We start from the raw sequence: 57,671 nt of genomic DNA, 5'->3' as shown, positions 1-57,671 counted from the left end.
GATCATGCCGACGGTCTGGGCGCCGCAGGTGGCCATGTAGTTACCGAGGACCTTGCCCTGGAGCACATCCGAGGGGGCGGTGCGCCAGTAGAGGCCCTTGTCATCCCAGGTGGTGAAGTCCGGAGAGGTGTTGGCCGGGGAGAACTGGATAACGCCCGCGCCGGTGATCTGGTTGATCACGGTCTTGGAGACGCCGGAGGATGCGGCACCGACGATCGCGCTGACGCCCTGGCCGAGGAGGGCGCTGGTGGACTGGGTGGCGATGTCGGTCTTGGTGTCACCAGAGTCGCGGTGGATGACCTCTACGGGCTTGCCGAGCACGCCGCCGGCATCGTTGATTTCCTTGATGCCGAGGTTGACACCTGCGATTTCGGGCGGGCCGAGGAAGGCCAGCGATCCGGTGGTCGGCAGCAGCGAGCCGATCTTCAGCGGGGTGGGAGTGGTGGTGGTCGATGCCGGCACGGATCCGCCGGCCCCGGCGGCAGTGGTGGCGCCGGCCGTTGCACTCGGTGCCGGGCACGCGATGCCTGCGGCATTTGCCGAAGCGGATCCGGATCCGGTCGACGTCGGGGTGGACGAGCCACCACAAGCCGTAGCCAGAAGGGCGACGCCGATGCTAAGCGCGGTCAGCTTAGCGATGCGGGGCGCCACCTGGGGGAGTGAAGTCATTTACAAGCTCCTCGATCTAAAGGTGCGAACGGCCTTTGATGCGAAAGATCAGGTGTTCCTGATTTAACTTCAAGCTAGTGCAATTTCGGTCCGATCCAAAGTGACTACGGTCACATCCTTATAACACTCGTTGCATAGAGGAAATCTGCCCTGATTCCGGACGGTCGCCAGGAAGTGTGCCCCAGGTGGGACTCGAACCCACAACACGCGGATTTTAAGTCCGCTGCCTCTGCCAATTGGGCTACTGGGGCGCCCGGTCCATGGTATCCCGTCCGGACCCGGGCTACGCGATGTCGAACGGCTTGGCGTAGCGGAAAGTTCCGCTCACACCGCCCGGCCAGACGGCCAGCGGAAGCAACTGGAAGTGCGCACCCCAGCCCGGATCGGGGGCGTCCACGCCGAGCGACGTCGACGTCACGAAGCCGAACCGCGAGTAGTACTCCGGGTCCCCCAGCAGGGCGATGCCGCGCTCCCCCGCGGCGTTGGCCCGGGCAATCGTTTCCTTCATGAGCGCACCGCCGATGCCGTGGCGCTGCAGGCGCGGCACCACGCCGATCGGGCCAAGGCCCAGGAGCTCCAGGTCCCCCACCCAGCCGCGGGTGCTGATCACCTGCCCCACGAGCTCCCCGTCGAGCTCCGCGACGACGCTGAACTCCGGCAGGTATTCTTCGCAGTCGAACAGCGCGGCCAGGAGCTGCACCTCTTCGGGTTCGCCTTCGACCGGCAGCCCGGTGACCGGGGAGACGGCGAAAGCAGCGGCGGTGAGGGCGAGCAGGGCGGGCCGGTCGCCGGGCTGTTCGCTGCGCAGCACCAGCTCCGGGGCGGGCTGGTGTTCCCCGTTGGCTGCGACCAGCTCGTGCAGCACCTCGAGCGCCCGTTCAGCGTCAGCGATCGGGACCAGGAGATGGTCATGGTGGAAACCGGCGAGGACATTGCAGCTGATCTTGGCCTCGGTCAGGGCGGCACTGACTGCTGCGGTCAGGCCGATGGCTTCCAGCGAGGAATGCACCTGGAGGGTGATCCAGGCGCCGACGAAGTCGTAGCTCAGCCCGAGGCTGTCGGCCTCGTCCCGGGGCAGCACAACGGTCAGCCCTTCGGCTTCGCGGACGGCCGCCGAGATCGCCCCGGCGAGGGGACGGCCATCCGGCCAGAGGACGTAGACGAACTCGCCTTCGCGGATTTCCGGGTGCATGGTGGCCAGCAGGGTGTGAAGGTCCTTTTCAGCTGTCATCGTGCCAGTCTAGGTGCCGGCCCTGGCTCGACCGGGCAGGACGCCTGCAGCGGAATGGCGCTTAACGGCGACGGCGGCCGCTCCCCGGAAGGGAACGGCCGCCGTCGGATGCTGCTGGAGGCTACTTGGAGTCAGCCGGGACTGCTTCCTTGTTTGCTGCCTTGCTGGCCTCTGCCACCGGCTTCGCGTCGGCAGGAGCCGCGGGAGAAACGGGAGCTGCAGCCGGCTTGGGTGCCGGCGTCGCGGCGGCGACGAAGGCGCCGCGCGGGTTGTCCAGGTCGATCAGCTGGGTGGTGTCGCGGCCCATGAAGAAGGCCAGGATCCAACCGAAGATGACCCGGATCTTGCGTTCCACGGTCGGCATGGCCAGGCCGTGGTAGCCGCGGTGTGCCAGCCAGGCCAGCGGGCCCTTGAGGCCGATGCGGCCCAGAAGGTTGATGTTGGCAACACCCTTCCATTCGCCGAAGCCGGCGACGGCACCGAGGTTCTTGTGCTTGTAATCCTTGAGCGGCTTGTCCCAGCGGGAGGCCCACAGGTTCTTGGCCAGGCGCTTGGCCTGGCGCAGCGCGTGCTGGGCGTTCGGGACGCAGGTGCCGTCCGGCAGGCCGTTGCCCGTAAGGTCCGGCACCGCCGCCACGTCGCCGGCAGCCCAGGCGTTCTCGACGATGCCTTCGTCACCGGCGATGCGCAGGTCCGGAAGGACCCGGACGCGGCCGCGCGGTTCGAGCGGGAAATCGGTGGAGCGGACCATCGGGTTGGCCTGCACACCGGCAGTCCAGACCAGGGTGTCGGCCTGGAATTCCTGGGCCGCGGACTTGTCCGGGAGGTTGATGAGCTTCAGGGAGCCCTCGGCGCTGTCCAGCGAGGTGTTGAGCAGGACCTCGATGCCGCGGCTGCGCAGGTGCTCTACGACCCACTCGGCCTGGCTGGCGGTGACCTCGGGCATGATGCGCCCCATGGCCTCAACCAGGACGAAGCGGACTTCCTCCTGCTTGACGCGGGGGTTGTTCTTGACCGCGGCGCGGGCGAGGTCTTCCATTTCGGTGATGCACTCGATGCCGGCGAAGCCGCCGCCGACCACGACGAAGGTCAGGGCGCGGGCGCGCTTTGCCGGGTTCGTCATGAGGGAGCCGGCTTCGATCCGGTCGAGGACCTTGTTGCGCAGGGCCACGGCTTCCTCGATGGTCTTCAGGCCGATGCCCTTGTCCGCGAGTCCCTTGATCGGGAAGGTCCGGGTGATGGCGCCTGCGGCCACCACGACGTCGAAGTAGGGAACCTCGAAGTTGTCGCCGCCGTCAGCCGGGGCAACCACGGCAGTGCGGTTTACGTGGTCGATCGAGAGGACGCGGCCCTGGATGAGTTCGGTCTGCTTGAGGTGCTGGCGGTGCGAGACAACGGCGTGGCGTGCCTCGATGTTGCCGCCGGCAACTTCGGGGAGGAAGGGCTGGTAGGTCATGTAGGGCAGGGGATCTACGACGGTGACGATGCCACCGGCATTCGCGATCTTCTTCTGCAGTTTGAGGGCTACGTACAGGCCGACGTACCCGCCGCCGACGACGAGTACCCTGGGACGGTCCTGGAGCTGAGGGGAGGATGCCATTCCCCAAGAATACCGTAGTTTGTGAAAAACTTCACTAACTACGGTTTCCCGCTGGAATCCACCGAATCACGCGCTCCGGTGTCCGGGTCCCCGGGGCCGTCGGGGCCCTCCGCGGGGGGCGTGCGTGCCGCCCGGCGGAGCTGGAAGACGGCGGCGGCCACGATGCACAGGAACAGTCCGCCGAAGCCGAGCACCACCATGGCCGGCACGGCGCCGTCGAGTTCGGACGGGGGCTCCGCGACCGGGACGGTGGCCTCGGGGAGGGTGGGGGCCGCACTGGACGGGGCCGCCGCGGCGGCGGCCGGCGTCGTGGCCAGATTGCCCCGCCGGTGGACGCGGATCCAGTCGGAGATCGAACCCAGCGGATTGGTCCGGGTGTCGGCCACGTCGGCCTTGAGTGCGGCCTCGGCGTCGAGGACGCCGAAACCGTAGAGCGGGTCCTTCCCCGGGGCGCCGGCGTCCTTCGCGGTGCTGACGATTCTGTTGATGACCTGGCTGGCCGTCATGTCCGGCCATTTGGAGCGGATCAGGGCCGCAACGCCGGCCACGATCGGGGTGGCGCCGGACGTGCCGGCCCATTCCGCGTAGCCGCCGCCGGGCAGGCCGCCGATCAGGTTTTCCGCGGGGGCCGCGACGCCGATGCTGATGCCCTGGGATGAAGAATCGATGCTGGCGGTGCCCTTGCGGTCCAGCCCGGCGACGGTCAGCACGCCGGGGATGGTGGCCGGGGCTCCGACCTGGATGTTGCCGCCGCCCCGGTTGCCGGCGGCGGCAACGATCACCACGTCCTTCTGCTCGGCGTAGAGGAAGGCCGCATCCCAGCTTTGCGGCCATTCCGGCGAGGTGCTGCCCAGCGAGATGTTGATGACGCGGGCTCCGTTGTCGACGGCCCAGCGGACGGCCTGGGGAATCTGGTCCTGGTCGCTCTTGCCGCCGGGGTTGGCCGATCCGAGCCAGGTGGAGACGGACAGCAGCTGCGCTTCGGGTGCCACCCCGACGATCCCGTCCGGGCTGACGGCCGGGGCCGGGCTGGGGCTGGGGCTGGGCTTCGCCGTCGAATCGGGGGGCTGGTGGCCGTGGCCTGCCAGCATGGTGGCTACGAGCGTGCCGTGCTCGGGCTTCGCGCCGATGCTTTTCTGGCCGTCCGGGGTTCCGGCGCCGGAGATGTCGACGCCGCCGGCCAGCACTCCGGCGAGGTCGGGGTGCTTGCCGTCCACGCCGCTGTCGATCACGGCGACCTTGACGTTGGCGCCCTTGGAGACTTCCCAGGCCTTGGTGATGCCGGATTCGGCCAGCCAGTATTCCTTGTCGCGCCAGGCGTCGGCGTGCGCGGCCGGGGCTGCGGTCAAAGCCGTTGTCAGGGTGCCGCCCGCAAGGGCCAAGGCCATTAACGCGGAGGCGGTCCGGCGGCGCCGGGCTGTTGCTCTGGTCATTTCAGGTCCTATCGGCGGGACAGCAGTGGTGCTGCGGATACGGTGGCGCTGCGGACTGCCGGGGGATCCGGGCGGGGATGTCGGAAGGGGGCCTGGGCGGCGCGTCCGGCGGACACACAGTCCAGCCAGTCTGTTGCCTAGCTGATGCTCAAGGCAATTCCATCAAGAATATCGTGTTCGCTGGTGACGGCCGTCGTGACCCTGTGGCCGGTGGCCCCGGCGAGCCGTTCCAGGACGCGCCGCCACACGAGGGCGCCTGCCCCAATCACGTCCACCCGGCCCGGGTGCATGTAGGGCAGGGCAGCCCGTTCCGCGTGTGACATCGCCAGCAGTTCGCTACAGGCCCGGCGCACGACGTCGAGCGAGAGTTCGGTGCCGTGGATCGCCGCCGGGGAGTACTCTGTCAGGCGGAGCGCGTGGGCCGTGATGGTGGTGATGGAACCTGCCACCCCGACGACGGCGGCGCTGCGGTCCAGCGGGACGGTCCGGGCCGCCTCATCGATGGCTGCGTCGACGTCCGCCTCCGCGGCGGCAATCTGTTCTGCCGTGGGCGGGTCGCTGCGCAGGTGGCGTTCAGTCATCCGGACACAGCCGATGTCGACGCTTTTGGCGGCGATGACTCCGCCGGCACTGCCCAGCACGAACTCGGTGCTGCCGCCGCCGAGGTCGACCACGAGGACCGGGTCCTCGCCCCGGGAGGGCAGCACGCTGCTGGCGCCGGCGAAGGACAGGGCGGCTTCCTCGTCCCCGGTGATGACCTCGGGTTCGACGCCGAGGATTTCGCGGATGCCATCGACGAAGACCTGCCGGTTGCCGGCGTCGCGGGTGGCAGAGGTCGCGACGAAGCGGAGCTTGGTCGCCCCGTGCCGGCGGATCTGCCCGGCGTAGTCCGCGGCGGCTGCGAAGGTCCGGTCCAGTGCCTCCTGGGCAAGTTCGCCGGTGGCGTCCACTCCCTGGCCGAGCCGGACGACGCGCATTTCGCGCACGACGTCGGCCAGCCGGGGAGCCGCCCCGTCGGTGTCCGCGTCGGCGATGAGCAGGCGGATCGAGTTGGTGCCGCAGTCGACGGCGGCCACGCGGGTCACTGGGCGGCCCCGTCTTTGGGATCGGTTCCAGCGGTTCCGGCGGTTCCGGCGGTTCCGGCATGCTGTACCGTTCCGGCGTCTGGGGTGTCGAGGGTATTGCCGGGATCTGCGGTGCGAGCCTTCCGGACCGGGGCCGGCCGGCCCACGATCTCCGGGAGTCCCTGCGGGCCGTGCCGGCTGAGGTCCTGCGAGGGGGCTTCACCGCCGGTGTCCCAGGCGCCGTCGCAGTAGCAGCGGTCCCTGGTCCACCATTCGCCGATGGCTGCGATGGCCTCGTCGCCGAGCGGATTCACGCCCGGTCCGGCGGCCAGCGAATGGCCCACCAGGACGTGCAGGCATTTGACGCGGGTAGGCATGCCGCCGGCGGAGATGCCGTCGATCTCGGGGACGGCGCCGATCCCGGACCTGGCCCCGATCCCGGCGCGGGAGGCCAGGTACGCTTCGTGGGCGGCACGGTAGTCCGCCGCCAGGGCCGGGTCTCCCCCGAGCCGTTCGTTCATCTCATTCATCAGGCCCGCCGCCTCGAGGCGCGACACCGCCGAGGTGATGACCGGGTGCGTCAGGTAGAAGGTTGTGGGGAAGGGTGTGCCGTTGCTCAGCCGCGGGGAAGTGGCCGCCACCAGCGGGTTGCCGCAGACGCAGCGGGCCGGAATCTCCACGACATCACGCACCGGGCGGCCCAGCTGCCGGCTCAGGACATCGAGGTCGCGGGGCGAGGGTCGGCGGAACTCCGCCGTGGAGCCGGCGGTCTCCGGCGTTGCCGGGTGCACTGCCATCAGGTTCTCGTCCACTGGGTTCTCGTCCACGGGCGCGGCACCTTCCTGCCCTGTCTGGCTTGTCCGGCGGACAATCCTGCGGCGGGCGCCGCGTCTTAGTCTGTCGCCGAGCGCCGGACGGAGTCCCAGAGGGAGTCCACCCAAGGCAGCTCGGCCGGGTCCTGTGCTGATCCTGCACCGGCCGCGCCACTGGAGGCTCCGGCCGGCAGATCGCTGCCGAAGACCCAGTAGCCCGTTTCTCCGGGCATAACCATGTTAATGCGGTCGCGGGCCTGCTGTTTCACGTAGTTCGGATCCTGCCACCGGGAAACCTGGAGCCGGAGGTCACTCTGCTGGGACTTTTTGGCCGAGATGTCCGCCTGAAGCGCGGCGATTTCGGCCCGCTTTTCGAAGAAGATCTTGACCGTGGGCGCCAGCATGATGGTGATGGCAATCATGACGACGAACAGCGCCAGCATCCGGCCGGAGAAAGCCTTGGCGGGGACCGGGCCGAGATGCTCCCCCGCTTGCGCGGAGCCGTCCTTGGACTGTTTGGCTGTGCCGGGCTTGGCTGTGCCGGGCTTGGCTGTGCCGGGCTTGGCTGCACCGGGCTTGGCTGCGCCTGACTTCGCGGTGCCGGGCGTCGCGGTACCGGGCGTCCCGGCGCCTGACTTCGCGGCGCCGGGTGCCGTGCCTGACTTGGCGGCGCGAGGCGTCGTCGCCGTGCCCGACTTCCCTGGGCCTGCTGTCGCTGCGTTCTGCCGGGCGGCGGCCGACGGAGCGGCGGCCTGCCGTGGGGATCCTCCGGTGTGCGGGCCGGCCGTGCGGGCGCTGCCGGACGCGTGCGGGTGGGCCTCGCGGGAAACGCCGAAATCAGCCTGGATGACGTCGCCGCCGTCGTTTGTGTCCGGAGCCTTCGGGGCCGCAGGCGTGGCCCGGGGAACCTTGGGTCGACGGGTAGCCATGTCACTCCTGTAATGCCGGGTTCTCACCCGGCCGGCTTGCTTGTGTTCAGTGCTGATCCCCGTGGCCTGTGCCGGCTGGGGCCGGAGCCGGCCAGGGCCGGCTGCGCGGCACCACAAGAGCGCCAAAAAAGGGAACCGGTGGCCATGGTCTTTCAACCATAGCCACCGGTTCGCAGTTCGTGCTGTTACTAGCCCTTGAAACGCGGGAAAGCGCTTCGGCCGGCGTAGCGTGCGGCGTCGTCGAGTTCCTCCTCGATGCGCAGCAGCTGGTTGTACTTGGCAACGCGCTCGGAGCGGGCCGGGGCACCGGTCTTGATCTGGCCCGCGTTGGTGGCAACGGCGATGTCAGCAATCGTGGTGTCCTCGGTCTCACCGGAGCGGTGCGAGGTGATGGTGGTGTACCCCGCGCGCTGGGCGAGGGAGACGGCATCCAGGGTCTCGGTCAGGGAACCGATCTGGTTGACCTTCACGAGCAGCGAGTTGGCCGTCTTCGAATCGATGCCGGTCTGCAGGCGCTCCGGGTTAGTGACGAAGAGATCGTCGCCGACGATCTGGACCTTGTCGCCGATGGCGTCGGTGAGGGTCTTCCAGCCCTCCCAGTCGTTTTCGTCCAGCGGGTCCTCGATGGACACCAGCGGGTAGTCGGCGACGAGCTCGGCGTAGTAGGCGCTCATCTCGGAGGAGCTGAGGGCCTTGCCTTCGAACTGGTAGGCGCCGTCCTTGAAGAACTCGGAGGAGGCCACATCCAGCGCGAGGGCGATGTCCTTGCCCGGGGTGTAGCCGGCGTTGCGGATGGCTTCCTGGATGAGGTCCAGGGCCGCGCGGTTGGACGGCAGGTTCGGTGCGAAGCCGCCCTCGTCGCCGAGGCCGGTGGACAGGCCCTTGGCCTGCAGGACCGCCTTGAGCGCGTGGTAGACCTCAACACCCCAGCGCAGGCCTTCGGAGAAGGTCTCGGCGCCGAGCGGGACAACCATGAATTCCTGGATGTCGACGTCGGAGTCGGCGTGCGAGCCGCCGTTGAGGATGTTCATCAGCGGCACGGGCAGGACGTGGGCGTTGGGCCCGCCGAGGTACTTGTAAAGCGGCAGGTCGGCGGAGGCCGCTGCGGCGTTGGCGACGGCCAGGGACACGCCGAGAATGGCGTTGGCGCCGAGCTTGCTCTTGTTGGCGGTGCCGTCCAGGTCGATCATCGCCTGGTCGATGCTGCGCTGGTCGGTCGCGTCGAAGCCGATCAGGGCCGGGGCGATCTGGTCGATGACGGCGTCGACGGCCTTCTGGACGCCCTTGCCGAGGTAACGGCCCTTGTCGCCATCGCGGAGTTCAACCGCCTCGTGCTCGCCGGTGGAGGCGCCGGAGGGAACTGCTGCGCGGCCGATCTGGCCGTCCGAGAGCAGGACTTCAACTTCTACGGTGGGGTTGCCACGGGAATCGAGGATCTCGCGGGCGTGGATGGCATCGATAAGCGCCATGGATAGGCTCCTTTGGGTGAAGCGATCTGCTGGGAATCTGATGGGAAATCAAGCTGGGATCATGCTGAATAACCGACGTCCTCGTCGCTACCCAGCCTAGTCGAGAGTGGGATAAGTTACAGAAACCTATCCAGTCCCCGGACGTCATTTTGCTGGATCACGGCGACGACGGCGGGGAGTGGCTCTCCTGGAAGCGTCGGTTGGCGCCGCGCAGGGCGCGTTCGGCGTCGAGCCCCCGCGCGCTGGCGGCGGCGGCGACCGCGAAGAGCAGGTCCCCGAGGTCCTCTTCCGTGGACGGTATCCCGACCGGCTCGAAGGACGCGGGGAGGCCCGCACGTTCGGCGCGGTCCAGGAGTTTCTGGGCCCGGGCCAGCGCCGGAAGGGCGGCGGGGACACCGCCGAGGGGCCCCCGGCTCAGGGAGGGGTCAGCGCCGGAGTGCGGGTGCCCGGAGTGCAGCACCTGCTCCGAACGCTTGACCGCATCCCATTTCCGGACGATTTCCTCCACCGTCGCCGGAAACGTCTCCCGCAGCGAGCCGTCCGGCCGGAAGACATGCGGGTTGCGCCGGATCATTTTGGCGGTGAGTCCGCGGGCGACGTCGTCGAGGTCGAAAGCGGCGCGCTCCTGGGCAAGCCGGGCGTGGAGGACCACCTGGAGCAGGACGTCGCCCAGTTCGGCCTTCAGCTCGGCGTCGCCGGCGGCCGTCTCGATGGTTTCCGCCACCTCGTAGGCCTCCTCGAGGAGGTACTCAACGAGGGATTCGTGGGTGAGGGCACCCATCCAGGGGCAGTGGGCGCGCAGCTGGGCTATAACCCCCACCAGCTCCCCGACCTCGCAAGCTCGGCCGGGGACCCCTGCTGCCGTGGGCCCACCGGCCAGCGCGCCCACCGTGTTGTCCTCGTTAGCCAAGGTCGGCGTAAGCCTCGTTGATGTATTCGACGAGGGCTTCCTTCTCCTCAAGCGGCAGGAAGGCTGCCTCGGCCGCGTTCAGCGTCAGCTCTAGCAGGTCATCGAGGTCGTAGTCGAACGTCTCGACCAGCAGTTCGAACTCGTCCGTGAGGGTCACGCCGCTCATGAGCCGGTTGTCCGTGTTGATGGTGACGTTGAAGCCGAGCTGGTAGAGCATGTCCAGGGGGTGGCTTTCGATTCCCTCGCCGAAGCCGGCGACGGCACCGGTCTGCAGATTGGATGACGGGCAGATCTCCAGCGCGATGCCGCGGTCGCGGACCCAGCTGGCCAGCTCACCGAGGGTAACCATGCCGATGTTGTCGTCGGCCTCATCGCTCTCGGCGTCGGCATCTTCGTCTTCGAATTCAACGGTGATGTCCTCGGCGATCCGGACGCCGTGACCCAGGCGCAGGGCGCGTCCGTCGACCAGGGCAGACTGGATGCTTTCGAGTCCGGCGGCTTCCCCGGCGTGGACCGTAGCCGGGAAGTTGTGCTGGGCCAGGTAGGTGAAGGCGTCCTTGAAACGGGACGGCAGGAAGCCGTCCTCGGCACCGGCGATGTCGAAGCCGACGGCGCCGTTGTTGCGGTGGCGGACGGCCAGCTCGGCGATTTCCTGGCCGCGTTCGGCGTGGCGCATCGCGGTGATCAGCTGGCCGACCTGGATGTCGCGGCCGGTCTCGGCGACGGCGTCGACGCCGGCGTCGAGGCCAGCCTGCACGGCCTCGACGGCGTCGTCCAGGCTCAGGCCCTGCTGGAGGTGCTGCTCCGGGGCCCAGCGTACTTCGCCGTAGACCACGCCGTCGTCGGCGAGGTCTTCGACGAATTCCTTGGCAACGCGGAAGAGACCTTCCTTCGTCTGCATCACGGCGATGGTGTGGTCGAAGGTCTCAAGGTAGCGGACCAGCGAGCCGGAGTCGGCGGATTCGCGGAACCACTCCCCCAAGGCGACGGGGTCGGTGGAGGGCAGGGTGTGTCCCGCAGCCTCGGCAAGTTCAATGATGGTGGCCGGACGGAGTCCGCCGTCCAGGTGGTCGTGAAGGGAAACCTTGGGGAGGCCCTTCAGGTCGAAGTCGAGGTCAGGGGCAGCATCAAGAATTATCTCAGTCACGCTCCAACCTTAGGGTCGGGGGCCCGGCAATGCCAGCCGGTCAGACAGCGGACGCGGCGGACCCACAGCCGGTGGTGCGGGCTGTGCGGCCCGGCGGTCGGGGATTCAGGCCTCGGCGTCGGCCGGCGCCGCCAACTGTGCGGGGAATGACATGGTGCCGGCCTGGCGGGGCACGGCGTCGGCCTCGCTGGGAGCGGCGTTGGTGGGCCCGGACTTGGTGGGCCCGGCGGGCGCGGCGCCCGTGGTCTCGGGTCCCGGCTGCGGGTCCCTGGCGGGCGCGGCCTTGGCAGGCGCGGGCGCGGCGGGCCCCGGTGTCGTCGACGAGGCGGTGTGCGTGTGTGCGGCCTTGGCTTCGGCAGCCATGGCGGCGGCCCGGCCGGCCGCGGCGGCGGCGCCCCGGGTGTCGCGCCAGCGGTGCAGCCAGGTCAGCGCGTGGTCGATCACGATGCCAAGGACGACGGCAAAGGCGACGGCGATGCCGACCCCGAGCAGCGGGTGCTCATGGACCCAGTTCCCGGCGATGATGCCGACGCCGGCCGAGTAGGCGACCCACGTGACGGAGGCGATGATGTCGAGGAGGACGAAGCGGCGGCGTGGGTAGGCGGTGGTGCCGGCGATCCAGTTCACGGCTACGCGTCCAACCGGGATGTAGCGGGCCGTGAAAATCAGCATGGCGCCGCGCTTGTCGAGTTCATAGCGTGCCCAGTTCAGGGCCCGCTGGACCTTGGGTTTGCGCATCCAGCGGAAGCGCTCGACGCCGACATGGCGGCCCAGCAGATAGGCCATGTTGTCGCCCGCGATTGCGCCGAGGGCGGCCGCGGCCATCACGAACCACATGTTCGGCTGGCCGGAGGTGACGGAGAGGGCACCCAGGGCGACGATGAGGGTTTCGCTGGGCAGAATCGGCACAAAACCGTCGATGAAGCAGAAGACGGTGAGGATCGGATAAATCCACCATTGTCCCGCGGCATGGAGGATGGCCTCATTGATAAATTCCACGCGGGACATGCTCCTAGGAAAGTTTCGAAAAGCGCTCTTCAGTGTCCCATGACCGGAAGGGATGGCGCTACGTTCCCAACGGACAAATCTTACGTTTTGTCGGGGCCTCGTTGTTTTAGGGCTCCGCCGGCGGGGCGGGCTGTTCGGCCGCTTCCGGCAGCGGCCGGCGCAGCCTGCCGATGACGCGGTCCACCAGGAGGCCCAGGCCGATCGCGCAGATGACGGCGACGATGACGCCGAGCAGGTGGTTCTCTTCGAACCACTGGCCGAAGAAGAGGCCGATCGCGACGGAATAGCCGGCCCACAGCACTGCGGAAAGCACGGTCAGCCCGACGAAGCGTGACCGCTGGAAATTTGTGGCGCCGGCCGTGAGGTTGACCGCCACCCGGCCGATCGGGACGAAGCGTGCCACGAGGATCAGGGAGGCCGGGCGTTTGCGCAGCTCGGTCCCGGCCCAGCGGAAGGCCCGCTGCATGCGCGGGCCACGCATCCAGGCCCAGCGCTGCGTGCCGGCGCCCCGGCCGAGGAGGTACGCGATGTTGTCGCCAAGGAAGGCGCCCGCCGCGGCCGTCGCTGCCAGCAGGGCCGGGTTGGGGATGTCGGCGGTGGCGGCTACTGCGGCGAGTCCGACCACCACGGATTCGCTCGGAATGGGCGGGAAGAAACCGTCAATCACGCAGCACACGAACACGAGGAGGAGCACCCAGGGTTGCCCTGCGGCGGCCAGGATGAAGTCGTTGATTGCCTGCACGGTTTCCTAACAAACAACGGGTGGACGGCTGTCGTGCCAGTGTACTGCGGGGCCCGCGCCGCAGCTTGCCCTATCACTTGTGGCGGTCAAACCGGACGGTTGGGCACCAAAAGTGATAGGGCAACGGGGGAATCAGGCGATCCGGTCGATGATGAGCTGCTGCGCGGGGCGGGAGCCTTCCGGGGCAATCACCACGGCGTGCTCCAGCGCTGCCTTGGCCCGCTCGAACCTCTCCGGGGTATCCGTCAGGAGGGTCATGAGCGGCTCGCCGGCCCGGACCAGGGCGCCCGGCTTGGCGTGCATCCGCACCCCGGCGCCGGCCTGGACCTGGTCTTCCTTGCGGGCGCGTCCGGCGCCGAGCCGCCAGGCGGCGACGCCGACGGCCATCGCGTCGAGTTCCACCAGCACGCCGTCGGCCGGCGCGTAGATGACCTCGGATTCCCTGGCGACGGGAAGCTTGGCGCGCGGGTCCCCGCCCTGCGCTTCGATCATGCGGTTCCAGACGTCCATGGCGCGGCCGTCCCGGAGCGCGGCCCGGGGATCGGCGTCGTGGACGCCGGCGCAGGCCAGCATCTCCTCGGCGAGCCGGACGGTGAGTTCGACGACGTCTTCCGGACCCCCGCCGGCCAGCACCTCCACCGATTCCTCGACCTCGATCGCGTTGCCTGCGGTGAGTCCCAGCGGCATGTTCATGTTGGTCAGCAGGGCCACGGTGTTGACCCCGGCGTCTTTGCCCAGGGCCACCATGGTCTCGGCGAGTTCGCGGGCGCGTGCCTCGTCCTTCATGAAGGCGCCGCTGCCGACCTTGACGTCCAGCACCAGCGAACCGGTGCCTTCGGCGATCTTCTTGCTCATGATCGAGGACGCGATCAGCGGGATGGCCTCGACCGTTCCCGTGACGTCCCGGAGGGCGTAGAGCTTCTTGTCGGCCGGGGCGAGTCCGGCGCCGGCGGCGCAGATGACCGCGCCGACATCCTGGAGCTGCGCCAGCATTTCCTCGTTGCTCAGCGCCGCGCGCCAGCCCGGGATCGATTCGAGCTTGTCCAGGGTGCCTCCGGTGTGGCCGAGGCCGCGGCCGGAGAGCTGCGGAACAGCTACGCCGAAGACCGCCACCAGCGGTGCCAGCGGCAGCGTGATCTTGTCCCCGACGCCGCCGGTGGAGTGCTTGTCGGAGGTGGGCTTAACACTGCCGTCGGGGCGGCGCAGGCTGGAGAAGTCCATCCGTTCACCGGACGCGATCATGGCTGCCGTCCAGCGCGAGATCTCGGCCCGGTCCATGCCGTTGAGCAGGATCGCCATGTTCAGGGCGGCCATCTGCTCGTCGGCGATCGCTCCGCGGGTGTACGCGTCGATCGTCCAGTCGATCTGGGCGGGGCTGAGCACTCCCTTGTCCCGCTTGATACGGATGATGTCGACGGCGTCGAACGCTTCGGTCTTGTTCGGGGTTGGTGTCACCGGGGTTCCTCCAGGTGTTGGGGGCCAAAGGCATCGGGAAGGACCTGGTCCATGGTCTTGATCCCCTGGGTGGTCATGAGCTCCATGTCGGGAGCCCGGAATTCGTAGAGCAGCTGCCGGCAGCGGCCGCAGGGCATGAGGACGTTGCCACCGGCATCGACACAGTAGAAGGCGCGGAGCAGGCCGCCTCCGGTCATGTGCAGGTTGCCCACCAGCGCGCACTCGGCGCACAGGGTCAACCCGTAGCTGGCGTTTTCGACATTGCAGCCGCTCACGATCCGGCCGTCCGCGGTGAGGGCAGCAGCCCCCACCGCGAACTTCGAATACGGCGCATAGGCATTCTTCATGGCGGCGGCCGCGGCGGCTTCGAGGGCTACCCAGTCGACGGTGGTGCTTCCCATGGTCAACCCTTCACGTACGGTATGCCGTCCGCGGCCGGTGGCCGGGACCGGCCGACGAGTCCGGCGACGGCAAACACGGTCACGAGGTAGGGCAGCATGGCCATGAACTGGCTCGGCACCGGGGTGCCGATGATTGTCACAATGCTTTGCAGGTTGTCGGCGAAGCCGAACAGCAGCGCGGCGAAGAACGCCCCGATCGGATTCCAGCGCCCCAGGATCATCGCGGCGAGGGCGATGAAGCCGCGGCCGCCGGAGATCTCCTTGGTGAAGCTGTCGATCGCCACCAGCGTGAAGAACGATCCGCCGATCCCGGCGACGGCGCCGCCCAGGGTGACGTTCCAGAACCGGGTCGCGTTGACCTTGATGCCGAGCGTGTCAGCGGCCTGCGGGTGCTCGCCCACGGCGCGGACGCGCAGGCCCCACTTCGTCTTGAACAGCCCGATCCACACCACAATCACGGCCACGTACATCAGGTAGCCCACCACGGACTGCTTGAAGAGGATGGGGCCGAGGACAGGGATGCTGGACAGGACCGGGATTTCGATGATGGGAAGCCGGCCCGGCGAGTTGAACATTTCCTTATTGGCCTGCATCACGGTGCTAAACAGGAACCCCGTGAGGCCCGAGATCAGGACGTTGAGCACCACACCGACGATGATCTGGTTGACCACGTACTTGATGCTGAACACCGCCAGGACCATGGACACGAGGGCGCCTGCGACGGCCGCCGCGAGCAGGCCGAGGTACGGGTTGTCCGTCAGGCTGGCCACGATCGCTGCCGTGAAGGCACCGCCCAGGAGCTGGCCTTCGATGGCGATGTTCACGACGCCGGCGCGTTCGCACAGGACACCGGACAAGGAGCCAAAAACAATCGGCACAGCCAGGGTCACGGAGCCGGCGATGAGGCCGGCCAGCGAGATGCTGGGGGTCCTGGCGCCGCCGACGACCCAGATCAGGAAGGACACCACAAAGAGGACCGTAAAGATGACCGGCAGCCAGCGGGGCGGACGGACGTTTTTCGTCTTGAGGAACATGGCGTAGCCGGCGAGGCCCAGCATGATCACGGAAAGCACTATGCCGGCGAGGTAGGCGGGCACTTCGATCGCGGGCAGCTGGAAGAAGTCCCCGCCGGAGGAAATGCCGAACTTGGCAGTCCCATGGGGGCCCAGCAGGCCAAAGACGATGAACGCGACGACGGCCAGCACCAGCAGCGTCACCGGCAGCTTCCAGGTGACGGGCTTGGCGGACACCGCCGGTTTGTGGTTCCTGTCAGGGTGCGTTGGCCCCTGCTGTGGCTTGAGGGGTTTTCCCGGAACGGGAGAGGTTGCTGCTGTTGTGCTCATGCTGCACCTCCGGTGGTTGCTGCCTTCTGGGACTTGCCGCCGGTTGCGGCCTTCTTCTTGCGCGGGTTGAGTCCGAAGATCGCCCGGACCAGGGGCGGCGCCGCGATGAACAGCACGATCAGCGACTGGACCACCAGGACGATGTCGATCGGAGTCCCGGTCTGGATCTGCATCTGGACCGCGCCGGCGCGGAAGGCGCCGAACAGCACACCGGCGGCGAAGGTGCCCCACGGCGTCGAACGTCCCAGCAGCGCGACGGTGATGGCGTCAAAACCGTAGGTCGCCGCGACACCGTCGGTGAGGACCTTTTCGGTCCCTGCCACCTGCGCGACGCCGGCCAGACCGGCCAGGCCGCCGGCGATGGCCATCACCAGGATGGTGGCGCGGGGTACGTTGATGCCGGCGGTCAGGGCCGCTTTGGGGTTGGCCCCGACGGCGCGGAACTCAAAGCCGATGGTCGAGCGGTTCAGCAGCCACGAGACGAACACTGTCGCGGCGATGGCCAGCAGGAAGCCGATGTGCAGCCGGTACTGGCTGCCGAAGATCTGCGGGTACACGGCCGTCGGGTCCAGGATCGGGGAGATCGGGGTGGTCTCGCCCGGCCGCTGGAACGCCTCCGAATCGAGGAGGTACCGGACGAAGTAGAGGGCGATGTAGTTGAACATGATGGTCAGGATGACCTCATGGGCCCCGGTCCTGGCTTTGAGCACGCCCACCAGGCCGCCCCAGACGGCGCCGCCGATGACGCCTGCGAGCAGGACCAGCAGCAGGTGGAGACCCACCGGCAGGTGCAGGGCGAAGCCCACCCACGAGGCCAGGATGCCGGCCATGATGATCTGGCCCTGGGCACCGATGTTGAACAGGCCCGCGCGGAAGGCCAGGGCGACGCCGAGGCCGGCGGTGATCAGCGGGGTGGCGATGGTGAGGGTCTCCATCAACGGGGCGAATTGTCCGCCCACGCCGCTCCCCCGCGGGTTGAAGACCGAGCCCTGGAAGAGCGCGACGTAGGAGCCGGTGGCGGCCGACCAGACGGCGGACAGGAAATCGGCCGGCCGGGCGAAGAAGTAAGTTGACGTGGCCGCGACCACCTTGTCCGTGCTGGCAATGAGCAGTCCGCCCAGGATCAGGGCGAGGAGGACGGCCAGGATGGTCACCACGCCGTTGCCGGTGAAGATCTTGCGCAGCACCGAGTCCGGCTCCTCGGCGCCGGGGAGGGTTCCGCTCTGGGCCGAGACCGGAACCGCCGACGGCTGCATCGCTCCGCCCGCGGTGTCCAGCGCGGTGACAAAGGCGGTGTCCTCCGCGTCGGGCGTTTCAATTTCCGCGTCCACGTCCGGTACCCTGTCCGCGTCCGTGGCCAGCGATTTCGGGGACTGCGCTGCCGGAATCCGGTCCGGGTCCGGTTCGGCCGTGCCTCGCGGCTCGTTGTTCTCACTCATGGTCGTCTCCTACGGCGCCGGAGCGGGACTCCTGCACGGGCTGGGCGGCGGGCGCTTGCTTCGTTGCTTGGGGTGCGGCGGGGCTTCCCGACTGCGGTTCGGCGGGGCTTCCTGCGGGTGTTTCCGCGGGGCTTCCCGCGGTGGTGCCCGCCGTGGGCGGTGCCGGGTGGCTGCCGGCGGCGTCGCCGTGGGCGTCCTCCGGGGACAGTCCGGCCATCATCAGGCCGAGGACGCCGCGCCCGGTGCCGGCCGGGACGATGCCGACGAGTTTGCCCTTATAGAGGACGGCGATCCGGTCGGCGAGGTCAATCACCTCGTCCAGTTCGGTGGAGACGATCATCACCGGGGTGCCGTGGTCGCGCTCTGCGACAATGCGCTTGTGCAGGAACTCGATGGATCCGACGTCCACGCCGCGGGTGGGCTGGGACGCGATGAAGAGCCGCAGCGGCCGGGAGAGCTCCCGGGCCATCACTAATTTCTGCTGGTTGCCGCCGGAGAGGGTGCCGGCCGCCAGCGAACCTGACGGGGTGCGTACGTCGAACTCATCGATCCTGGTCTTGGCGTTCTCCAGGACCTTGGCCGGGCTCATGCTGATGCCCTTGGCGAACGGGGCCTGGTCATAGCGGTCCAGGATCAGGTTTTCGGCGATCGAGAAGGTACCGATCAGCCCGTCGACGGAGCGGTCTTCCGGCACGAAGCCGACGCCGGCGTTGAGGACTTCCTTGACGCTGCGGCCCAGGAGTTCCTCGCCGTCGAGCAGGATGGATCCGTGGACGCGGTCCTGGAGGCCCAGAATGGCCTCGGTCAGTTCCGTCTGGCCGTTGCCCTGGACGCCGGCGATGGCGAGGATCTCGCCGCGGGCGATGTCGAAGCTGATGCCGTCCACAACGTGCTGGCCGCTGGGCGCGATCACGGTGAGGCCCTTGACTTCGAAGGTGGTTTCCTGGGGCGTGGCCGGGGCCTTGTCCAGGGTCAGGTTCACGGCGCGGCCCACCATCATGGAGGCCAGTTCCGTCGTCGAGGCGCCGGGATCGGCAGTGCCGACCACCTTGCCCCGCCGGATCACGGTGATGGTGTCGGAAACTGCCTTGACCTCGCGGAGCTTGTGCGAAATGAAGACGATCGAGGTGCCATGGCTCTTGAGCTGGCGCATGATATCCAGCAGCTCATCGGTGTCCTGCGGGGTGAGCACCGCCGTGGGCTCGTCGAGGATGAGCACCTTGGCGTCGCGGACGAGGGCCTTGATGATTTCCACCCGCTGCTGCACCCCCACCGGCAGGTCCTCGATCAGCGCGTCGGGGTCGACGTCGAAGCCGTACCGGTCGGAGATCTCCTGGATCTTCCGGCGGGTGTCATCCAGGTTGAGGAATCCTCCGGCTTTGGTGGTTTCCGCCCCCAGGGCGACATTCTCGGCAACCGTAAAGACGGGGATCAGCATGAAGTGCTGGTGCACCATGCCGATGCCCGCGGCCATGGCGTCGCCCGGGCCGCGGAAGGTGACGGGTTTGTCGTCGACGAGGATCTGGCCCTCGGTGGGCTCGTACAGCCCGTACAGGACGTTCATCAGCGTGGACTTACCCGCGCCATTTTCGCCGAGCAGACAGTGAATCTGCCCGGGCTCAACAACCACATCGATGTGATCGTTGGCTACCAGGGAGCCGAAGCGTTTGGTGATCCCCTTGAGTTCAAGTTTCAAAACTCTGACCAATCTCGAGGTGTCCGGCTGGCCTTGCCCGGACGGATGATGGGGCTGCAGGATCAGCCTAATGCCTGCAACCTGAAGCGGAGTCGGTCCGCTCAACGCAAAGCGCCACAGCCCGTGCGGTGGATGACCGGACGGGCCGTGGCGCTTGTCTGAGGCAGTTAGACCTTCGGGCTGGCTGCGGATTCAACCTTCAGCTTGCCGTCGGCGATGTCCTTCTTGATCTGCTCCAGCTGCGTCTTCACTTCGGCCGGCACCGCGGAATCCAGGTCGTGGAAGGGAGCCAGCTGCACGCCGTCGTTCGCGAGGGTGCCGACGTACGGCGTGTTGGTGAACTGGCCGTCCTTGTCCTGCTTGACGACAGTCTCGACGGCCTCGCCCATCAGCTTCATGACGGAGGAGAGCATGATGTCCTTGTAATCCGGAGCCGTGAGGAAGCCGTCGGAGTCAACCCAGATGAGCTTGACGTCCTTGCCTGCTGCCTTGGCTTCCTTCAGGGCCGCCCCCGCACCCTTGCCGACCGGACCGGCGACGGGCATCACGATGTCCGCGCCCTGGTCCAGGAAGTTCTGGGTGAACTGCTTGCCCTTGTCCTGCTTTTCGAAGTCGCCGGTGAAGGAACCGTCCTGCTTGGCCTTGTCCCAGCCCAGCACCTTGACGTTCTTGCCGTTCTTCTCGTTGTAGTACTTGACGCCGTCGGCGTAGCCGTCCATGAAGATGGTGACGGTGGGGATCTTGATGCCGCCGAAGGTGGCGACCGTTCCGGTCTTGGTGGTACCGGCCGCGAGGTAGCCCGCCAGGAACGCAGCCTGGGCCGTGTCGTAGATGATGGGTTTGACGTTGCTGATCGGGGTCTCGTAGCCGAAGTCGATGATGGCGAAGTGCTTGTCCGGGTTCGCCGTGGCCTGGGCCTTAGTGGCGTCACCGAGCAGGAAGCCGACCGTGACGGTCAGGTTGCAGCCTGCAGTGACCATCGCGCGCAGATTGGGCTCGAAGTCGTTGTTGGTCTTGGATTCTGCCTGGTTGACCTTGATGCCCAGATCCTTCTCAGCCTTCTTCAGACCCTCATATGAGGACTGGTTGAAGGACTGGTCATCGAATCCACCGGAGTCGGAAACGATGCAGCCAGTGTAGTTGCTGGCCGACGGTGTGGCACTGCTGCTGGCGGTCGGGGCGGCCCCGCAGCCGGTCAGCAGAAGGGCAGCCGCACCCGCGGTGGCGACTCCGGCCATGGAACCGCGCTTGAAGGTTGCACGCAGAGAATTCTTCAATTTTCCTCCAGGAAGAAAGAGTAGGCGCCACGACGGAGCTCAATGAGTGTCTGTTGGCGGGGTTGCCGCTGAAACGCTGTTTTCACTGATGGATTTCGCAGCACTGCGCCGAGGCGCACTGATGGAAGCAACATTAGTGTCCTGCGACACGTCGAAGTAGCACAGTTCACAGCAATTCCACAGATTGATGAGAACTTGTTACCAAGCGGTAGAAACGGCAAACCCCGCCCCGGATTCACCGGGGCGGGGCTTTCAGCTGTCAGCCAGTTTGGCAGAGGCGCCTTAGACGCGGACCAGCATCTTGCCGGTGTTGGCGCCGTCCAGCAGATCCATGAAGGCCTGCGGGGCGTTTTCCAGTCCGTCGACGATGGTCTCGTCGTACCGGACAGTGCCGTCGGCGAGCCAGCCGGACATGGCCTCCACGAACTCGGGCATGTGCTGCCAGTAACTGCCGACGATGAAGCCTTTGAGGGTCAGCTGCTTGCCGATGGCCTGCATGAGGTTCCGCGGCGCCGGTGTGGGCTCGGTTGAGTTGTACTGCGAGATGGCGCCGCACATGGCCACCCGGCCACCGACGGTGAGCGCCGACAGCGCCGCTTCAAGGTGTTCGCCGCCGACGTTGTCGAAGTACACATCGATCCCGCGTTCGCCTGCGGCAGCGGCGAGCTGCTCGGCTACCGGGCCGTCGTGGTAGTTGAACGCCGCGTCGAAGCCCAGCTCCAGCAGCCGCGCCACTTTCTCCGCGGACCCCGCGCTGCCAATGACGCGGGACGCGCCCATGGCCTTGGCGATCTGGCCCACCAGGGAGCCGACAGCCCCTGCTGCGCCGGAGACGAAGACGACCTCGCCGGGCTTGAAGCCGGCGACCTTGAGAAGGCCTGCGTAGGCCGTCAGGCCGGTCATACCCAGCGCACCGAGGAATGCCGAGGCGGGGGCCAGGTCGGTGCGGGCGGGGGTGGTCGCACCGGCGTCGAGCACGGCATATTCGCGCCAGCCCAGGGAATGGACCACCGTGTCGCCCACCTTGCGGTCAGCGGACCGGGAGGCGATGACCTCGCCGACGGCGCCGCCGTCGAGCGCGGTGTCCAGGGAAAACGGCGCCGAGTAGGACTTGACGTCGTTCATCCGGCCGCGCATGTAGGGGTCCACCGAGATGAAGAGGTTGCGGAGCAGGACCTGGCCGTCCTCGAGTTCCGGCAGGGCCGTCTCGGCAAGGCGGAAGTTCTCCGGCACGGGGCGTCCGTGCGGGCGGGATGCCAGCTGGATCTCGCGGGTGGTGGCGGGAAGGGTTGCGGTTTCGGTGATGGTGCTCATGCGGCGACCTCCAGGATCGTGATGTCGACAGTGATGTTGCCACGGGTGGCATTGGAGTAGGGGCAGACTTCGTGTGCCTTGGCCACGAGGGCCTCGGCCGTTTCCCGGTCCACGGCGGGCAAGGCAATCTCAAGTTCCGCGGCGATGCCGAAGCCGGGTCCGTCGGCGAGGGCGCCGAGGTGGATCCTTGCGGCCACGGCGGAATCCGTCAGGTCCGCTTTGGCCTGGCGGCCGACGAGCCGCAGGGCGGAGTGGAAGCAGGCCGCGTAGCCCGCAGCGAAAAGCTGCTCGGGGTTGGTGCCTTCGCCGTTGCCGCCGAGTTCCACGGGGCTGGCCAGGGTCACGCTGAGCTTGCCGTCCTTGGTCACGGCGGTGCCGTCGCGGCCTTCGCCCGAGGCCAGTGCCTCCGCTGTGTAAAGGGTCTTCATGGGGATCCAATCTGTTGAGTTTCAGTGGAAGTCAGTGCGAGCCGCGCAGGGCGGCGGTCAGCCGGCCCAGGGTCACGCGGAGCTGGTCAAGCTCCGCGGGCGAGAGCCCGGCCGCGTCGGCGAGCCGTTGCGGGATGCCGGTGGTCCGGGCGCTGAGCGCGGTGCCGGACTCGGTCAGGAAGACCTCAACCCGCCGTTCGTCCTCGGCAGAGCGCCGCCGTTCCACGAGGCCCAGGGACTCAAGCCGCTTGAGCAACGGGGATAGCGTGCCGGAGTCGAGGCCCAACTCCTCCCCCAGCTCGCGGACGCTGCGCGGTTCCTCTTCCCAGAGCACCAGCATGACGAGGTACTGCGGGTAGGTCAGACCGAGCTCGTCGAGTATCGGCCGGTACGCCGCGGTGGCAGCCCGGGAGGCCGAGTACATCGCGAAGCACAACTGCCGGTCCAGGCGGGGTGCGTTGAGGCGGGAAGAATCGGTCATCACTATACGATAATCCACAATTGAATTGTGCACAACTCATTCATGTTCCGACGCCTCCCCCGAGGTCACAGTTCGCGCCCATGAATCGCCCGACGATGGGCGCGTACTCTCACCTCGGCGGGAGCGGGACCGGTTGGCGGCAGGGACCTAGAGGTCGCGGAGGGTGCGCAGGGCTGCGGCGGTGAGGACCTTGATGCCCAGGCCCAGGGCGCGTTCGTCCAGGATGTAGTCCCCGCGGTGCAGGTCATACTCCTCGCCGCCGGGCGTCTTGGTGCCCAGGCGCATCATGGCGCCGGGGAGGTCCGCGAGGAACCACGCGAAGTCCTCGCCGCCCATGGACTGCGGCGTCAGCACCACTGCGCCTTCGCCGATCTCGGCGCGGGCCGCGGCTTCGATCAGGGCGGTCTCGTGTTCAGAGTTGACCACGGGGGGCACGCCGCGCGTATGTTCCAGGTGGACATCGACGCCGTACGGAGCGGCGATCTGCTGCACGACCTCGTCGAGGATGACCCCGGCACTGTGCCAGGCGTCGCGGTCCAGGCAGCGCATGGTGCCCGCCATGTAGCCGCTGGCCGGGATGGCGTTGGGCGCGGAGCCTGCGGAGATGTGGCCCCAGACCACGGAGACGCCGCTGCGGACATCGACGCGGCGGGAGAGCACGGCCGGAACGTTGATGGCGATCTGCGCCAGGGCGAAGACGAGCTCTTCGGTCAGGTGCGGCCGTGAGGTGTGGCCCCCGCGGCCGGTCAGTTCGATTTTGATCGTGTCCGAGGCGGAGGTAATGGCGCCGATCCGGGTGCCGATCTTGCCCACTTCGATCCGGGGGTCGCAGTGCAGGGCGAAGATCCGCGGAACACCTTCGAGGACGCCCTGCTCGATGCAGCTCTGGGCGCCGCCGGGCATGGTTTCCTCGGCCGGCTGGAAGATGATCCGCACGGTGCCGCGCAGCGGCGACTCCTCGTGCATCCGCTGCAGGACCAGGGCCGCGCCGAGCATGGTGGCGGTGTGCACGTCGTGGCCGCAGGCGTGCGTGACGCCATGGTTCTTCGACGCGAAGGGAAGACCTGTTTCCTCGATGATGGGCAGGGCGTCGATGTCGCCGCGCAGGGCGGTGGCGATCGGACCGTCCCCGATGTCCACCGTGAGGCCAGTGCCTTCGAGGCGCCGCGGCTTCAGGCCCGCTTCCTCGAGCCGCTTCGCGAGCTTGTCCGTGGTGCGGAACTCCTTGAACGACAGCTCCGGGTGCGCGTGCAGGTCCCGGCGGAAGGCGATCAGTTCCGGCAGCAGGGGCTCGAGCCACGGCCCCACCAATATGGTGGGGTCAGTTTCAGTGGAGTAGTTGCGCACGGGACAACTCTAGCGAGCGCACAAAAAATAGCGGCATCGCGTACGGCGCGTTACGGATCGGGAAACACTTCGGGCCCCGCCGGAGATCAGGGCAGGGGCCGAGAGCCCGCCCGGCTCCGCAGCGCAAAGCACGCCGGACACTGACTCCGGAAACGGACGCCGGACGGTGGCTCCGGAAACTACAGCACGTCCGTGTCGCCGCTGGCCTTGAGGGCATCGACGGCCTGCTTCACGCGCTGGGAGTGTTCCTTGTGCATGACCAGCAAGGCGTCAGGGGTATCGACGACGACGACGTCCTTGATGCCGATCAGCGCGATCACCCGTTTGGTATCGGAGACCACCACGCCGCTCGCGTCCTCGGTGAAGACGCGGGCGCCCTCGCCGATCACGGTGACGTCCTTGACTTCCTTGGCGCTGTTGAGCCGGCCCACCGAGGCGAAGTCCCCGACGTCGTCCCAGCGGAAGGTGCCGGGAACGACGGCGACGTCGCCGGCGGCCGCTGCCGGTTCGGCCACGGCGTAGTCAATCGCAATCTTGGGCAGAGTGGGCCAGACACGGGCCTTGACCTCGTCGCGCTGCGGGGTGTCCCAGGCCCGGGCGATTTCCTGCACGCCGGCGAAAAGCTCGGGCTGGTTGGCTTCGAGGTGCTTGAGCATCAGCGCGACGGGGGCCACGAACATGCCGGCGTTCCAGACGTAGTCGCCACTGTCGAGATACTCCTGGGCGACCTCTTCGCTGGGCTTCTCCACGAACTCGACGACGGCCTGGGCGCTGGGGGCCCCGTCAACGCCGAGGTTCTTCCCGGCCCGGATGTAGCCGAAGCCGGTGGAGGGGTGGGTGGGCTTGATGCCGATCGTGACGATCTTGCCGGCCGCGGCGGCGTGGATGGCTTCCCGGACGGCCGCGTGGAACAGTGCGTCCGGGCTGATGACCTGGTCCGCTGCGAAGGAGCCCATGATGGTGTCCGGATCGCGTTCGTGCAGGATCGCGGCGGCCAGGCCGATGGCGGCGCCGGAGTCCTTGGGCTCGCTTTCGAGCACCAGGTCCGCGTCGTCGATCTCGGGGAGCTGGCGGCAGACCGCGTCCCGGTGCGCCATCCCGGTGACCACGAGCATGTGTTTTCCGGCGAGCGGCTCAAGCCGGTCGTAGGTGGACCTCAGCAGGGTACTGCCCGAGCCCGTGAGGTCGTGGAGGAACTTGGGGGCTGCAGCACGCGACAGGGGCCAGAGGCGGGTCCCAACACCGCCTGCCGGAATCACCGCAATAAATCGGCTCAGGGCCGAGCCTTGAAGTGAGTCCTGGCTTGTCGCTTTGTCTGTATTCATCACGGCTACTTTAGCTGAACGGACCGAAACAGTCCCTGCTCCGGCGGCGGACACGACACATCACGGCCTTCCGGCGTCGCAGACCGGATGCGGACCGGAGGCAGTGCGGGCGCTCCCGGCGGACCAGGAAATGTGGCGTTCGTCTCAAAACTGGACGAAAACCGTGCCGGGCGCCGTCACCAACGGGTGGCTGAATTGAATAAGCTGTGGGCGAAGCCTAGATTTAGGCTTGAGCTTACGAGTGCTCTCGCAGCAGGCGTTCCCCCCGCGTGGATCCCATGCCAGCGCCGCTGTGTTGCAGGGAGGTTTATTCAGTGCCGACAAAACCAGCTGGCACCTTGTACCGCGGCCGTGAAGGCATGTGGTCCTGGGTTGGACACCGCATTACCGGTGTAGTGATCTTTTTCTTCTTGTTGGTCCATGTGCTGGACACCTCATTGGTGCGTGTGTCCCCCGAGGCCTACACCGCCGTGATTGGTGCCTACAAGAACCCCCTGATGGCCCTGGGTGAAACGGGCCTTGTCGCAGCGATCGTGTTCCACGCCTTTAACGGCCTGCGGATCATCGCCGTCGACTTCTGGAAGAAGGGCGCGAAGTACCAGCGCCAAATGCTGTGGACGGTGCTCGCTCTCTGGGTAGTCGTCATGGTGGGCTTCTCCATCCGCCACCTTTCCCTCGCCCTTGGAGGTCACTAGCCATGAGTGCAACGCAGATTCAGAGCCCACGAAGTGGCGGCGCTAAGGTCGGCAGCAACCGGATCGCTCCGCAGTACCGCCGTACCGGCGGTTCCAAGGGCAACTTCGAAATGCTTGCCTGGCTCTTCATGCGGCTTTCCGGCGTCGTCCTGGTCGTCCTGATCTTCGGACACCTGACCGTGAACCTGCTGGTCGGCGAAGGCATCCACGCGATCGACTTCGGCTTCGTGGCCGGCAAGTGGGCGGACCCGTTCTGGCAGGTGTGGGACCTGGCAATGCTGTGGCTCGCCATGCTGCACGGAACCAACGGTGTGCGCACCATCATCAATGACTACGCCGAAAAGGACGCCACGCGCCTGTGGCTGAAGATCGTGCTCTACGCGGCCACCACCGTCATCATCATCCTGGGCACCATGGTCATCTTCACCTTTGACCCGTGCCCCGTGGTTAACGGTGTCCAGCTGCCCGGCGGCTTCTGCCCCTCCCCATAGCGGCGCGGCCCCAGCGGCAACCGATCCGGTGCCTGCCCGGGGCAGGCACCGGATTTCCACGAGGTTTCACCGGGCTGGCTCCGCCGGCCGGTGTTGTTAGCGAATTTTGAGAGAAAGAGCGTCTGGTATGCAGGTCCATAAGTACGACGTCGTCATCGTCGGTGCCGGTGGCGCCGGGATGCGCGCGGCGATCGAGTCAGGTCAGCGCGCCAAAACAGCAGTACTGACCAAGCTGTACCCCACCCGCTCCCACACCGGCGCGGCGCAGGGCGGCATGTGTGCGGCACTGGCCAACGTCGAGGAAGACAACTGGGAGTGGCACACCTTCGACACCATCAAGGGCGGCGACTACCTGGTTGACCAGGACGCCGCCGAGGTCATGGCGAAGGAAGCGATCGACGCCGTCCTGGACCTGGAAAAGATGGGCCTGCCGTTCAACCGCACGCCCGAGGGCCGCATTGACCAGCGCCGTTTCGGTGGCCACACCCGCGACCACGGCAAGGCCCCGGTCCGCCGCGCCTGCTACGCCGCAGACCGCACCGGCCACATGATCCTGCAGACCCTGTACCAAAACTGCGTCAAGCACAACGTGGAGTTCTACAACGAGTACTACGTGCTGGACCTGCTGACCGTCGAAGAGGACGCTGTCCGCGAGGACGGCACCACGTACAAGCAGAAGCGCGTTGCCGGCGTCGTCTCCTACGACCTCGCCTCCGGCGAACTGCACGTCTTCCAGGCCAAGTCCGTGGTGTTCGCCACCGGCGGCGCGGGCAAGGTCTTCAAGACCACCTCCAACGCCCACACCCTGACCGGTGACGGCATGGGCATCGCGTTCCGCCGCGGCATCCCGCTGGAGGACATGGAGTTCTACCAGTTCCACCCGACAGGCCTCGCCGGCCTGGGCATCCTCCTCTCCGAGGCCGCCCGCGGCGAAGGCGCGATCCTGCGCAACTCCGAGGGTGAGCGCTTCATGGAGCGCTACGCCCCGACCATCAAGGACCTCGCCCCCCGCGACATCGTGGCCCGCTCCATGGCCAACGAAGTCCGTGAGGGACGCGGCTGCGGCCCGAACAAGGACTACGTCCTCCTGGACCTGACGCACCTTGAGCCCGCGCACATCGACGCCAAGCTGCCGGACATCACCGAGTTCGCCCGCACCTACCTCGGTGTCGAGCCGTACACGGAGCCGGTTCCGGTCTTCCCGACGGCGCACTATGCCATGGGCGGCATCCCCACCAACATCACCGCCCAGGTGCTCCAGGACAACGACACGGTGGTCCCGGGCCTCTACGCCGCCGGTGAGGTGGCCTGCGTCTCCGTGCACGGTTCCAACCGGCTGGGCACCAACTCGCTGCTGGATATCAACGTCTTCGGCAAGCGGGCCGGCATTGCCGCCGCGGAGTACGCCAAGACCGCAGAGTTCGTGGACCTCCCCGTTGACCCGGAGGCCTACACGCTGGACCTGCTGGACCACGTCCGCACCTCTGACGGCACCGAGAAGGTCGCTGCAATCCGCAAGGAACTGCAGGACACGATGGATGCCAACATGCAGGTGTTCCGCACCGCCGACACCCTGAACCAGGTCCTGACGGACATCGCGTCCTTCGAGGAGCGGTACCAGCGCATCAGCGTCCAGGACAAGGGCAAGCGCTTCAACCTGGACCTCTTGGAGGCCGTGGAGCTGGGCTTCCTGCTGGAGCTCGCCAAGGTCATGACTGTGGCGGCCCTGCACCGCGAGGAATCCCGCGGCGGGCACTTCCGCGAGGACTTCCCCGAGCGCGACGACGACAAATTCATGAAGCACTCCATGGCGTATAAGGATGAGCATGCTCCGGCGGATGGTTCCGCGGTGACCGCAGAAACAACAGCCGGCATCCGGCTTGCCACCAAACCGGTGGTCTTTACGCGTTACGAGCCGATGGTGAGGAAGTACTAAGATGACCGCTGAACTTGCTGAGCCAGCCTCCAAGATCGAACTGCCCGCGCACATCGGGGGCGGCGGGGACATCCCGTCCTTCGACGTCCACCTGCGGGTGCGCCGCTACAACCCGGAGGTCTCCGACGAGTCCACCTGGGATGACTTCCACGTGACCATGTACGGCACGGACCGCGTCCTGGACGCCCTGCACAAGATCAAGTGGGAGATCGACGGCAGCGTCTCCTTCCGCCGGTCCTGCGCCCACGGTGTCTGCGGCTCCGATGCCATGCGCATCAACGGCCGCAACCGCCTCGCCTGCAAGACCCTGCTGAAGGACCTGGACACGTCCAAGCCCATCACGGTCGAGCCGATCAAGGGCCTCCCGGTGGAGAAGGACCTGATCGTGGACATGGAGCCCTTCTTCCAGTCCTTCCGCGAGGTCATGCCTTTCCTGATCAACCGCGGCCACGAGCCCACCAAGGAACGCCTGCAGTCCGCCGAGGACCGGGAGCGTTTCGACGACACCACCAAGTGCATCCTGTGCGCCGCGTGCACCTCGTCCTGCCCGGTGTTCTGGACCGACGGCCAGTACTTCGGCCCGGCGGCGATCGTCAACGCGCACCGCTTCATCTTCGATTCCCGGGATGACGCCGGCGACATGCGCCTGGAGATCCTCAACGACAAGGAAGGCGTGTGGCGCTGCCGCACCACCTTCAACTGCACCGAGGCCTGCCCCCGCGGCATCCAGGTCACACAGGCCATCGCCGAGGTCAAGCAGGCCATCCTGTCCCGCAAGATCTAAGGAACCAAGTACCAAGAACGAACCAGGAACCACGACGACGGCGCCTCTCACCTTTCGGGTGGGGGCGCCGTCGTCGTCTTACCGCCGAACGAAAGGGTCCACGTGTCCCGCTCCGAAAAAGTCTCCTTCCAGGGTTCCACCGGCGAACTGCTTTCCGGCATCGTCGACGTCCCGGAGGGGCCGGTGAAGGGCTGGGGGGTGTTCTCGCACGGCTTCACGCTGGGCAAGGACAGCCCCTCGGCCTCAAGGATGTGCAAGGCTCTGGCGGACAACGGGGTGGGCATGCTCCGCTTCGACAACCTCGGCCTCGGCGAATCCGCCGGGCTCTGGTCGGAGGGCTCCTTCAGCCACAAGGTCGCGGACACCGTGAAGGCGGCCGAATTCATGCGCGCGTCGGGCCGGCCGGTCTCGCTGCTGGTGGGCCATTCCTTCGGCGGGGCCGCGGTGCTCTCGGCCGCGCGGCAGATCCCGGAGCTCGACGCCGTCGCCACCGTGGGGGCCCCGTTCTCGCCCAAGCATGTGGCCCACGTCTTTGACGCGGCCGTGGACCGGATCCTCAGCGAGGGCAGCGCCGAAGTGGACCTGGGCGGCAAACGGGTGGAGATCCGCCGCCACTTCGTGGAGGACCTGGAGAACGCCGACCTCACGGACTGCATCCGGCAGCTGGGAAAGCCGCTCCTGGTGCTCCACTCCCCCACCGACAACACCGTGGGCATCGAGAACGCCAGCACCATCTTCCGGACCGCACGGCATCCGCGCAGCTTCGTATCCCTCGAGGGCAGCGACCATCTGCTGACCGCCAAGGGCCAGGCCGCCCGTGCCGCGAAGATTATTTCGGCGTGGGCCGACCAGTACCTCGACGCCACCGCGTAGCAGCGGCCGGGGGACGGATCTCGCCGGCCTCCACCGGGGTCTTGCCCGGCTGGACCTGGCGGGCGCCCCAGCCGGTCTTCCTGCTGCCCGGCTCCCGGTTGAGGTCCTCCTCGCGGATCGCCACCCACGAGGCACAGACCAGGTACACCTGGCTGACCAGGTTGAACCAGATCAGCAGGCCGATGATGATGGCGAAGGGCGCCAGGATGGGGTTCCGTCCGGCACTGGCCAGCAGCTGGGTGCTGAAGATCTGCAGCACGGTGGTGCCCACCGCGGCAAGGAGGGTCCCTTCCAGGAGCGAGCGGCGGGCCAGCTTCAGCCCCGCGGCCACCCGGAACATGATCAGCGCGGTGCCCCAGCCGAGCAGCAGCGGCACCATGATCGTGGCCAAGGTCGTCAGCGGACCGGCCAGCAGCGGATCCAGGTTCAGCTTCTCAGTCACCCACCCCGCCGCCGTGCCGAACACCAGGGAGGCGGCCGCGCTGACCACCAGGGCCGCGCCGAGCAGCAGGAGCGTGCCGGCGTCGCGCAGGATCTGCAGGACCGGGTTCATCCCCCGCGGGCCCAGCCGCATCATGCCCCGCACGCCGTCGCGGATGCCGCTGATCCAGCCCAGGGCCGTGAAGACAGTCACCGCAGCGGCGATCACGGCAGCCCAGCCAAGGCTGGAAGGGTTCAGCAGCTGATAGGGATCAACCAGCCCCTCGCCGCCGTCGACCTGCAGGAGGCCGGGCGCGGCCTTGGCCACACTCCTGATGATTTGGTCCAGCAGGGCCGGCTGTCCGCTGAGGACAAGACCGGCCAGGGAAAGGCCGGTGGCCAGCAGACCTGTGATGGAGAAGAACATCCTGAACCCGATGCCGGCACTCATCAGGGGGCCGTGCTGGAGGTTGTAGTGCTGGAAGGCGCGGAGCGGACGGAGGGTGTTGGCCCGGGCCAGCAGCCACGGCACCATCGCCAACAGCGACGCCATCCGGCCGCCGCCGGAGCGCCGGACCTTTCCCCATTCAACCCGTTTCCGGATGACTTCCAGTTTCAGCCGGGCCAGCTCGGTGGGAAGCGGCGGCTCAGTGGGCGCCTGCTGCACCGTCCTGGCCCCCGTCGTCGTCAGGTTCGGTCCCAAAGTCAAGCTCTTCCCGTAGCTGCCAAATGCCGTTGTCGTCGTGCTCGTAAAGTCCCATGCTAGCCACCGGGAACGTGGCCCGGTAATCCTTGAGCACCGTTTCGGCCTCATCCAGGCTTTCCGGGGCGACGTCGTGTGCGACGGTGACGTGCGGATGGTAGGCAAACGGCAGTTCCCGCTCCAGCGGCCCGGTCTGGAGCTGCTGGTGCAGGCTGACACAGTCACCGAAGCCGTCCTCAACGTTGAGGAAGACCACCGGGGACACCGGCCGGAAGGATCCGGTGCCGGCGATGGTCACGTTGAAGGGCTCCTGCTTGCTCGCGATCTCACGCACGTGGTTGCGGGTCGCTTCCCAGTCCTGGGTCATGGTGGTCGTCACGAGCGTGATGTGCGCCGGGATGACGGCCGCCATCGGGTCGCCGAAGGAGGCCCGCCAGCGCTGGAGCTCCTCGGCGATCTCGTCCGGGAACCCCAGGATCACGCCGATGCTGACGCCGTCGGTGCGCTGTCCGTTGTCCGGAGGGGATTCCTTGCCGGCACTGCTGACAGCACGCGCGGCGGCGCGTTTTGGCTCGTTAGCGGTGACTTTGCTGACGGAGGACATTGGCCTAGCGGGCCCCGTGGGTTCCGGCGTAGGGCAGGAAACCCACCTTGGCGTAGACGTCCCGCAGGGTGACCGAGGCGATCTCGCGGGCCTTGTCCGCGCCGAGGGCCAGCAGCCGGTCAAGTTCCGCGGGGTCGTTCAGCAGCTCGTTGGCCCGGTCCCGGATGGGGGTGAGCCGCTCCGCCACGACCTCGGCGAGGTCGACCTTGAGGTGGCCGTACATTTTGCCCTGGTAGGCGGCGACGAGGGCCTCGACGCTCTGCCCGGTGATGGCCGAGTAGATGGTCAGCAGGTTGGAGACCCCCGGTTTGGCCTCGCGGTCGAAACGGATCTCCGTTTCCGCGTCCGTGACCGCGGATTTGATCCGCTTGGCGATGACCTTGGGATCGTCCAGGAGGTTGATCAGGCCGGCCGGTGATTCCGCCGACTTGGACATCTTGGCGGTGGGGTTCTGCAGGTCGTAAATCTTCGCCGATTCCTTCTGGATGAAGGGCGCCGGAACGTTGAAGGTCTCACCGAAGCGGCTGTTGAACCGCTGGGCCAGGTCGCGGCTGAGTTCCACGTGCTGGCGCTGGTCCTCGCCCACCGGCACCCCGTGGGGCTGGTAGAGGAGGATGTCCGCAGCCTGCAGCACCGGGTAGGTGAAGAGGCCGACGCTGGCCTGCTCCGAGCCGTGCCGGGAGGCCTTGTCCTTGAACTGGGTCATCCGGGAGGCCTCGCCGAAGCCGGTGATACAGTTCAGGACCCAGGCCAGCTGGGCGTGCTCGGGCACCTGGGACTGGACGAAGAGCGTGCACTTGTCCACGTCGACGCCGCCGGCGATGTACTGCGCGGCCGTGACCCTGGTGCGGTGGGCCAGTTCGGCCGGGTCCTGCGGAACGGTGATCGCGTGCAGGTCCGGGATAAAGAAGATCGCGTCGTACTCGTCCTGCATCCGGACCCAGTTCACCAGGGCGCCGAGGTAGTTGCCCAGATGCAGGGAATCCGCGGACGGCTGCATGCCGGAGAGCACGCGCTGGCGGACCCCCGGAGGGACAGCAGAACCGGGGACGGCAGGGGTAGCGGCGGTGACGGTTTCGGCGGCAGGAGATCCGGCGGCGGCGCCGGTCACGGGGGTCACAGTGGAAGAAGAGGTCATTCGTGGGGGCCTTAAAACTAGAGCCGGTAGTCCACTACCAGCGGGGCGTGGTCGGAGAAGCGTGTGTCCCAGGACGGCGCCCGGTCAACAACGGCTGACACTGCGGCTGCAGCGAGAGCGGGCGTGGCCATGTGGTAATCAATGCGCCAGCCGGTGTCGTTGTCGAAGGCCTGTCCCCGTTGCGACCACCAGGTGTAGGGGCCATCGACGTTACCCGCCAGGCCCCGGTGAACATCCTTCCAGCCGATGTCCTCGCCAAAGAAGCGGTCAAAGTACGCGCGCTCCTCGGGCAGGAAGCCGGCACGTTTGACGTTGCCCTTCCAGTTCCTGATGTCGAGTTCCGTGTGGCCGACGTTGAGGTCGCCCACCACGAGGGCATGGTCGCTGTGCTTGGTCAGCTCGGGAAGCCGGCTGGCCATTACATCGAGGAAACGGAACTTGTCGTCCTGCTTCGGGGTGCCTGCCTCGCCGGAGTGGACGTAGGCGCTCACGACGGTGAGCTGGGAGGCTTCACCCTCGGCGTTGCGGACGCTGTAGTCGGCTTCGACCCAGCGGCCGGCGGTGGCGAAGTAGTCGTCGCCGATGCCCACCCGGGTCTGCAGCGGTTCGGTGCGGGAGGCGATGGCGACGCCGGCGCGGCCCTTGGCCTCGGCTTCGGCGTGCAGGATGTACCAGCCCGCGCCGAGCAGCTCATGGACGATCGCGTCGGGCGCGCGGACTTCCTGCAGGCAGAGGATGTCCACTTCGCGCGGCTCAAGCCATTCCGCCATGCCCTTCTTGTAGGCGGCACGAAGGCCATTGACGTTGACTGATGCGATGCGAAGGTTGTCCTTCTTCAATGCCGAGCTCACCCGATCCACTCTAGTCGACAATGGTTCCGGAGACGGGCTCGTCGCCGCCGGCGGACTTGATCATGTCCCGTGCGTTGGTGGCGGTGATCTCGATGGTCTCAAGCGCCCTGCGGATCGTCTCCTGGTCCGACGCGGTGCCCTTCGCCCGCTCCTGTTCGACGACGCGGACCTGCACCTGCACGATCTTGAACGAGTGGTCAAGCTTCAGGTCCCGGACCTCGTCCGCTTCACGGCGGACCTCCATGAGACGGGTGCTGCCGTGGTCCACACTGCCCGACGCCGGCGCCCGGCCGGCCGCCGCATTGAAGGCGTTCTGCGCTTCGGTGAGCTTTGCACCGGCCTTCCTGGCCGCCTTCTGGATGCTGAAGACCACGAAGGAGGCCAGAGCCAGCCAGAAGCCCGCGATGATCGCCACGATCCAGCCCACGACGTCGTTCTGGTTCGCAGCAAAGATGACCGCGACGACGAAGGCGATGATGAACACCATCATCCCCGGTCCGCTGATGCGGAACATGGAGAACTTGCCCGTGGCGGCGTTATACGCGGACGGCTTGGAAGACGCGGAGTTGCCCAGAGATTGCATGAGCCTATTATCGCAAACCCTCGCGGCGCGCCCGCCCGCTTCCACCCCGGGCGAACGCTCCGGGGCGGGGACGGCCGCTTCCGGCCCTACTTGAGGAACAGCTTGCGGAGCCGGCCGGTGGTCAGCAGCATGCCGAGGGCGATCATCACAAGGTAGTAGCCGACGTGGATGGCGGTCGCCGGGCTGAAGGCTCCCACGCTGATCTGCCGGAGCAAGTCCACGCCGTGCCACAGCGGCATCGCCTGGATGAACCACTGGATGTACTGCGGATAGACGCTGAGCGGGTAGAAGGTCGCGCTGAACAGGAACATCGGCAGCATCACGAAGTTGATCCAGTCCATCTGCTGGAACGTCTTCATGAAGCTGGTGATGCCCATGCCAAAACTGGCAAAACCGAAGGCGATCAGCACCGCGGCCGGGATCATCAGGATGGCCCACGGCGTGGTGAGCAGCCCCATGAGGCCCATCACGGCGGTGAAGCCGGTGGCGTACATCAGGCCGCGCAGCAGGGCCAGGAAGATCTCCCCCATCGCGACATCCAGCGGCCCCAGCGAGGTGTAGAGCATGCCCTGGTACAGCTTGGAGAAGTTCATCTTGAAGAAGACGTTCCAGGTGGAGTCGTAGACGGCACCGTTCATCGCGGACACGGCCAGCAGGGCCGGCGCGATATAGGCGGCGTAGGAAATTTCCCCGCCGCCGGGCCCCTGCACCGTTCCGACGATGGCGCCCAGCCCGACGCCCATCGCGATGAGGTACAGCACGGGCTCGAAGAAGCCCGAGAGCATGACCATCCAGTTGCTGCTCTTGGTGGCCATCAGCCCGCGGGCGACGACGGCGCGGACGTTCCGGGAGTACAGCGGCCCGAACTTCCGGTTGCGCGCGGCGTCGGCGTCGCTGTGGCTGGTGGTGACGGCGCTCATCCGGCCATCCTTTTGATGAACTGGCGTTTGGTCAGGACCCAGCCGAGCACCGCGAGGGCCAGCAGGAACACGACGTGCGCGACGGTCAGCAGCGGGGCCTCCTGGTAGCCGTAGCTGAAGACCCGGCCCAGCTCGGTGCCGTGCCAGATCGGGGAGATCCAGCCGATCCAGCGCACCGTCAGCGGCAGGGTGTCCAGCGGGAAGAAAGTGCCGGAAAACAGGAACAGCGGCATCACGATGAAGCGCATGACCATGGCGAACTGGCCTTTGTCCTGCGTGATCGAGGCGGCATAGGCCATCAGCGGCAGCCCGAAGGACAGCCCGGCGAGGGTGGCGACCAGGATCGACACCCAGCCCCAGGGGCTCGGCGATGCCCCGAACAGCGCCACCACACCGAAGTAGATCGCGGACTGCAGCAGGAAGCGCACTGTGACGGCGATGACCTGTCCCAGCGCGATCTGCTGGGGCGTCAGCGGCGAGGCGTGCGGCCCGTAGTAGACCCGGCGCCACTTGAACCCGTCCATGATCGGGAAGGTGAACTCGTTCGCCGCGGACATCACCGCGGCCGAGATCAGCAGCGCCGGCGCGATGAAGGTCAGGTAGCTGACCCCGCCGAAGAGGGCCCCGCTGGCGGTGTCGACCAGCGTCGCCAGGCCCACCCCCATGGCGAAGAGATAGGCGACCGGCTGCCCGACGCCGTACATCACGATGGTCCAGCCGTAGCTCTTCATCACCCGGAGCACGTGTTCGGCGAAGTAGAGCGACCCCCAGCGCCTGGCCCGGACCGCCGAGACCTCCGGGGAATGGGCGCGCAGGGCGGGAGCCGCCGTCGGGCCTAGCGCCTCGGACACCGCCCCGGGTGCCCCCACCGCCCCGTTTACCGACGCCTTCCCGGCTGCTGCCGGTTTCCTAGTCAACGAGGCTCCTGCCGGTCAGGCGCAGGAAGACGTCCTCGAGCGAGGACCGGCGCACCAGCGAGGTCACCGGGCGCAGCCCGCGGACGGAGACCTCCTCGAGGGCGGCCTCGCCGTCGTGCGCGTAGATCAGGACGCGGTCGGGCAGGGTTTCCACCCGTTCGCCGATGCCCTCCAGTTCGGCGCCGATGGAGGCGTTGCGTTCCGAGCCGAAGCGCAGCTCGAGGACTTCGCGGGTGGAGTACTCGCGGATCAGGCTCGCCGGGGATCCCTCGGCCATGATCCTGCCCTTGTCCACCACGATCAGGCGGTCGCAGAGCTGCTCGGCCTCGTCCATGTAGTGGGTGGTGAGGATCAGGGTGACGCCCTGTTCCTTGAGCCGGAACAGCCGGTCCCAGAGAATGTGCCTCGCCTGCGGGTCCAGGCCGGTGGTGGGTTCGTCCAGGAGCAGGATCCGGGGTTCGTTGATGAGGGAGCGCGCGATCGTGAGGCGGCGCTTCATGCCGCCGGAGAGCGCGTCCACCTTGGATTTCGCCTTGTCGGTGAGCTGCGCGAACTCCAGCAGCTCGTCGGCCTTGGGCCTAAGGTAGCTCATCGGCAGGCCGAAGTAGCGGCCGTAGACCAGCAGGTTGTCCCGGACCTTGAGTTCCTCGTCCAGGTTGTCCTGCTGCGGGACCACGCCCAGGTGCGCCCGGACTTCCGGTCCGTTCAGGTCGGGGTCCAGGCCCATGATGCTGAGGCTTCCGGACGTGCGCTGGGACACCGCGCCGATCATTTTCATGGTGGTGGATTTGCCGGCGCCGTTGGGTCCGAGCAGGCCGAATGCCTCGCCGGCGGGGACGGAGAAGGAGATTCCGTCGACCGCGGCCACGTCGCCGTAGCGCTTCGTCAGGTTCTCGGCAGTGATCACATACTGCGGCGGGCCGGTTTCAGCGGGGCTGCTCACGTGAGCTTCCTTGAGGGAGGATTCTTTCGAGTCGAGTTCAGGCACCCGAATTACGGTAGTGGAAACCGGCGAACTATGAAAGAGTCTTTTCGTAAAAAATCCGGGCGTTTGCCGTTCTGTGCTGTCCGGGAATTAAAGCGTCCCGGGGCTTAAAACCGCAAGGGCGCCACCCCCCTGAGGGAGAAGCGCCCTTTCGTGCACAGACTCAGCCGGCGCCGGAGGTGCCCGCCTCGGCCAAGTGGCGTTCCGCGGTTTCCACCACGTTGGCCAGCAGCATGGCGCGGGTCATCGGGCCGACTCCCCCGGGGTTCGGGGACAGCCAGGCGGCGACGCCGGCCGCTGCGGGGTCCACGTCCCCGGTGACGACGGCCTTGCCGGAGCCGTCATCGACGCGGCTGACGCCGACGTCGAGGACAATGGCGCCCGGCTTGAGGTCCCCCGCCTTGATCATGTGCGGCTGGCCGGCCGCGGCGATCACGACGTCGGCCTGCCGGAGTTCGGCGGGCAGGTCCACGGTGCCGGTGTGCGCCAGGATGACCGTGGCGTTGACGTCCTTGCGGGTCAGCAGCAGTCCCACCGGGCGGCCGATGGTGACGCCGCGGCCCACCACCAGCACGCGTTTGCCGTTGAGGCTGATGCCGTGCCGGGTGAGGAGTTCCACGCAGCCCTTGGGGGTGCACGGCAGCGGGGACTTCATCGGGCCGCTGACGTTGGCCACGAGCCGGCCGAGGTTCATCGGGTGCAGGCCGTCGGCATCCTTGTCAGGGTCCATGGCCTCCAGGATGACGTCCTGGTCGATGTGCTTGGGCAGCGGGAGCTGGACGATGTAGCCGGTGCATTCCGGGTTCTCGTTCAGCTCCCGGACCACGGCCAGGAGCTCCTCCTGTGTGGTGTCCTCCGGCAGGTCGCGGCGGATTGAGGTGATGCCCACCTCGGCGCAGTCCTTGTGCTTGCCACCGACGTACCAGGTGCTGCCCGGGTCGGAGCCGACCAGGATGGTGCCGAGGCCCGGGACGATGCCCTTGGACTTGAGGACGGCGACGCGTTCGGTCAGTTCGGCCTTGATCGCCGCGGCGGTGGCCCTGCCGTCGAGGATCTGTGCGGTGGCGGCCGTTTGTGCAGTCTCAGCGGAAGTCATGGCCTACCACTGCTCGTGCTGCGGGTACAGCGGGAAATCCGCGGCGAGCTTGTCCACACGGGACTGGAGCGCCTCGATGTCGGTCGCGGACCCTGCCTTGAGTGCGGTCGCGATGATCTCGGCGACCTCGGTGAACTCCTCGGCGCCGAAGCCGCGGGTGGCCAGGGCCGGGGTGCCGATGCGAAGGCCGGAGGTGACCATCGGCGGGCGCGGGTCGAACGGCACGGCGTTCCGGTTCACGGTGATGCCGACCGAATGCAGGAGGTCTTCGGCCTGCTGGCCGTCGAGCTGGGAGTTGCGCAGGTCCACCAGGACCAGGTGCACGTCGGTGCCGCCGGTGAGGACAGAGACGCCGGCGTCGGACACGTCGGCCTGGTTCAGGCGGTCGGCGATGATCCGGGCGCCTTCCAGGACGCGCTCCTGGCGCTCCTTGAATTCCTCCGTGCCGGCGATCTTGAACGCGACGGCTTTGGCGGCGATGACGTGCATCAGCGGTCCGCCCTGCTGGCCCGGGAAGACGTTGGAGTTGATCTTCTTGGCCCATTCCTTCTTGGCCAGGATCACACCGGAGCGGGGGCCGGCGAGGGTCTTGTGCACGGTGGAGGTGACGACGTCGGAGTGCGGGACCGGGCTGGGGTGCAGTCCGGCGGCCACGAGGCCGGCGAAGTGCGCCATGTCCGTCCAGAGGAGCGCGCCGACCTCGTCGGCGATCGAGCGGAAGGCTGCGAAGTCCAGGTGGCGCGGGTAGGCGGACCAGCCGGCGATGATGACCTGGGGCTTCTCGGCAATGGCCTGGGCGCGCAGCTTGTCCATATCGATGCGGAAGTTGTCTTCCTCGACCTGGTACGCGGCGACCTGGTAGAGCTTGCCGGAGAAATTGAGCTTCATGCCGTGCGTCAGGTGGCCGCCATGGGCCAGGGACAGTCCGAGGATCTTGTCGCCCGGGGTGATCATCGCGGAGAGCGCCGCGGCGTTGGCCTGGGCGCCGGAGTGCGGCTGGACGTTGGCGTACTCGGCTCCGAAGAGCTCCTTGACCCGGTCGATGGCGAGCTGCTCGGCGATATCGACGTATTCGCAGCCGCCGTAGTATCGGCGGCCGGGGTAGCCCTCGGCGTACTTGTTGGTCAGGACCGAGCCCTGGGCTTCCATGACGGCGCGGGGGGCGAAGTTTTCGGAGGCGATCATTTCCAGGGTGCCGCGCTGGCGGCCCAGCTCCTGGGCCAGGACGGCGGCGATTTCGGGGTCAAGTTCGGCCAGCGGCTGGTTGCTCACGGCGGCGGAAGAAAGGCTAAGGGAGGTGGTCACGGGGAACTCCTGGCTAGGCAACGGGCACTGCTTAAGGTCAGGTTACCGGCTGGCCCGCGGCGGCGCCCCTAGATTACGGCCCACGGAAACCCGGGACGCGACAAGGGGACCGGCACCCGGGATGGGGTGCCGACGCGGGCCGGCAGCGGGCGCTGCCAACCGGACAAACATGACCCTCGGCCCAGGCGTACGATCCGTGGTCTTCGTGAGTGCCGCTCCCTGGTGGTTAGCCACCCAACGCCAGTTGCGACCCTTCCAGACTACCCCAGGCCGGCGGCCCGGCCCCAGCCGGCGCGTACCCGCGGGTAGGCTGTCTTCGTGACTGACGACCAGCTGACTGCTTCCTACATCCTGACCTTTTCCTGCCCGGACCGCCCCGGCATCGTGCACGCCGTCGCGGGCGCCCTGCTCGTTGCCGGCTGCAATATTACGGACTCGCAGCAATACGGCAGCCAGAGCACCGGGACGTTCTTTATGCGCGTCGAGGCCACGACGGCGGCCTCCCCCATCGAACTTCAGGCCGCCCTCGAGCCCGTGGCCCAGGCCTTCGGCATGCAGTGGAGCCTCAACCCGGCCGGCCGGAAGGTGCGCACCCTGTTGATGGCCAGCACCTCCGCGCACTGCCTCAATGACCTGCTGTTCCTGCAGCGCTCCGGCACCCTGCCGATCGAGATCCCGGCCATCGTGTCCAACCACCGGGACCTGGCGGGCCTCGCCGAGTTCTACGGCATTCCGTTCCACTACATCCCGGTCACCCCGGACACCAAGGTCCGGGCCGAGGACGAACTGCGGGCGCTGATGGCCGAGCACGACGTCGAACTGACGGTCCTGGCCCGCTACATGCAGATCATTTCCAACGAGCTGTGCCAGGAGCTGACCGGCAAGGCCATCAACATCCACCACTCCTTCCTGCCGTCCTTCAAGGGCGCCAAGCCCTACCACCAGGCTCACGCCCGCGGCGTGAAGCTCATCGGCGCCACCGCGCACTATGTAACGGCGGCCCTGGACGAGGGCCCGATCATCGAACAGGAAGTCATCCGGGTGGACCACCGGCGCACGGCCGAACAGTTCGTCCAGATGGGCCGCGACGTGGAGGGCCGCACCCTGGCCCAGGCGGTGCAGTGGCACGCCGAGCACCGGGTCCTGCTGGACGGCAACCGGACGGTTGTTTTCAACTGAGCCCGGTTGTCTTCAGCTGAGCACCCCTGTTTTCAACTGAGCCCGGTTGTTTTCAGCTGACGGCGGTCATTGAATAGGGGTATGGCACTTTCCCAGGAAGACCCGCTGACCGAGTTCGTCGCCCTGCTCAAAGCGGAGGGCCGCAGGGGCGTGCTGGGCCTGGACTGCGGCCAGGGTACGGACGGGCTGCGCTTCGTGCAGTCCGGCATCCACTTCACCGGCGTCGACCCGTCCGAGGAGAACATCCATGCAGCGCGGGCCCGGGGCCTGGAAGCCTCGGTCGCGGCGGCCCCCGCCCTGCCCTTCGCCGATTCGGTGTTCCCTTCGGTGTGGGCTGTGGACGCCCTCGCGGGACTGCCCCCGGAGGACTGGGACGGCGTCGTCCAGGAGCTGGGGCGGGTGGCCGCGCCCGGGGCGCCGATCGCCGTCGTGCTCCCCGAAGCCCGCCAGCCCGAACAGGGCGCAGGCTTCACGGTGCTCCGCTCCCCCGCGTGACCTCCATCCCTCCACCCCCCTCCCACCGCCTCCCCCCTCCCACCCCCCGTTGCCCTATCACTTGTGGTTGCCATCAGCGCTGATGGCAACCACAAGTGATAGGGCAACGGGGGTGCGGGGTGTCCTAGGCTGGGGGGATGGCTCCCATTTACGCTTTCGCCGGCGATACCCCGGCTGTCCACGAATCCGCCTTCATCGCACCGAGCGCCTCGGTGATCGGAAAGGCCACACTCGCCGAGAACTCCAGCGCCTTCTACGGCGTCTCCGTCCGGGCCGATACCGCCGCGATCACCGTCGGCGCCGGCAGCAACCTGCAGGACAACGTGGTGCTGCATGCGGACCCGGGCTTTCCCTGCACCGTCGGCGCCCGGGTCAGCGTCGGCCACAGCGCCGTCGTGCACGGCTGCACGGTCGAGGATGACTGCCTGATCGGCATGAGCGCCACCATCCTCAACGGAGCGGTGATCGGCGCCGGCTCCCTCGTCGCTGCCGGCGCCGTCGTACTGGAGGGAACGGTGGTCCCGCCGCGCTCACTGGTCGCCGGGGTGCCCGCCAAGGTCCGGCGCGAACTGAGCGACGAGGAGTTCGCCGGCGTCCAGCAGAACGCGGCGCACTACCAGGACCTGGCCCGGGCCCACCGCGAACTGCACGCCTGAGCCCACGCCTGGGCACCTAGTCCAGCGGGATCGGGCCCAGCTCGCCCAGCACGTCGCCCGGGCCCGGGTTGCCGGCTGCCGATGACCCGCCCAGGTGGTTGACGACTCCCCAGACCGCGTTCAGCCCCGTGGTCACGGCGCCGTCCGCCCACCCCGCGGTGAAGGACACGTCATCGCCGGCCAGGAAGATGCCGCGCTGGGCGTCCGGAAGCTTGTCCTGCTTGAAGTGGGTGAAGAGCCGCTGCTGGTAGCGGTAGTGTCCGGGCAGGTTGGCCTTGAAGGCGCCCATGAAGTTGGGGTCCGCCTCCCACGAGACGGTGATCGGCTGGCCGACGATGTGGCTGGCGATGTCCACGTCCGGGTAGATCTGCGCGAGCGAGTGCAGCATCAGCTCAACCCGCTGGTCCGCGTCCAGGGCCAGCCATTTCAGCGCGTCGTCGTTCCAGGTGTAGGAGAGCAGGATCACCGCGGGCCGGTCCGGTCCGTTGTCCAGGAGGTAGGTGGCACGGTTCAGCCGGTCCGTCAGCGTCATGGACATGACCTCGCGGCCTGTCGCCGGATCGATGTCCTTCCAGAACGGCCGGTCGACCATCACGAAGGTCTTTGACGACTGCATGTAGTGCGAGCGTTCGATCGCGGTCCACAGTTCCGCCGGGAAGAGGGTCTCTTCGGTGTGGATCCGGGTCGACAGGAGCCACGACTGGCACGTGGTCACGACGGCGGGATAGGCGGCCTCGCGGCCCCACCGCTCCCGGATGCGGAAGTCGCCGCTGCCGTCCCGGGCGATCCGGTCCACGGCGCCCCGCGGTGCGCCGGCGTGCAGTGAGGCCAGTGAGGTGCCCTCGGGCCAGTGGGCCATGCCCGACGGCGCGTGCTGCCAGAGCGCCTCCGGGAGCCGCTGCGCCCCGCCGGCAATGAACCGGTGCGCGTCGTCGGCGTCGGTGTAGACGACGCGCAGGATTTCGAGGATGGAGTTGGGGAAGTCTGTGTCCCAGCCGCCCGTGCCGAAGCCCACCTGCCCGAAGGCCTCGCGGTGGGCGAACCCGGCCTGCTTGAACGCGTCGCTGCCGGCGATGAAACCGTAGAAGGTCTGTTCATCGAGCAGGGGAAGCAGCGCGTTCCAGAGCTCCTTGATCCTGGCGGTGTCCCGGGCGCGGATGGCTTCCTGCATCTCGGCGAACCTGGCCCCGTCGTTGACAGCGGCCTTCCACGCCTCGGCGACCTCCCGGAAGAACGGCGGGAGGTCCGCCGGCGTGCGGGCGTAGTACTTCTCGCCGGCGAGCTCAATGACTGTGCTGGACGTGGCGGCCGCCAGCGGATTGGGGAACTCCTCGGTCGCCAGGCCGAGCAGCTCCACATAGTGGTAGAAAGCCCTGCCGGAGACGGGGAAGCGCATCCCGCCGAGGTCGGCGACGACGCCGGCGGCGGAGGGGAAGCTCGCGGTCCGCAACCGGCCGCCGATCTGGTCCGCCTCGTAGATCACCGGACGCAGGCCCAGCTTCATCAGCTCGTAGGCCGTTACGAGCCCGGAAAGCCCGGCGCCGACTACGGCCACTTCGGTCCCGTACAGCCCGGCAGGGATGGCGCCCAGGCCGTCCGGGTGGGCCAGGTAATGGTCGTAGCTGAACGGGAAGTCCGGATTCAGCATGGTGATGGGCGCCTCGGCGCCGGTGCCCGGCGTCGCCGGCCCGGGAGCCGGGAGTTCTGTTGCGGTCGTCATGAGTGGTGTGCCTTCATCGGTTCGGGAGCGGACGCGGTGTCGGAGGGGGCTGCGCCGGATAGTTCACGGTATTCCTCGTTGCTGAGCGCCGCTACCCGGGAGTTCCTGCGGCCGTAGCCGAAGTAGACGGCCAGGCCCACCAGCATCCACAGTCCAAAGACCACCCAGGTCTGGGCGCCCAGGTTGAGCATGAGATAGCCGCACATGACGGCGCCGAGGATGGGCGTCAGCGGAAACAGCGGAACGCGGAAGCTCCGCGTGAGTTCCGGCCGGTTGCGCCTCAAGTAGATGACCGCGATGTTGACCAGCGCGAAGGCGAAGAGCGTGCCGATGCTGGTGGCGTCGGCCAGCGCGCCGAGCGGGACAAGGCCGGCCGTGAGGGCGACTGCGGTGCCCACGATCAGGGTGCCGGCCACCGGGGTGCCGGTGCGGGGTGAGACGCGGCCGAAGATTTTGGGGACCATGCCGTCCCGGGCCATCGAGAGCAGGATGCGGGTCTGCCCGTAGAGGACGGTCAGCACGATGCTGGCGATGGCCAGCACAGCCCCGACGGCGAACACCAGCGCAATCCAGGGCTGTCCGGTCGTCTCCTCCAGGATTTTCACGAGGGCCGCTTCGGTGCCGTCGAACCAGCCCCAGGGCCGGGCCCCGATCGCTGCGACCGCGACGAGCACATAGATGGTGGTCACGATCAGCATCGAGAGCAGGATGGCCCGGGGCAGGTCGCGCTTGGGATTGCGGGCTTCCTCGCCGGCCGTGGAGGCCGCGTCGAAGCCGATGTAGGAGAAGAACACCCGGGAGGCGGCGGCCGAGACGCCGGCGGCGCCCATCGGCATCAGCGGCTCGAAGTGTGCGCCGTTGAAGGCGGTGAAGGCCACCGCGCAGAAGAACACCAGGATGCCGACCTTGACCAGCACAATGGCTGTGTTGATCCAGGCGCTTTCCCTGGCGCCGCGGACCAGCAGGGCCATGGCAAGGACCACGATCACGATCGCCGGCGCGTTGAGCACGCCTCCGTCGCCGGGTGGCTGCGAGATGGCGTCCGGGAGTTCCAGCCCGAAGACGGCAAGCGCCTCGTTCACGTACTGGCCGGCACCGACGGCGACGGCGGCCACGGAGACGGCGTATTCCAGCACGAGGCACCAGCCGCAGATCCAGGCCATGCCCTCACCCATGGTCGCGTAGGTGTAGGAGTAGCTCGATCCTGCCGCGGGCACCAGTCCGGCCATTTCGGCGTACGAGATGGCGGAGAGCAGCGCGGCGAGTCCGGCGATCGCGAAGGAGATCCAGATGGCCGGGCCGGCAAGCGGGACGGATTCGCTCAGGATCACCAGGATGCCGGTTCCCAGGGTGGCCCCGACGCTGATCATCGTAAGGTGCAACACCCCGAAGCTGCGGACCAGCTTGGTGCCGCCGTGGCCGGTTTCGGCTTCGCTGACGAGCTGTCCGATTGGTTTGCGGCGAAGCAGTTGCGCGGTCAGTCCGGGGCGGCCCGTGGTGGCCGGCGGCCGTTCTCCAATAAGCGTTGGCGCAGTCATCGTTGACGTCCGTTCTTCAGTAGTGGTCTTTTCCCCGCGTCCAGCCTAGGCGTGTGAGCCAGCTCTCACGATTGTGCAAAATGACCTATAGTCTTCAGTCATGAGACGTAATGCACTGAAGCCCGCTGTTCCGGACACCGGTGGCATCCGTGGCTGCTGACGACGGCGAGAGGCTGGGTTTCGTCACCCTGGCCCAGTTCCTGCGCCAACTGCCGCCGGAACTTTCCGTGCTGCACGACGGCGGCAACGGGGCGGAGCGGCTTCGCTGGGTGGAGCCGAGTGAACTGGAGGATCCCACCCCCTACCTGCTCGACGGCGAGTTCCTGCTCACCGCAGGCCTCCCGTTCCTGGGTGCGGGCGGCCGCGGGGAGTTCGTGGATGCCTATGTGCAGCGGCTGGTTGCGGCGCGGGTCTCGGCCCTGGGCTTCGGCCTGGAACCCTATTTCGATGAGGTGCCGGAGGCCGTGGTCCTGGCCTGCCGGCGGCACAACCTCACGCTCGTGGCAGTCCCGAAGACCGTGCCCTTCGCCGCCGTCGGCCTGGCGTTCTCGCAACTGCTGGAATCGGACAACGCCACGACGTTCCGGCAGCTCGCGGACACCAACCGGCAGCTCATGCGCGCCGTGCTGTCGGCGCGGCCGGAACACGAACTCCTGGCCGCCCTCGTGCAGCGGGTTCCGGTATGGGCGGTGCTCGTCGGTGCCGACGGGCGGCTGCGGGCCCGCGGAACTGCCACCGCCCCGGCTGCCCCAGGCGCCGCAAGTGCCGCAAGTGCCGGCGCCCCGGGGGAACGCGCCACGCCCGGCGTGGAGCTGGCCGTCCTGCAGCCCCTGCTGGCGAGGCTGCTGTCCGGCAGCGGCCCCCGCGTGGAGATGGACTCGTTCGGCACGGCCGGGTCGGCGCTGGTCTTCGGGTATCCGCTGCGCAGCACCCGGGACGCCAACCTGGGTGCCCTGATCCTCGGCACCGACACGCCGCTGACCCCCGCGCAGAACAGCGTCGTCTCCACCGCCGTCGGACTGCTGGAGCTGCTGGTGCGCCAGCGCACCAGCGGTTCACTGGCCCCCAGCCAGCTCGCCACCGCGCTGTTGCTTCATCCGGACAGCCTGGCGACGGGAGGCACCCGGCACCTTAACGGACTCAAGGACCTGCTGGCCCAGAGTGTCTCCACCACCCGGTCCGGGCCGCTGCGTGTGCTGCTGGGCCTCCGCCCGGAGCCTGCCGGGCGCCCGGACGGCCCGGCAGGCACTCCCGCCACCGGCCACACTGCCCGCTCGGGCGAAAGTCCCGTCCGGGAGCTGCTGGAGTGGCGCCGGATGTTTGATACCAAACTGGTGGAGATCACCGACTACGGCTTTGCCGCGATTACCAGGCTGAAGGTCGACGACGCCCTGCTGGCCGGCGTCGAACGGCTCGGCTGGCGCCTCGTGATCGGGAGCGCCACGGAACTCTCCGGGCTGGCGGAGGCCTACCGGCTCGCCTCGTCGCTCCGCAGCCGCGTGGGCACCACGGGTCACAGCGTCCGGGTGGATGACGTGACGTGGTCCGTGGCCGGGCTGCTCGGCCAGGAGGCCGGCGCCATGCTGGCCGCCCGGCTGCTGGCCCCGGTGCTGGCCATGGAACCGGAAAGGCGGGATGCCCTGCTCGGCATCCTCCGGGCCTGGCTCGGCGAGAACGGCAGCTGGGACGCCACGGCGAAGGCCACCGGCCTGCACCGCAACAGCGTCCGCCGGCAGATCGGCATGCTCGCGGAGCTGCTCGAGCTGGATCTCAACCAGGCCCAGGCCCGGGCGGAGCTCTGGATTGCGCTGCAGTACACGGGCGGGCTGGCCGGTCAGCTGCCCCAGGAGCGGTAGACTTCCGGCCGGCGATCGTCCAGGTACGCCACCTCGGGGCCGGAGGTGTCCCGCGCGGGCAGCTCCGCGAACAGGAGTTCGGCCCCGGCGCCGGCGGCGGCCAGGAGCGAGCCATCCGGCGCAGCAACGACGCTGCCGCCGAGGAAATCGCAGCCGTCCTCGGTTCCGGAGTGGTTGGCGTAGGCGAGTGTGAGGTGGTTCTCCAGCGCCCGCGCCCTGACCAGCAACTGCGGGACGGTATCGAAGCCCTCGGCGAGGGCGGTCGGGACGAGGAGCAGTTCGGCGCCGCGCACTGCGGCGGCCCGGACGGCCTCGGGAAATTCCACGTCGTAGCAGATCACCATGGAAGTCCTGATTCCATGGAAGTCCACGACTCTGGGGCCCTCCCCCGCCGGGACAAACGCCTGGCGCTCCTCCGGGCCGAAGAGATGAACCTTGGCATAGCTGAGCAGCTCGGCCCCGGCCTCATCGACGAGGGTGGCGGTGATCTGCCACTCCCCCGGCGGGGTGACGGCGGGCAGGCTGTAGACCAGCGCAATGCTGTTCCGGCGGGCGATCTCCGCCAGGGCCTGCCGGATGGAGGGCAGCGCCGTGGGGTCGAACTCCGCCCGCAGCCGCAGGGGCGCGTACCCCACCGGAAAGAGCTCGGGGGTCAGGAGCAGCCGGGCGCCGGCGGCCGCAGCCTTGCGCGCGGCGGCCTCCACGGCAGCACAATTGGCGCCAACGTCCAGCACCGCGGCGTTCGCCTGCATCAGGGCCAGTAGCACCATTACCACCTCAGCATCCAGCGGACCGCCCTTGGCGGCGGGTCCTCGCCCTCCAGCGTAGCCACGAGGCGGCGTCCCCGTGCCGGTGCATTTCCGCCCGGCCCCCGCGCCAGCGGGGCGGATCGCCCCGCAAACACCCGCCCGGCCCCCGCCCCAGCGGGGCGGATCGTCTCCAAATTCCCTGTGCGGCGCTGGCCGTAGCGGTCCGGAACGCCCCGGCATTCCCCGCCAGTGCGCCCACTGGCCTGCCGGCGGGCGCACCACCGGCCCTTCGGGACGACTTCCTCACCTACCTTGCGTTAACTTCTTGACTACAAGACGCGAATGCGGCACTCTTCATAGCATGCCCTCCCCAACGCGCTCAACGAGGAGCCGAACGAAAAACCCCGGATCCCAGTCCGCGCTCCGGCATCTGAACCAGCAGCGGATCATTGAATGCCTGCTCGCCGGGCCCTCCACCCAGGCGGAACTCGCCCGGCAGACCGGCCTCTCCACGGCCACCGTTTCCAACATCGTCAAGATCATGCAGGACGCCGGGCTCGCCTCCACCGAACCGATCACCAGCTCCGGTCGGCGGGCCCTGAACGTCCGGCTCAACAGCAACGGCGCCGTCGCCGTGGGCATAGACTTCGGCCGCCGGCACCTGCGCGTCGTCCTGGCCTCACTGAGCTACCACGTGATCGCCGAGGAATCGGTCCTGCTCCCCCTGGGCCACCACGCCGAGGAGGGCATCAGCGCCGCCGTCGCACTGCTGGACCGGCTCCTGGCCGGCAGCGGTGTGGAACGCAGCGCCGTCGTCGGGGCCGGCGTCGGCATCCCGGGCCCCATCGACCGCCGCACGGGGACGGTGGCGCAGGGCGCCATCCTGCCCGAATGGGTGGGCATCAATATCCTGCAACGCCTCGAGGAAGCACTGGATCTACCGGTTTTCGTGGACAACGACGCCAACCTGGGCGCCCTGTCGGAAGTCACGTGGGGGCCGCACACCGGGATCAGCAACCTGATGTTCCTCAAGATCGGATCCGGCATCGGCGCGGGGCTGATCCTGAACGGGATGCCCTACTACGGCAACGTCGGAATCACCGGCGAAATCGGCCACGCGACCATCCATGAACACGGGCTGGTCTGCCGCTGCGGGAACCGCGGCTGCCTGGAAACCATCGCCTCGACCACCACCATGATCGAACTCCTGGGCCGCGGCGAGGACAAGCCGCTGACCCCGGAGGACATCGTCCGCAAGGCCCTCGCCCGGGACTCCGCCACCCTGCGCGTGGTGGACGACGCCGGACTCGCCGTCGGCCGCGCGCTGGGCAATGTGGCCAACCTGATCAACCCCGAGGTGATCGTGGTCGGCGGGCCGCTGGCCGGACTCGGGGAGCTGCTGCTGGACCCGATCCGGCGGGGACTGGTCCGGCACGCGGTGCCCGTGATCGGCGAGACGACTACGCTCACGATGTCCTCGCTCGGCGACAGGGCCGAGGCCCTCGGGGCCACGGCCCTGGTGTTCCAGCACGCCGGAATCCGGCGGAACTGAAGTTTTCGTTATCGGGCCGTTGCGTTAAAGACTTGACGACAAGGCCTGTGATCCAGTTTACTTTTCCATCAGACGGCCCTGCGGTTTGCAGGGGCGGACAACGAAGTCATGCATTGGAGGCGTAAGGGCAGATGACGTCCCTCAACACGCACAGCGATCCGATTATTCTCGAGATGCGCTCCATCACCAAAGAGTTTCCCGGCGTTAAAGCATTGGCCGAGGTGAACCTGCGGGTGAAGGCCGGTGAGATCCACGCCATTTGCGGCGAAAACGGCGCCGGCAAGTCCACCCTCATGAAGGTGCTCTCCGGGGTTTACCCGTACGGCACCTACACCGGGGACATCGTCTACCAGAGCGAAGTCCAGCAGTTCAAGGACATCCGGGCCAGCGAGCACGCCGGCATCGTGATCATCCACCAGGAACTCGCGCTGATCCCCGAGCTGTCCATCATGGAGAACATCTTCCTCGGCAACGAGCCGACCAAGCGCGGGGTGATCGACTGGGCCGAGGCCCGTGTCCGTTCCACCGAACTGCTGGCACGGGTGGGGCTGCGGGAGGATCCGGAGACCCCGATCAAGGAAATCGGCGTCGGCAAGCAGCAGCTCGTCGAAATCGCCAAGGCCCTGAACAAGTCGGTGAAGCTGCTTATCCTCGACGAGCCCACGGCGGCCCTGAACGAATCGGATTCCCAGCACCTGCTGGACCTGATGCTCGGCCTGAAGGGCCGCGGCATCACCTCCATCATCATTTCCCACAAGCTGAACGAGATCGAGCAGATCGCGGACTCCATCACCATCATCCGTGACGGCAAGTCGATCGAGACGCTCGACGTCAAGGCCGACGGCGTTGACGAGGACCGCATCATCAAGGGCATGGTGGGCCGGACGCTGGAATCCCGCTTCCCGGACCACGAGCCGACGATCGGGGAGGTCTTCTTCGAGGTCAAGAACTGGAATGTGGGCCACCCGCAGATCCAGGACCGCATGGTCTGCAAGAACTCCAACTTCTTCGTCCGGCGCGGTGAGATCGTCGGCTTCGCCGGCCTGATGGGTGCCGGACGCACCGAGCTGGCCCGTTCTGTCTTCGGCCGCTCCTACGGCCGTTTCCTTTCCGGGCAGATCTACATGAACGGCAAGGAGATCGAGCTCAAGAACGTCAAGCAGGCCATCGATGCCGGGCTGGGCTACGTCACCGAGGACCGCAAGTCCCTGGGGCTGAACCTGCTCGATGACATCAAGGCCACCACGGTCTCTGCCAACCTCAAGAAGGTCAGCAAGCACAACGTGATTGACGCCAACAAGGTCTTCACCGTCGCTGAGCAGTACCGCAAATCGCTGCGGACCAAGGCTCCGTCGGTGGAGGAGGGCGTCGCCAAACTTTCCGGCGGCAACCAGCAGAAGGTGGTGCTGGCGAAGTGGATGTTCACCGACCCGGAACTGCTGATCCTGGATGAACCCACCCGCGGAATCGACGTCGGGGCCAAGTATGAGATCTACGGCATCATCCAGCAGCTCGCCAACCAGGGCAAGGGCGTCATCGTGATCTCCTCGGAGCTGCCCGAGCTGCTGGGCCTCTCGGACCGCATCTACACCATCTTCGAGGGGGCCATCACCGGCGTGCTCAACAAGGACGAAGCAAGCCAGGAAAACCTCATGAAGCTCATGACCTCCGCACGCAAGAGCGCCTGACCCGCCGGGGCCAGCTGCACCGAAGACTCCGAACACTCCGGAAACAAGGACTGAAACAATGAACGCGCTCAAGAAGCTCCTTGGCGGCAACACCCGCCAATTCGGCATGATCTTCGCCCTGGTGGCATTGATCATCTTCTTCCAGGTCGCCACCGGCGGAAACACCCTCACGCCCGGTAACGTCATCAACCTCTTCAACGGCAACTCCTACATCCTGATCCTTGCCATCGGCATGGTCCTGGTGATCATCGCCGGACACATCGACCTCTCCGTCGGCTCGGTCGCGGCATTCGTGGGCGTCAGCGTGGCCCTCATGATGCGCGACTGGGATATCCCCTGGTATCTGGGCATCCTCCTGGGGCTGCTGCTGGGTGTCCTGATCGGCGCGTGGCAGGGGTTCTGGACCGCGTATGTCGGTATCCCGGCGTTCATCGTCACGCTTGCCGGCATGCTGATCTTCCGCGGCGCCAACCAGTACGTGGGCAAGTCCAACACCATCCCGGTGCCCGCCGACTTCCAGAAGATCGGCTCCGGTTACCTGCCCGAAATCGGGCCGACCACCGGGTACAACAACCTCACCGTGCTGCTGGGTCTGCTCGGAGTGGCCTTCGTGATCTTCAGCGAGATCCGCTCCCGCCGGAACGCCAAGGCCCTGGGCGCCGAGGTGCCCGAAGCCTGGGTCAGCATCACCAAGCTGGTCCTGGTCTGCGGCGCCATCCTCTACGCGACCTATCTCTTCGCCACCGGACGGCCGGGCACGTCCTTTCCGATCCCGGGCCTCATCCTGGCGGCACTCGTGATCATCTACGGCTTCATCTCCTCCAAGACCGTCATCGGCCGCCACATCTACGCCGTCGGCGGCAACCGGCACGCCGCCGAGCTCTCCGGCGTCCAGTCCAAGAAGGTCAACTTCCTGGTGATGATGAACATGTCCGTCCTGGCCGGACTCGCCGGCATGATCTTCGTGGGCCGTTCCACCGCGTCGGGCCCGTTCGACGGCGTTGGCTGGGAACTGGATGCCATCGCGGCCGTGTTCATCGGCGGCGCCGCGGTGACCGGCGGTGTCGGCACCGTGATCGGCTCGATCGTCGGCGGCCTGGTGATGGCCGTGCTGAACAACGGCCTGCAGCTCCTCGGCGTCGGCGCCGACCTCACCCAGATCATCAAGGGCCTCGTGCTCCTGATCGCCGTCGCGTTCGACGTCTACAACAAGACGCAGGGCAAGAAGTCCATCATCGGCCTGATGTTCAAGAACTTCGGCCGGAGCAGCGAGATGAAGGCCGATGAGACCACGTCCACCAAAGAGGTCATCTCCAAGGGCGCCTAGTTCGCCCCCTGATCCGTTCCATCGCGATTCTCCGCACACCACCTAAAGAAAGTGAACCAAGCAATGCGAATGATTGGTAAAGCAGGAAAGGCAGCAGCAATCGCTGCTATTGCGGCACTGGCGCTGACAGCCTGCGGCCGTTCCGACACCGGAACCACCAGCGGCTCGTCCTCCGGGGGCGAAGCATTCCCGAAGAACTCCACCATCGGCGTCGCGCTCCCGCAGAAGACGTCCGAAAACTGGGTCCAGGCGGAGACACTCTTCAACGACGGCCTCAAAAATGCCGGCTTCACGCCGGATGTGCAGTTCGCCAACGGCGGCGTTTCGGAACAGCAGAACCAGATCAGCGCCATGATCACCAAGGGCGCCAAGGTCATCATCGTCGGCGCCATCGACGGCGCGCAGCTGGGCACCCAGCTCCAGCAGGCCAAAGACGCCGGCGCCACGATCATCGCGTATGACCGGCTGCTCCTGAACACCCCCAACGTGGACTACTACGTGGCCTACGACAACTTCAAGGTCGGTGAACTCCAAGGCCAGGCGCTGCTGGAAGGCATGAAGGCCAAGAAGCCGTCCGGGCCGTACAACATCGAACTGTTCGCCGGTTCCCCGGATGACGCCAACGCGAAGGTCTTCTTCAACGGTGCCATGAGCGTGCTGAAGCCGAAGATCGACGACGGCACCCTCAAGGTGCTCTCCGGCCAGACGACGTTCGAGCAGGCGGTGACCCAGGGCTGGAAGGCAGAAAACGCCCAGAAGCGCATGGACACCCTGCTCGCCGGGACTTACGGCAGCGCAACGCTCGACGGCGTGCTGTCCCCCAATGACACGCTGGCCCGCGCGATCATCACCTCGGTGAAGGCTGCCGGCAAACCGATTCCCGTCGTCACCGGCCAGGACTCCGAAGTTGAGTCCGTGAAGTCCATCATGGCCGGTGAGCAGTACTCCACCATCAACAAGGACACCAGCAAGCTCGTGGAGCACGCAATCACCATGGTCAAGGACATCCAGGCCGGCAAGAAGCCTGAGATCAACGATGACAAGTCCTACAACAACACGGTCAAGGTTGTTCCCGCATACCTGCTGGAGCCCGTCATCGTGACGAAGGAAAACGTCAAGACGGCCTACGTCAACGATCCGGTACTCGGGCCGCTGACGAAGTAATTCCTGTCTGGAAGTAGTTCCTGTCTGAACAGCACCCCGAAAAGCCCCGGTTCCGCCTCCTGGCGGGCCGGGGCTTTTTGCAGCCCGGGTGCCCCGGTGCGCATCTTCACAGCGGATCCATAGCTTCGGATGGCGGTCCGCACAGCAGCCCGTACCAGTCTGGTGTCAGCCGCCGGCCTTTCCGGCCGGCCTGAGATCCCTAGGAGTCACGTGAGCGTCCTTGCCCGAAGTATAGGCAACGCCTTCAGAAACAAGGTCCGAACAGCGGCCGTCGTGGCCGTATTGGCGGTTGCCATCGGCCTCGCCCTGGCCATGCTGGTGGCCAACCAAGCCGTCGCGGGGAAGGTCGCGGAACTGAATGCCTCGGTGGGCACAGTCCTGACCGTGAACCCGGCAGGCGGCCAGGGCTTCGAGGGCGGCGGCGAGCCGCTGACCGCGGAACAGGCAGCGACGGCGGCCGCCGTGCCCAATGTGAGCACCGTCGTCGGCACCAAGGCCCTCCGGCTGCGCAACGCCGCGGAAGTCGCGGCCCAGACCGGCACCCAGGCCGGCGCGGGAGGCCCTGGCGGGCAGGGCGGCGCAGCAGGTCCAGGCAGCCAGTCCGCGACCGCCGTGACCACAAGCCTCACGGCCGCCGTCGACGCCGGCACGCTCGGCAACCGCAACCAGGCCGCCACCGGAAGCACGGGAACATCCGGGAGCAGCACCGCACCGGCGTTCTCCGTGCCCGTCACGGCCACCGGGATCGGCGCCGAGGTGGACACCACCGGCAAGGCGCTGGCGCTGACGCAGGGCACGGGCCTGGGTGACTACACGGCTGCCTCCACCGGCGCCCTGCTGGGCACCACCCTGGCCGAGAAGAACGGCCTGTCCGTTGGCTCAACCTTCACCATCAAGGACCAGAGCTTCACCGTGGCGGGCCTGTTCGACGCCGGAACCGCCTTCGGCAACAACGCCCTCTACCTCACGCTCCCCACCGCCCAGACCCTCGCGGACCTCCCGGGCGAACTGTCCACGATGGTCGTGACGGTCAATTCCATGGAGAACGTCGACGCCGCCAAGACGGCGCTGCAGGCCGCGCTCGGCACCGACAAGGCCGATGTCAGCCAGGGCCAGCGGAACCTCCAGACCGCGGTCAGCTCGCTCGGGAGTGTCAAGAACATCTCCTTCATCGCCTTCGTGGCCGCCCTGGCCACCGCGGGCCTGATCATCCTGCTGATCATGGTCATGCTGGTCCGTGAGCGCCGCCGGGAGATCGGTGTCCTGAAGGCGATCGGCGCGCCGAACCGCACCATCGGCCTGCAGTTCGTGCTGGAGGCCCTGGTCCTGGTGGCCATGGGCAGTGTGGTGGGTGCCGCCGTCGCGTCCTTCGCCAGCGGCGGGATCGCCTCCGCCCTGATCAGTTCCAACACCGCGACGGCGGCGGCGACTACCGGCCGGCGCGGCCAGGGTTTTCCCGGCGGAGTACCCGGCGGCGCCGGATTCCCCGGCGGGAACCCGCTTGGCGGGGCCAACCAGCTGCTGACCTCCGTGACTGCGAGCGCCTCCCCCGGCGTCATCGCAGGCGGGATCGCGGCAGTATTTGGTGTCGCCATCATCGGGGCGCTGGTTCCGGCCCTGCTGACCGCCCGCATCCGTCCCATCGAAGTCCTCCGAGGAGAGTAGCCATGATCGAAGTCAAGAACCTGGTCCGCACGTTCAAGTCCGGCGACCGCACCATCACCCCGGTCAACGATGTGAGCTTCGAGCTCGAGCAGGGCACCCTGGCCTCGATCGTGGGCAAGAGCGGCAGCGGCAAAAGCACGCTCCTGTCCCTGCTCGGCGCCCTCGACAAGCCCACGAGCGGGGATGTACTCGTCAACGGAGTGAGCCTGGCCGGCATGCCGGACGGCCAGCTCACCGAATACCGCCGGCGGGACATCGGCTTCGTGTTCCAGCAGTTCAACCTGATCCCGAACCTCTCCGCGCTGGACAACGTCATGCTGCCGATGGAGTTTGCCGGGATCCGGAAGGCGGCCCGCCAGGAGCGGGCCCGGCATCTGCTGGAGCAGGTACAGCTTGATCCGGACAAGCATGTCCGCCGCATCAACCGGCTCTCCGGCGGCGAACAGCAGCGGGTGGCGATCGCCCGCGCGCTGGCCAACGCCCCGAAGCTGATCCTCGCGGACGAGCCCACGGGGAACCTGGACGAACAGACCGGCGAGCACATTATCGAGCTCCTCAGTTCGCTCAGCCGGAACCACAACACCACCATCCTGGTGGTCACGCATGACCGCTCGCTCGCCAACAAGACCGATCGGCGGTTCCGGCTCCAGCAGGGCCAACTGACGGAGGAGGCGGCACGCAGCCGGATCGCCGCAGCGTCACCCGCCTAACCCACGGCCCGGGAGCGTCGCATTACACACCGCTCCCGGCTTTCGGCGTGCGCATCCTGGGCACGCCCCGCCCGGGTGAGAGGATGACTCCATGAGCGCACACATCGCCACGCCCTGGTTGTCCAGCCAGCAGGACCCCGATCCCCGGACGGCCACCGGCGCCAGGCTGCGCTGGGGCGTGGTCGCCACGGGAGGCATCGCGGCGGCCGTGACCCGGGACCTGGAACTCCTTGCCGACGCCGAGCTTTACGCGGTCAGTTCCCGCACCCAGGCGGCGGCGGATGCCTTCGCCGCCGATTACGGCTTCGCCCGCGCCTACGGGGACCTGAACGGCCGGTCCGGCTACGACCGGCTGCTCGCCAACGACGCGGTCGACGTCGTCTACGTCGCCACCCCGCACGCCCACCACCACGAAATCGCCATGGCGGCCCTCAACGCGGGCAAGCACGTGCTCTGCGAAAAGGCACTCACTGTAAATGCGAGGGAGGCTTCCGAGCTGGTGTCGCTGGCGCGCGCCAAGGGCCTGTTCCTGATGGAGGCGATGTGGAGCCGGTTCCTGCCGGGCATGCAGCGGGCCTTCGAGATCGCCGGCTCCGGCGAGATCGGGGAGGTCAAGTGGGTGGGAGCGGACCTGGGCTTCCCGGCGCCGTATTCGCCCTCCTCGCGCCTCTGGGCCCCGAAGGATGGCGGCGGCGCGCTGCTGGATCTCACCGTCTACCCCCTGCTGTGGGCACTGGGCACCTTGGGCTTCCCGCAGACCGTCAGTGCCACCGGTTGGTTGAACGACGACGGCGTGGACGCCCAGAACGCGCTGACGCTCGGCTACCACCACGGCGCCCAGGCCCAGCTGACCTCATCCCTGCTGGCGCACGGCCCCCGGACCGCCACCGTGGCGGGCGGCGGGGGGTTCCTGCAGTCCATCGGCTCGATCAACAACCCCAAGGAGCTCGTGGTCCGCGTTGGCTTCGACGAGCCCCGGAGCGAGTCCTTCGACGTCGTGGGGCGGGGCTACAGCTACGAGCTGCGCGAGGTGACCCGCTGCATCCAGCAGGGACTGACCGAGAGCCCCGTGATGCCGCTCGAAGACTCACTGAACACCATGCGGCTATTCGACGGGGTGCGCGCCCAACTGGGCGTCAGCTACCCGAACGACGCCCGGTGACCGCGGTTTCCGGCGCCTGAATCGGCTCTGGTTTACGGCACGCTCTGGACTCACGCCCACGCGCGGACTTACCCTATAGGCAACCATCGAGCTTTCGGGGAAATGGGGTGTGCACGTGGACCCAGCATCAGTCCCGTTGCGCGCACGCCGTCAGCTCCGGCGGGTACTCCTGGGAGGCATCGCCGGCATCGCGTGGCTGACGCTCTCCGCCACGGTCGCCTGCGCGGACGACACCGCCACTCCCCCTCCGACAACCGACGGCGCGGTGGTCCAGGTCGCCGTGCCCGCCCCCGCACCAACGGCGCTCCCGACAACCGTGCCCGCCCCCGCACCCACGGCGCTCCCGACAACCGTGCCCGCCCCCGCACCCACGGCGCTCCCGACAACCG

Annotated in this window: 53 protein-coding genes, 1 tRNA gene and 1 riboswitch (1 of these 55 running past the window's edge); of the genes, 17 read left to right on the top strand and 37 right to left on the bottom strand. The window is 67.5% G+C overall.

The genetic code is table 11. The annotated features are described in order from the left end of the window. From QCD75_RS11810 to QCD75_RS11695, 24 genes are all read right to left on the bottom strand, one after another. Positions 1–669 carry the 5' portion of an ABC transporter substrate-binding protein gene (locus tag QCD75_RS11810; RefSeq protein ID WP_301228795.1) on the bottom strand. Its footprint begins 687 nt before the window's first position, so 669 of the gene's 1,356 nt are visible here — the first part of the coding sequence; it begins with the start codon at positions 667–669; its stop codon lies off the left edge, out of view. Between the two features lie 177 nt (positions 670–846). Then, positions 847–920: transfer RNA gene (locus tag QCD75_RS11805), tRNA-Leu, on the bottom strand. 32 nt (positions 921–952) lie between these two features. Beyond that, on the bottom strand, positions 953–1,900 hold the full coding sequence (locus QCD75_RS11800; RefSeq protein ID WP_301228793.1) for an N-acetyltransferase: 948 nt from the start codon (positions 1,898–1,900) through the stop codon (positions 953–955). A 121-nt stretch (positions 1,901–2,021) separates the two neighbouring features. Further along, positions 2,022–3,500 carry an NAD(P)/FAD-dependent oxidoreductase gene (locus tag QCD75_RS11795; protein ID WP_301228791.1) on the bottom strand — a complete coding sequence of 493 codons (1,479 nt, stop codon included), beginning with the start codon at positions 3,498–3,500 and terminating at the stop codon, positions 2,022–2,024. 38 nt (positions 3,501–3,538) lie between these two features. Continuing rightward, positions 3,539–4,933, bottom strand: coding sequence for a S8 family serine peptidase (locus QCD75_RS11790; RefSeq protein WP_301228789.1), 1,395 nt, complete (start codon positions 4,931–4,933; stop codon positions 3,539–3,541). Positions 4,934–5,070: 137 nt separating this feature from the next. Further along, positions 5,071–6,018: a Ppx/GppA phosphatase family protein gene (locus QCD75_RS11785; protein WP_301228787.1), complete on the bottom strand. Its 948-nt coding sequence runs from the start codon at positions 6,016–6,018 to the stop codon at positions 5,071–5,073. Then, positions 6,015–6,794 (bottom strand): DUF501 domain-containing protein, encoded by a 780-nt coding sequence (locus QCD75_RS11780; protein WP_301228844.1) that lies wholly within the window; start codon positions 6,792–6,794, stop codon positions 6,015–6,017. Before QCD75_RS11780 ends, QCD75_RS11785 begins: the two co-directional genes overlap by 4 nt. Positions 6,795–6,889: 95 nt before the next feature. Beyond that, a complete protein-coding gene (locus QCD75_RS11775) occupies positions 6,890–7,738 on the bottom strand; it encodes an FtsB family cell division protein (RefSeq protein WP_301228785.1) in 849 nt (282 codons plus the stop codon). A gap of 188 nt (positions 7,739–7,926) precedes the next feature. Then, positions 7,927–9,207 carry a phosphopyruvate hydratase gene (gene eno / locus QCD75_RS11770; protein WP_301228783.1) on the bottom strand — a complete coding sequence of 427 codons (1,281 nt, stop codon included), beginning with the start codon at positions 9,205–9,207 and terminating at the stop codon, positions 7,927–7,929. A gap of 157 nt (positions 9,208–9,364) precedes the next feature. Further along, entirely contained in the window at positions 9,365–9,988 is a 624-nt protein-coding gene (locus QCD75_RS11765) for a MazG nucleotide pyrophosphohydrolase domain-containing protein (RefSeq protein WP_301228843.1), read from the bottom strand. A 121-nt stretch (positions 9,989–10,109) separates the two neighbouring features. Next, positions 10,110–11,264 carry an adenosine deaminase gene (locus QCD75_RS11760; RefSeq protein WP_301228781.1) on the bottom strand — a complete coding sequence of 385 codons (1,155 nt, stop codon included), beginning with the start codon at positions 11,262–11,264 and terminating at the stop codon, positions 10,110–10,112. Positions 11,265–11,369: 105 nt separating this feature from the next. Continuing rightward, complete coding sequence (locus QCD75_RS11755) at positions 11,370–12,263, bottom strand: DedA family protein (protein ID WP_367400651.1); 894 nt, start codon at positions 12,261–12,263, stop codon at positions 11,370–11,372. Between the two features lie 115 nt (positions 12,264–12,378). Continuing rightward, entirely contained in the window at positions 12,379–13,014 is a 636-nt protein-coding gene (locus QCD75_RS11750) for a DedA family protein (protein ID WP_301228779.1), read from the bottom strand. Positions 13,015–13,146: 132 nt separating this feature from the next. Beyond that, positions 13,147–14,469, bottom strand: a complete 1,323-nt coding sequence (locus tag QCD75_RS11745; RefSeq protein ID WP_301228777.1) for a thymidine phosphorylase — start codon at positions 14,467–14,469, stop codon at positions 13,147–13,149. Next, complete coding sequence (locus QCD75_RS11740) at positions 14,466–14,870, bottom strand: cytidine deaminase (protein ID WP_301228775.1); 405 nt, start codon at positions 14,868–14,870, stop codon at positions 14,466–14,468. The genes QCD75_RS11745 and QCD75_RS11740 overlap by 4 nt, the downstream gene beginning before the upstream one ends. A 2-nt stretch (positions 14,871–14,872) precedes the next feature. Beyond that, positions 14,873–16,213 carry an ABC transporter permease gene (locus tag QCD75_RS11735; RefSeq protein WP_301228773.1) on the bottom strand — a complete coding sequence of 447 codons (1,341 nt, stop codon included), beginning with the start codon at positions 16,211–16,213 and terminating at the stop codon, positions 14,873–14,875. Further along, the gene (locus QCD75_RS11730) at positions 16,210–17,652 is read right to left on the bottom strand and encodes an ABC transporter permease (protein WP_301228771.1); all 1,443 of its coding nucleotides are present in this window, start codon (positions 17,650–17,652) and stop codon (positions 16,210–16,212) included. The genes QCD75_RS11735 and QCD75_RS11730 overlap by 4 nt, the downstream gene beginning before the upstream one ends. Beyond that, positions 17,645–19,348 carry an ABC transporter ATP-binding protein gene (locus tag QCD75_RS11725; RefSeq protein WP_301228769.1) on the bottom strand — a complete coding sequence of 568 codons (1,704 nt, stop codon included), beginning with the start codon at positions 19,346–19,348 and terminating at the stop codon, positions 17,645–17,647. Before QCD75_RS11725 ends, QCD75_RS11730 begins: the two co-directional genes overlap by 8 nt. A gap of 167 nt (positions 19,349–19,515) precedes the next feature. Beyond that, on the bottom strand, positions 19,516–20,625 hold the full coding sequence (locus QCD75_RS11720; protein WP_441005473.1) for a BMP family lipoprotein: 1,110 nt from the start codon (positions 20,623–20,625) through the stop codon (positions 19,516–19,518). A gap of 282 nt (positions 20,626–20,907) precedes the next feature. Then, positions 20,908–21,939, bottom strand: coding sequence for an NADP-dependent oxidoreductase (locus tag QCD75_RS11715; protein WP_301228767.1), 1,032 nt, complete (start codon positions 21,937–21,939; stop codon positions 20,908–20,910). Then, entirely contained in the window at positions 21,936–22,367 is a 432-nt protein-coding gene (locus QCD75_RS11710; RefSeq protein WP_301228765.1) for an organic hydroperoxide resistance protein, read from the bottom strand. The genes QCD75_RS11715 and QCD75_RS11710 overlap by 4 nt, the downstream gene beginning before the upstream one ends. A gap of 31 nt (positions 22,368–22,398) precedes the next feature. Continuing rightward, positions 22,399–22,848 carry a MarR family winged helix-turn-helix transcriptional regulator gene (locus tag QCD75_RS11705; protein ID WP_301228763.1) on the bottom strand — a complete coding sequence of 150 codons (450 nt, stop codon included), beginning with the start codon at positions 22,846–22,848 and terminating at the stop codon, positions 22,399–22,401. Positions 22,849–22,995: 147 nt separating this feature from the next. Further along, a complete protein-coding gene (locus QCD75_RS11700; RefSeq protein ID WP_301228761.1) occupies positions 22,996–24,195 on the bottom strand; it encodes an amidohydrolase in 1,200 nt (399 codons plus the stop codon). A 179-nt stretch (positions 24,196–24,374) separates the two neighbouring features. Beyond that, positions 24,375–25,520: a mannose-1-phosphate guanylyltransferase gene (locus tag QCD75_RS11695; protein ID WP_301228759.1), complete on the bottom strand. Its 1,146-nt coding sequence runs from the start codon at positions 25,518–25,520 to the stop codon at positions 24,375–24,377. A 314-nt stretch (positions 25,521–25,834) separates the two neighbouring features. Between QCD75_RS11695 and sdhC the strand changes: the two genes are divergently transcribed. From sdhC to QCD75_RS11670, 5 genes are all read left to right on the top strand, one after another. Then, entirely contained in the window at positions 25,835–26,215 is a 381-nt protein-coding gene (gene sdhC / locus QCD75_RS11690; protein ID WP_082576094.1) for a succinate dehydrogenase, cytochrome b556 subunit, read from the top strand. Between the two features lie 2 nt (positions 26,216–26,217). Continuing rightward, complete coding sequence (locus tag QCD75_RS11685; RefSeq protein WP_301228751.1) at positions 26,218–26,706, top strand: succinate dehydrogenase hydrophobic membrane anchor subunit; 489 nt, start codon at positions 26,218–26,220, stop codon at positions 26,704–26,706. A gap of 127 nt (positions 26,707–26,833) precedes the next feature. Continuing rightward, positions 26,834–28,642, top strand: coding sequence for a succinate dehydrogenase flavoprotein subunit (gene sdhA / locus QCD75_RS11680; protein ID WP_301228749.1), 1,809 nt, complete (start codon positions 26,834–26,836; stop codon positions 28,640–28,642). Between the two features lies 1 nt (position 28,643). Beyond that, complete coding sequence (locus QCD75_RS11675; protein ID WP_024365819.1) at positions 28,644–29,426, top strand: succinate dehydrogenase iron-sulfur subunit; 783 nt, start codon at positions 28,644–28,646, stop codon at positions 29,424–29,426. Positions 29,427–29,528: 102 nt separating this feature from the next. Further along, positions 29,529–30,299 (top strand): alpha/beta hydrolase family protein, encoded by a 771-nt coding sequence (locus QCD75_RS11670; RefSeq protein ID WP_301228746.1) that lies wholly within the window; start codon positions 29,529–29,531, stop codon positions 30,297–30,299. On the opposite strand, the gene QCD75_RS11665 is transcribed toward QCD75_RS11670, so the two are convergent. The 10 genes from QCD75_RS11665 to glyA all read right to left on the bottom strand — a co-directional run bounded on the left by QCD75_RS11665 (position 30,256) and on the right by glyA (position 39,821). Further along, positions 30,256–31,422, bottom strand: a complete 1,167-nt coding sequence (locus QCD75_RS11665; protein WP_301228840.1) for a YihY/virulence factor BrkB family protein — start codon at positions 31,420–31,422, stop codon at positions 30,256–30,258. The genes QCD75_RS11670 and QCD75_RS11665 overlap by 44 nt on opposite strands. Then, positions 31,367–32,026 carry a 2'-5' RNA ligase family protein gene (locus QCD75_RS11660; RefSeq protein ID WP_301228745.1) on the bottom strand — a complete coding sequence of 220 codons (660 nt, stop codon included), beginning with the start codon at positions 32,024–32,026 and terminating at the stop codon, positions 31,367–31,369. The genes QCD75_RS11665 and QCD75_RS11660 overlap by 56 nt, the downstream gene beginning before the upstream one ends. A 4-nt stretch (positions 32,027–32,030) precedes the next feature. Further along, complete coding sequence (trpS, locus tag QCD75_RS11655; RefSeq protein WP_301228744.1) at positions 32,031–33,164, bottom strand: tryptophan--tRNA ligase; 1,134 nt, start codon at positions 33,162–33,164, stop codon at positions 32,031–32,033. Between the two features lie 17 nt (positions 33,165–33,181). Next, positions 33,182–34,015 (bottom strand): exodeoxyribonuclease III, encoded by an 834-nt coding sequence (locus tag QCD75_RS11650; RefSeq protein ID WP_301228743.1) that lies wholly within the window; start codon positions 34,013–34,015, stop codon positions 33,182–33,184. A 10-nt stretch (positions 34,016–34,025) separates the two neighbouring features. Continuing rightward, positions 34,026–34,598 (bottom strand): hypothetical protein, encoded by a 573-nt coding sequence (locus tag QCD75_RS11645; protein ID WP_301228742.1) that lies wholly within the window; start codon positions 34,596–34,598, stop codon positions 34,026–34,028. Between the two features lie 86 nt (positions 34,599–34,684). After that, on the bottom strand, positions 34,685–35,518 hold the full coding sequence (locus QCD75_RS11640) for an ABC transporter permease (RefSeq protein WP_301228740.1): 834 nt from the start codon (positions 35,516–35,518) through the stop codon (positions 34,685–34,687). Beyond that, the gene (locus tag QCD75_RS11635) at positions 35,515–36,387 is read right to left on the bottom strand and encodes an ABC transporter permease (protein WP_441005475.1); all 873 of its coding nucleotides are present in this window, start codon (positions 36,385–36,387) and stop codon (positions 35,515–35,517) included. The genes QCD75_RS11640 and QCD75_RS11635 overlap by 4 nt, the downstream gene beginning before the upstream one ends. A 40-nt stretch (positions 36,388–36,427) precedes the next feature. Continuing rightward, positions 36,428–37,378, bottom strand: a complete 951-nt coding sequence (locus QCD75_RS11630; RefSeq protein ID WP_301228738.1) for an ABC transporter ATP-binding protein — start codon at positions 37,376–37,378, stop codon at positions 36,428–36,430. Positions 37,379–37,583: 205 nt separating this feature from the next. Continuing rightward, positions 37,584–38,516, bottom strand: coding sequence for a bifunctional methylenetetrahydrofolate dehydrogenase/methenyltetrahydrofolate cyclohydrolase (locus tag QCD75_RS11625; protein WP_301228736.1), 933 nt, complete (start codon positions 38,514–38,516; stop codon positions 37,584–37,586). A 3-nt stretch (positions 38,517–38,519) separates the two neighbouring features. Further along, positions 38,520–39,821, bottom strand: coding sequence for a serine hydroxymethyltransferase (gene glyA / locus QCD75_RS11620; protein WP_301228734.1), 1,302 nt, complete (start codon positions 39,819–39,821; stop codon positions 38,520–38,522). Positions 39,822–39,993: 172 nt separating this feature from the next. Beyond that, a riboswitch (ZMP/ZTP riboswitch) is annotated at positions 39,994–40,079 on the bottom strand. Between the two features lie 60 nt (positions 40,080–40,139). On the opposite strand from glyA, the gene purU reads away from it, so the two are divergent. From purU to QCD75_RS11605, 3 genes are all read left to right on the top strand, one after another. Then, positions 40,140–41,000, top strand: a complete 861-nt coding sequence (purU, locus tag QCD75_RS11615) for a formyltetrahydrofolate deformylase (RefSeq protein ID WP_301228732.1) — start codon at positions 40,140–40,142, stop codon at positions 40,998–41,000. Between the two features lie 81 nt (positions 41,001–41,081). Further along, the gene (locus QCD75_RS11610; protein WP_301228730.1) at positions 41,082–41,495 is read left to right on the top strand and encodes a class I SAM-dependent methyltransferase; all 414 of its coding nucleotides are present in this window, start codon (positions 41,082–41,084) and stop codon (positions 41,493–41,495) included. Positions 41,496–41,632: 137 nt separating this feature from the next. Continuing rightward, positions 41,633–42,151 (top strand): gamma carbonic anhydrase family protein, encoded by a 519-nt coding sequence (locus tag QCD75_RS11605; protein ID WP_301228728.1) that lies wholly within the window; start codon positions 41,633–41,635, stop codon positions 42,149–42,151. A gap of 16 nt (positions 42,152–42,167) precedes the next feature. Here the strand turns inward: QCD75_RS11605 and QCD75_RS11600 are convergent, their stop codons facing one another. Beyond that, the gene (locus tag QCD75_RS11600) at positions 42,168–43,871 is read right to left on the bottom strand and encodes a flavin monoamine oxidase family protein (protein ID WP_301228726.1); all 1,704 of its coding nucleotides are present in this window, start codon (positions 43,869–43,871) and stop codon (positions 42,168–42,170) included. Further along, positions 43,868–45,409 carry an amino acid permease gene (locus QCD75_RS11595; protein WP_301228724.1) on the bottom strand — a complete coding sequence of 514 codons (1,542 nt, stop codon included), beginning with the start codon at positions 45,407–45,409 and terminating at the stop codon, positions 43,868–43,870. Before QCD75_RS11595 ends, QCD75_RS11600 begins: the two co-directional genes overlap by 4 nt. 149 nt (positions 45,410–45,558) lie before the next feature. Between QCD75_RS11595 and QCD75_RS11590 the strand changes: the two genes are divergently transcribed. Further along, positions 45,559–47,265 (top strand): PucR family transcriptional regulator, encoded by a 1,707-nt coding sequence (locus QCD75_RS11590; protein WP_301228722.1) that lies wholly within the window; start codon positions 45,559–45,561, stop codon positions 47,263–47,265. Here QCD75_RS11590 and QCD75_RS11585 read toward each other — a convergent pair. Then, positions 47,244–48,035, bottom strand: coding sequence for a nitrilase-related carbon-nitrogen hydrolase (locus QCD75_RS11585; protein WP_301228720.1), 792 nt, complete (start codon positions 48,033–48,035; stop codon positions 47,244–47,246). The two genes, QCD75_RS11590 and QCD75_RS11585, sit on opposite strands and share 22 nt — an antisense overlap. A gap of 340 nt (positions 48,036–48,375) precedes the next feature. Between QCD75_RS11585 and QCD75_RS11580 the strand changes: the two genes are divergently transcribed. The 8 genes from QCD75_RS11580 to QCD75_RS11545 form a co-directional block, all read left to right on the top strand. Continuing rightward, a complete protein-coding gene (locus QCD75_RS11580) occupies positions 48,376–49,566 on the top strand; it encodes an ROK family transcriptional regulator (protein ID WP_301228718.1) in 1,191 nt (396 codons plus the stop codon). 131 nt (positions 49,567–49,697) lie between these two features. Beyond that, entirely contained in the window at positions 49,698–51,254 is a 1,557-nt protein-coding gene (gene mmsA, locus QCD75_RS11575; RefSeq protein WP_301228716.1) for a multiple monosaccharide ABC transporter ATP-binding protein, read from the top strand. A 58-nt stretch (positions 51,255–51,312) separates the two neighbouring features. Then, a complete protein-coding gene (gene mmsB / locus QCD75_RS11570) occupies positions 51,313–52,581 on the top strand; it encodes a multiple monosaccharide ABC transporter permease (protein WP_301228714.1) in 1,269 nt (422 codons plus the stop codon). Between the two features lie 63 nt (positions 52,582–52,644). Then, positions 52,645–53,745 (top strand): substrate-binding domain-containing protein, encoded by a 1,101-nt coding sequence (locus QCD75_RS11565; protein ID WP_301228712.1) that lies wholly within the window; start codon positions 52,645–52,647, stop codon positions 53,743–53,745. A 210-nt stretch (positions 53,746–53,955) separates the two neighbouring features. Continuing rightward, positions 53,956–55,410 carry an ABC transporter permease gene (locus QCD75_RS11560; protein WP_301228711.1) on the top strand — a complete coding sequence of 485 codons (1,455 nt, stop codon included), beginning with the start codon at positions 53,956–53,958 and terminating at the stop codon, positions 55,408–55,410. Between the two features lie 2 nt (positions 55,411–55,412). Further along, complete coding sequence (locus QCD75_RS11555; RefSeq protein WP_301228709.1) at positions 55,413–56,120, top strand: ABC transporter ATP-binding protein; 708 nt, start codon at positions 55,413–55,415, stop codon at positions 56,118–56,120. A gap of 91 nt (positions 56,121–56,211) precedes the next feature. After that, positions 56,212–57,282 (top strand): Gfo/Idh/MocA family protein, encoded by a 1,071-nt coding sequence (locus QCD75_RS11550; RefSeq protein ID WP_301228707.1) that lies wholly within the window; start codon positions 56,212–56,214, stop codon positions 57,280–57,282. Between the two features lie 115 nt (positions 57,283–57,397). Further along, positions 57,398–57,671 (top strand): hypothetical protein (locus QCD75_RS11545; RefSeq protein WP_441005472.1); only part of this gene is annotated, 274 nt, incomplete at its 3' end.

This window comes from Arthrobacter sp. PsM3 (genome assembly GCF_030433895.1).
In the GTDB taxonomy this organism is placed as follows: Bacteria; Actinomycetota; Actinomycetes; order Actinomycetales; family Micrococcaceae; genus Arthrobacter.
The sequence above is the reverse complement of the archived record's forward strand: the minus strand, read 5'-3'. Positions and strand labels throughout refer to the sequence as shown.

Bases quoted from the DNA above. Each gene is read 5' to 3' on its own strand.
- QCD75_RS11800 (WP_301228793.1), bottom strand. From the start codon at position 1,900: ATGACAGCTGAAAAGGACCTTCACACCCTGCTGGCCACCATGCACCCG.
- QCD75_RS11795 (WP_301228791.1), bottom strand. From the start codon at position 3,500: ATGGCATCCTCCCCTCAGCTCCAGGACCGTCCCAGGGTACTCGTCGTC.
- QCD75_RS11790 (WP_301228789.1), bottom strand. From the start codon at position 4,933: ATGACCAGAGCAACAGCCCGGCGCCGCCGGACCGCCTCCGCGTTAATG.
- QCD75_RS11780 (WP_301228844.1), bottom strand. From the start codon at position 6,794: ATGGCAGTGCACCCGGCAACGCCGGAGACCGCCGGCTCCACGGCGGAG.
- QCD75_RS11775 (WP_301228785.1), bottom strand. From the start codon at position 7,738: ATGGCTACCCGTCGACCCAAGGTTCCCCGGGCCACGCCTGCGGCCCCG.
- eno (WP_301228783.1), bottom strand. From the start codon at position 9,207: ATGGCGCTTATCGATGCCATCCACGCCCGCGAGATCCTCGATTCCCGT.
- QCD75_RS11765 (WP_301228843.1), bottom strand. From the start codon at position 9,988: ATGGGTGCCCTCACCCACGAATCCCTCGTTGAGTACCTCCTCGAGGAG.
- QCD75_RS11740 (WP_301228775.1), bottom strand. From the start codon at position 14,870: ATGGGAAGCACCACCGTCGACTGGGTAGCCCTCGAAGCCGCCGCGGCC.
- QCD75_RS11735 (WP_301228773.1), bottom strand. From the start codon at position 16,213: ATGAGCACAACAGCAGCAACCTCTCCCGTTCCGGGAAAACCCCTCAAG.
- QCD75_RS11730 (WP_301228771.1), bottom strand. From the start codon at position 17,652: ATGAGTGAGAACAACGAGCCGCGAGGCACGGCCGAACCGGACCCGGAC.
- QCD75_RS11715 (WP_301228767.1), bottom strand. From the start codon at position 21,939: ATGAGCACCATCACCGAAACCGCAACCCTTCCCGCCACCACCCGCGAG.
- QCD75_RS11710 (WP_301228765.1), bottom strand. From the start codon at position 22,367: ATGAAGACCCTTTACACAGCGGAGGCACTGGCCTCGGGCGAAGGCCGC.
- QCD75_RS11705 (WP_301228763.1), bottom strand. From the start codon at position 22,848: ATGACCGATTCTTCCCGCCTCAACGCACCCCGCCTGGACCGGCAGTTG.
- QCD75_RS11695 (WP_301228759.1), bottom strand. From the start codon at position 25,520: ATGAATACAGACAAAGCGACAAGCCAGGACTCACTTCAAGGCTCGGCC.
- QCD75_RS11685 (WP_301228751.1), top strand. From the start codon at position 26,218: ATGAGTGCAACGCAGATTCAGAGCCCACGAAGTGGCGGCGCTAAGGTC.
- sdhA (WP_301228749.1), top strand. From the start codon at position 26,834: ATGCAGGTCCATAAGTACGACGTCGTCATCGTCGGTGCCGGTGGCGCC.
- QCD75_RS11675 (WP_024365819.1), top strand. From the start codon at position 28,644: ATGACCGCTGAACTTGCTGAGCCAGCCTCCAAGATCGAACTGCCCGCG.
- QCD75_RS11660 (WP_301228745.1), bottom strand. From the start codon at position 32,026: ATGTCCTCCGTCAGCAAAGTCACCGCTAACGAGCCAAAACGCGCCGCC.
- trpS (WP_301228744.1), bottom strand. From the start codon at position 33,164: ATGACCTCTTCTTCCACTGTGACCCCCGTGACCGGCGCCGCCGCCGGA.
- QCD75_RS11645 (WP_301228742.1), bottom strand. From the start codon at position 34,598: ATGCAATCTCTGGGCAACTCCGCGTCTTCCAAGCCGTCCGCGTATAAC.
- QCD75_RS11640 (WP_301228740.1), bottom strand. From the start codon at position 35,518: ATGAGCGCCGTCACCACCAGCCACAGCGACGCCGACGCCGCGCGCAAC.
- QCD75_RS11625 (WP_301228736.1), bottom strand. From the start codon at position 38,516: ATGACTTCCGCTGAGACTGCACAAACGGCCGCCACCGCACAGATCCTC.
- QCD75_RS11610 (WP_301228730.1), top strand. From the start codon at position 41,082: ATGGCACTTTCCCAGGAAGACCCGCTGACCGAGTTCGTCGCCCTGCTC.
- QCD75_RS11605 (WP_301228728.1), top strand. From the start codon at position 41,633: ATGGCTCCCATTTACGCTTTCGCCGGCGATACCCCGGCTGTCCACGAA.
- QCD75_RS11600 (WP_301228726.1), bottom strand. From the start codon at position 43,871: ATGACGACCGCAACAGAACTCCCGGCTCCCGGGCCGGCGACGCCGGGC.
- QCD75_RS11595 (WP_301228724.1), bottom strand. From the start codon at position 45,409: ATGACTGCGCCAACGCTTATTGGAGAACGGCCGCCGGCCACCACGGGC.
- QCD75_RS11585 (WP_301228720.1), bottom strand. From the start codon at position 48,035: ATGGTGCTACTGGCCCTGATGCAGGCGAACGCCGCGGTGCTGGACGTT.
- QCD75_RS11580 (WP_301228718.1), top strand. From the start codon at position 48,376: ATGCCCTCCCCAACGCGCTCAACGAGGAGCCGAACGAAAAACCCCGGA.
- mmsA (WP_301228716.1), top strand. From the start codon at position 49,698: ATGACGTCCCTCAACACGCACAGCGATCCGATTATTCTCGAGATGCGC.
- mmsB (WP_301228714.1), top strand. From the start codon at position 51,313: ATGAACGCGCTCAAGAAGCTCCTTGGCGGCAACACCCGCCAATTCGGC.
- QCD75_RS11565 (WP_301228712.1), top strand. From the start codon at position 52,645: ATGCGAATGATTGGTAAAGCAGGAAAGGCAGCAGCAATCGCTGCTATT.
- QCD75_RS11555 (WP_301228709.1), top strand. From the start codon at position 55,413: ATGATCGAAGTCAAGAACCTGGTCCGCACGTTCAAGTCCGGCGACCGC.
- QCD75_RS11550 (WP_301228707.1), top strand. From the start codon at position 56,212: ATGAGCGCACACATCGCCACGCCCTGGTTGTCCAGCCAGCAGGACCCC.